The sequence below is a fragment of the Microcystis sp. 49638_E5 genome, assembly GCF_021300285.1.
GTDB lineage: Bacteria > Cyanobacteriota > Cyanobacteriia > Cyanobacteriales > Microcystaceae > Microcystis > Microcystis aeruginosa_C.
This window is the reverse complement of the sequence record NZ_JAJTDH010000001.1, coordinates 1-56,380: the sequence shown is the minus strand read 5'-3', so window position 1 is coordinate 56,380 and position 56,380 is coordinate 1. Positions and strand designations below refer to the sequence as shown.

The following is a 56,380-nucleotide window of genomic DNA, read 5'->3' as shown; positions in this document are numbered from 1 at the left end:
TGCCCAGGGTGGGAAAATTATTCACCACCATAAATATTTCCTCTGGTAGACTGAGGCGACCCTCTTCCATCAACATTTCCTCTGGCAAAATTAGGGAACCCTCTTTTAAACAATCCTCTTCACTGGCGGTTATTTGCGAGTAAACCGTGGGATTAGTACCAGTCGGGTTAGTAAAATTAATCGTGCAACTTCTCCCTCGACGCATAGCTTGTCCTTGGGTATTCTCTAGGGCTAATTGTATAGAATCGGTGGCTTCTTGGACTTTATTGCTATTTAACCAAGCTGATAAATTAGGTCCAGTTAAGGCGGCAAGAATTCCCGTAATTGCCAAAGCTACCAAAATTTCTAACAGGGTAAAACCCTGATTTTTATGGACATTTAAACGACGCATTGGGAATCACCTCGACAGAACTTTTAGCAAGAAATTTTCCTTCTTCTTCGTTTCTTTCGTCTCTTTCTTGAGTTTGATAGTCATTAGCTATTTCACCATCAGCTAACTTCACCTTATACTCTATACGGAGACGATGGGGATTATCTATCTGGGCTGTGCTTATGATAGAAGGATCAGGATGATTATCTTCTTCAAAATCATCAGGAAAAGTTCGATAGAGAGAATAGTTTTTACCTACAATTTCTCGTGTTGCAACTAATGTTTCTGCTAATGGTGGTAATGGTCTTGATAATGGTTGTTGAGGTAAATCACTAGCGGGAATAGCATAATCATCAGGATCAGGAGGAGGTTCAGGATCTCTAAAATCTGGATACTGGGAGGGTAAACGCCTTCTGAGTTCTCTGGCATAACCTTGATTTATATCTGAGCAAACATTAGGATATATTTCACTAAAACGATCGAGATCATGATTATCTGCATTGACGCTATCATCATTGTCATTAACATCTAAAGTCGAAGCTAAATATTTGACATCCTCAAAATCTTCTTGTATCCAAAAGTTAGCTTGAGCCTGTCTTTCTGCCCGAACTTTATATAAGGCAGTGAATGCCATTAACTGTAGGGTTCCTGTTAAGAAGGCGGCAATAGTTAAAATGGCAATTATCACTTCTAACATCGAGAAACCCGACTCGGATGATGACAGTTTTGACTGTATCGCCTTTCCTTTTGATTTCACTTTTCAACCCCCCCAGTTTTTCCTGAAAACTACTGGCTTTTTTATATCTCAACTACAGAGTACCCAGATAATCGAATATTTCTAATTTTAGTCAGGGAATTAATTCCCCGAAAACCCTATTTTTCAAGTGGGTCAGATTGTCTAAGTAGCTGTTTATAATTAAATTGAAGATGGATTTTGGTGCCGATCCCCCCTTAATCCCCCCTTGATAAGGGGGTGCTGATCCCCCCTTAATCCCCCCTTGATAAGGGGGGTGCTGATCCCCCCTTAATCCCCCCTTGATAAGGGGGTGCTGATCCCCCCTTAATCCCCCCTTGATAAGGGGGGCATCCGCAAGTTTTTAAGACCTACCTACTTAAACTCTCATTCAGTTAGCATTGTACACTAATCTAGCTTTTGTCTGTGATCACAAGCGGCGATCGAGATTACACTTAACCAGTAATATTAGATACACTAACAGCTTATCCGCCTAAAATAGCAATGCCTACGCCGATTAACAGAATTAATCCGCCATAAATGACTTCTTGGGCTGGTATTTCACCAAAAATGAACACTCCTAACAGACTAGCGGCGATTGGCTCTAATAAAATTACCATCGTTACTATTGTCGGTGCTACCCATCGCAAAGCCCAGTTAAAGCTAGTATGACCGATTAATTGCGGAAAAATCGCCATCATTAACACATAAACATACACGGATAAGGGATAGCTTTCGTAATCTTGACCAAATAAAAAAACAGAAGGTAATAAGGCTAATCCTGCGGTAGTGTAGGCTACAGTTATATAATTCTTAATATTTAAGCCCTTCCTTTGTGCTTCCCGTCCGAGGAGAATATAACCACTCACGAGAATTGCCCCAATTAAAGCCAAGCTATTGCCCAATAAAGGGTTAGGATAAGAACTACTGACATCTCGATCGGCTAAAACAATCAATAATCCCCCCGTTAGAGCCACAAAAATGCCGATAAAGGTTAATTTGCTCGGTTTTTCTCGAAACCACCACCAACCCAACAGGGAAACCCAGAGGGGATTAGTGGTGACTAAAGTGGTAGAAGCGGCGATCGAGGTGTAGGATAGAGAAGTAATCCAAGTAGCAAAATGGAGAGCTAAACAAAATCCTGCCCCCACTGCGTAATAATAGGCTTGAACAGGGACTTTTTGGCGTGATAAGGTCAACCAGTTCGGAATTAGGACAACAGAAGCCAAGATCAGACGGGAAGTCGCTAAAAATAAACTAAATGCGATCGTAGCATTACCTACCGCTTCGATCGCTAACCGGATAAAAATTGCCGATGCAGAAACCGACACCACACCGATAGTTAAAATAAAAATAATTTTGGCGTTAGAAGGAGGCAAAATAGGCTACGCTTGCGCGATGATCAATGATGTTATTCACCAGTTATTTTAACCGTAGGCAGTAGCCGGTCGTCAGTAGCCGGTCGTCAGGAAATAGGAGATTATTTTATTTATTCTCCCCACACCCCACACCCCACACCCTACACCCTACACCCTACACCCCATCACCCATTTACTTGATCTATGGAACTACCAGAATTAAATATAGAGACAATTTGGGCGATTATTAACGATGAAATTGACGACGAAACCGTTAATAAATTAGTCTGGCAAAGTTTAGGTTATCGCTACGATGAAAGTCAAGGAAAATGGGATAATAGTCAAGTAGAGGAAGATTGGCGCTGTGAATATCCCGAACCCCCAGATTTTATTGCCAATCGTCCCCCAACAGTCAAATTAACTCGATCGATCTTGCCAGAAAATAAACAATTATTAAAAGATAAATTGGGGTTTACCGGTTATAAAATTGGCGAATTCAATCCCCGCATGACTCGCCGTGCCACCGCTGCCAATTGGTTGTGCTTTTATGGGTTAAAATAGATGAGGAAAGTTATTTTATCAAGCTTCTAGCATGGTTACTATCCCTGTCAAGTCCTCCTCTCATCCCCTAGCATCCTATATTGATCGTCTCACGGCTGGGGAAGCATTGTTAAAAGATACTCCCCAGAATTTGATCGAGGTAGTGGGTATCCTGAAAAGTTACGGAGTGGTGTTAGATGCTTATTCCAAAAATTTAATTTATATTGCGGAAAATCAGTTTTTGGTTTTTTTCCCTTTCTTTAAATATTTTAATGGTCAAGTATCTTGGCAGAAATTACTACAACACTGGTGGCATGATCGCATTAATTTTGAGTATGCTGAATACTGTATGAAAGCCATGTTTTGGCATGGTGGGGGTGGTTTAGATAGTTATGTAGATGGTGCCGCTTTTCGGGAAGTGACAGCCAAGGTTATTCAAGCTAAATTTAGGAATAATCCCCTAGTTTTAATTTTAAATAAAGCCTTCCCTGAATTTTTGCCAGAACAAATGCGAATGATGGCCTACTATAGCGGTTTAGGTCAATTTTGGCGAATTATGGCCGATACTTTTTTAAGTTTATCCGATCTCTACGATGCCGGAAAAATTACCAGTATTCCCGAAGTGGTGGCACACATTAAGAAAAATTTAGTCGATAATGCTAGTCAAGCAATTGTCTATCAAGTAAAAATCAAAGGACAAACCTATGATCTTATCCCCAAATCGGCAGGATTAACCTTTCTTGCGGATACGGCAATCCCCTACGTTGAGGCGGTTTTCTTTCGCGGAACACCTTTCCCCGGTACAATTTCCTATAATGCCCAAGCCTATCAAATTCCCTACGATCAAGGAATGTTTGCCTATGGTGCTTTGTATGCAGATCCTTTACCCATCGGAGGTGCAGGGATTCCTCCCACACTATTAATGCAGGATATGCGTCACTTTTTACCTGATTATCTGCACGACATTTATAAAAAGAGTTTTCGTCAAGAAGAAGATTTATTAGTCCAGATCTGCGAAACTTTTCAAAAGTCGATGTTTTGTGTGACAACGGCAGCCATTCAAGGATTAGCACCTTATCCTTTAACTACCACAGATTTAAAAGAACAAAAAGCCAATCGCATCTATCTAGAAGCATGGATGAATCGCTTTGTCAAGTCAAGATTAGAATCGGTAAATCAATAATTATTCTGCCGATAAATCGGTAATTTTTGCAGTCAACAAACCCCCTTACATTTATGTCAGATATTAACGTCCAACTTCAGGATATTTTAGCTCAATTGCAATCTTTAAGCGAACGGGTTGCCCTCATCGAAGCGCGGCAGATGTTAGTACCGGACATCGAGCGCTATGGTAAATTACAGCAATTCCTAGCTGAGGGGAACTTTAGGGAAGCAGACGCAGAAACTCTCCGAGTTATCCTCGAAACTGCCGGCAGAACCCGCGATACTTTAACCCCAGAGGATATGATGCGGTTTCCCGTTAATGTGATTCGAGTACTCGATCGCCTTTGGAAAAATTATAGCGGCGATCATTTCGGTTTTAGCAATCAGGTGAAGTTATATTTTGCCGCCGGGGGTGATATTAACACCCTGCGTACCCAAGACGCGGAAACGATTAGAAAATTTGGGGAATTGGTAGGATGGCGCGATAAAGAGCAGTGGCGTATCGATGATTATGATCACTGGGATTTTAGTCTAGCAGCTCCAGAAGGCTGTTTTCCCGCTCTCTGGTGGAAGTCTCCCTACGGGTTAAAAATGGTGACTTTTTGTTTTACTCGCCTGATAGAGTGCGATTTATAGGCAATGAAAGGAATTATCGGCTATTTTCGGGCTTTATTGTCCCCCCAATTTGCCCCCACCGGGATAAGAGTGGCTGTAGTAGTGGGGACAATTTTATTGACAATTAACCACGGTTATGCTATAATCAGCGGCCGTATGACAAGCGATCGCTGGCTGGCGGCATTACTGACTTATCTAGTTCCCTATCTGGTCAATGTTCATGGGCAGTATAGCAGTTATCGCCGTCAGCAGTGGCCGAAAAAATCCCAGCAATAAAGGCAATGAATATACCTCTAAGTGGTGATTTCTTTGACTCTAGGGAACTCCCTGTTAGCAGAGGGCTGCTATGATAGCGATCGAGACGAATATTCGGGTGACACAGATCTCTATTAGATATTTTAGCAACTACTTTATCATTCTTTAGCGATCGCTCTATTGGAATAAAGCAAAAATAGATATATGATCAAGACAAGATCTGCTTTCATAGCGATCAAGACGAATATTCAGGAGTTCGATTTACCATGGCTACTGTTTTATTGAAAACTGGCGAGTTCCGAGAAATCCCTGATGATCAGTTAATTTCTTTCATCGAGGAAAACCGAGATTTGATTCAAGATCGACAATCACGCAGAAAAAGAGCGATTAAAAGACCTATACCGTCCAATGTTACCTCTACCAGTACAAAATGACATCGATATTTGTTTCGTCATATTGGTAGATACCTTGTTCTGATTCTTCTTCCGTTTTCGAGTATTCCACCTTACACCGACGAAAAAGTCGGTATTGGGTTTTCTGGTTATCTTGAGGGTTTCCTCGATACTCCTCTTCTTTACCTAACTCTATATAAACGAATAGTTTTTTATATTTTCCGTAGACTGGCTCCCCCGATTTTGCCGAGTCAAATTCTAGCTCATTCAATGCTTTAATTCGTTTAATCATATTAGTGTTTAAGTTGGTTTTTGTTTTATAATATCCTATTATTGTGATTTTATTAGATTAGGTCGAGGTCTATTGTTTTGAGAGGAGAAGATGTGACCAGATTTGTCACAGCAGTACCCGATAGTTTAGGAGATTGAAAATGAGTAAGTTTCAATTGTTTGATGGTGTTATACTAAGGGAATATCTACCTTTAATTGATGGCGGAATAGCTCCTATCGGGACAGTTGGGACAATTGTAGAAATTCTCAAAAATGGGGAAGCTTATCTAGTAGAATTATTTGGAGATTGGGTTAAATATGATGAGCAGGGAAATTTTGTCTGTGCAACTCAGACAGAAAAGGGAGCATTCCTCGAAACAATCGGCGTAGAAATTGTCTATCCTCATCAATTGGTGTTGACTTTTTCTGCCAAGCAAACGATGACCTTGACCTAAATCTATCCCCTTCCAATAGCGAGTGGGAATCTAATAATCTTTCAGTTTTAAAATGGTCGATTAAGACAATCAGAAGGAGATTTATCCCTCAATTCAATCTTGACAGACCACTAATTATCCTATCACGGCTCTTCTGGTTTCTGTGTGGAAACGGGGTCTATACTGATAGTTTCTTCAGCAAAATAGTCCTAAAAGTCTTTTCCAGTAAACATTTCAATATTTTATAAGCAAAAATTATTACATACATAAGTAAAAAATATCACAAAAAGTCGAGAAGAACCCTATCACTGATTATTGTTTACTGATAACTGGTCAAGTCTCCCATTTCCCCGCCCCCTATCCTAGTTATCTGTAGCCTACTTTTACTTTTAATTGGTGTAAAATAGCAGCAGTATCTACTCTAGGGTAAGATTAACTCCCTTAGCTAGGATTTGATAGCTGTGATCGCTCTCTTTTCAGTAAGGCACTCGCGAGAAAAATACCCAGTATTGCCAATACAGCCATAGCATAAAAAGCATAAGTGTAAGTACCGAACCAATCGCGAATTCTACCGGTTACTAAAGTTCCGATCAAAGCACCGACACCGTAGGCAGTAAAAACAATACCGTAATTTTGGGCGTAGTGGTCAGGATTAAAGAAGTGGAGAGTGGTAGCGGGAGCTAGGGCTAACCATCCCCCTAAACAAAACCAAAATAGACAAAAAGCCACTAGATAGCTAGTAACTGCCCCTTTTTCGGCCTTGACCATCAACAGACAACCAATCAAAATGAGTGTATAAGCCCCGATCGCTAGATAATGGGGTTTCCAGCGATCGCTTAACCAACCGAACAAAGGACGACTAATACCATTAAACAAGGCAAATAGAGCAACACTACTAGCGGCTAACCCCGGATCAATCTGAATAATTTCCTCAGCGACGGGACTAGAAATACCGATAGCACTCAAGCCAATTAAAGCACCAATGGCATAGCAAAGCCATAAACCATAAAATGAGCGACTTTTCAGCATATTCACTGGATAATTGGCCGGAAAGTCGGATTTTCGATTAGCTAAATTTGCGGGGGGTTGCCAGTCTTGAGGGGGTAACTTCATTGTGATCGCAATAATCACAATAATTATTGTAAAGATAATCCCCAAAAATCTTAAACTTGGTCTAACGCTATATTCATTGATTAATCGATTGGCTAAAGGTGCGGTAATCAGGGGAGAAAGGCCAAATCCGATGATGGTTAAACCCACCGCTAAACCTTTTTTGTCGGGAAACCAGCGTGCCACCACTGCCATGGGAACACCGTAAGCGATGCCGACTCCCGTGCCGGCAATAACTCCGTAGGTCAGAATAATTGTCTGGATATGAGCGGCAAAACTAGCGAGAATATAGCCTAAACCGACGATAATTCCGCCGATAGCGGTCATCCTGCGAGTGCCTACCCGGGGGATATAAAAACCGGCGATCGGCATAGAAGCGGCATAAAATACTAGGGCTACAGTGTAGGGTAGTAAGCTTTCCGTGGCGCTGAGATTTAACTCTGTTTCTAGGGGTTTTCTAAAGATACTCCAAGAGTACACCGTCCCTAAACAGAGTAAAACACCCATTCCTAGAGGTATTAATAACCATCTACCTTTGGCTGCGGGTAATCCCAAAACTGTCAACTCGGAATCATAATTACTGGTAGTCATAGATCGCCGTGACTCTTTCTTGACTTGCTGGCCAGTATTCTAGATGAGGTCATGGCTAATGGGGCCAATTTTCTGGAAAATTTTCCGATTAAAATAAGGGGCGAATTATTTCGCCCCCCTTTAAAAGTTTCCCCCCATCTATAGCTGAGGGACTTCTGAGGATTTTTAACTAAACTGCCGCGAAGTAAACTTTTGACTTCACAGGATCGGGAACCATGGTAGCATCCCCTTCTTGCCAACCGGCGGGACAAACTTCATCCGGGTGGGATTGGACGTATTGAATCGCTTTCAGAGTGCGGAGGGTTTCATCGACACTGCGACCGAAAGAAAGATTATTAATAGTAGCGTGTTGGATAACACCTTCTTTATCGATGATAAACAGACCGCGCAGGGACACTCCCGCATCAGGATCAAGAACATTGTAAGCGGTGCTGATTTCTTTTTTTAGATCCGACACCAACGGATAGGCCACATCACCGACACCGCCGGATTTTCTCTCGGTTTGAATCCATGCTAGGTGAGCAAATTCGCTATCGACGGACACCCCTAAAATCTCGGTGTTGATGCTGGCAAATTCGCTAACTCGATCGCTGAAAGCGGTAATTTCCGTGGGGCAAACAAAGGTAAAATCGAGGGGATAGAAGAATAAAACGACGTATTTACCCCGATAATCCGACAATTTGATGGTTTTGAACTCTTGATCGAAAACGGCGGTCGCGGTGAAATCCGGCGCCGCTTGTCCGACTCTTAAGCAACCTTCGGCGGTCATGCTTTTAATCTCCTTAATCTAGTTTCTGGGAAAATGCAACTATTTTTACATTCCTTAACAACTATATCATAGTCATAACGATTTTGAGTAGTCAGCAATCAGTTATCAGTGGCCAGCGGGGAGATAGGGTGATGGGGTGATGGGGGTTAGGTGTTAGAGCGGTTTGATCGGGCGAGAGAAAAACAATTTACCCACTTTTCGCACTTCTTAACATTCAATAGCTACAATCATGGATTTTTATCAAGGTTAAGAATTGTATTTTTTTTTCTCAGAAAAAATCAATTATTGAAAATGTTCTCAATAGTAGGTTCTACAATGAAGGTTTTTCGTCAAAACATCTTGGGGAATGTAAAAATATATAAAAGTATATGAAGATTTGCGGAATGTCGGATTTAATAAACTTCATAATGTTCACTTTCGCAGCCAAAATAAGAATTTAAGGACAGCGAAAGAGATCGTCACCTGGGGAAGTCAGCCCATCGTACAACTTAGTACAACTTTCTTGCCTCAACGCTCCGACCTGCTGCTGTCTGCTTTTACTTATAGTTGCAAAGACTATGTCATCAAGCGCTGGTAAATATCTATCCCCACCCCAACGTCAGCAACTTCTCGAAATCTTAACAGAACCAAATATCTCTGATGTTGATCGCAAACGGATTCAAATCATTCTTTTCGCTGACGAGGGCAAATCCCAGGCCGAGATCCGTAAGCTTCTCGATTGTACTGCCGCCACCGCTAGTAAATGGATACTGATCGCCGAGAGTGGCAAGATCGAGCGCTGGCAGAAATACCGCCGCGGTCGCCCTTCAAAAGTTGATCAACCTTACCTCGATCGCCTGAGAGAACTGATTAGTAAATCCCCCCGGGATTTCGGCTATTCCTTTAACCGATGGTCGGGAGTTTGGTTAGCGCAGCATCTAGAGAAAGAATTCGGGGTCGCGCTCACCCCCACCCACGTCAATCGCCTCCGCAAACAGCTACAGCCGATCCGCATCGTCGATCTTTCTCCTTCAGCCAAAGCTTAAAACAACTATGCTCGATACTCACAGCCTCGTCAATCCCTGGCCAGAATTCCTGTCCGAAACCCAGTGGCGGAGTCTCCAGAAAACGGCGATCACCCTCTCTCCCGAAGCAGGTACACTGCCCCTACAGCCCGGATTATACCTAGTGGTTCGCGGCAAAGTTCGTATAGCGAACTCGCAGCAAAAAGAGATGATCGCGCTCAAAACCGACGAATTTTTTGGAGAATTCACCCTCTTTCCCCGATCGGGTTTTCTGCCCTACTCGGTTCGAGTCTCGGTGAAGGCGGAACTACTTCTTATCCCCGAGTCCGCCCTGAGGCCGATCCTGAAAAAACACCCCGCCCTGAAAAAAACATTACTGCAACGGGCGCGGGAAATTGAGCAACTTCTTGGGACGAAGACAGAAGAAACGGACAAAAAAAGCGATCGAGCCTATTTTCCCTCTCCGGCGCAGCGGTTAGGTCACTGGATCGGTCAATCCCTCCGCCGTTATCCCTTCTTCGAGCAACAGTCCGCCTCCGATTGCGGGGCGGCCGGTTTAGTCATGATCGCCCGTTATTGGGGCAAAAGAATCAGCGTCAACCGTTTGCGGGAAATGGCCAACGTCAACCGCGACGGGGCATCCCTGAAGGGACTGATCACCGCGGCGGAAAATATCGGCCTCTCCACCCGTCCGGTAAAAGCGACTCTAGAGGGATTAGGGAAACAGCCCCTACCGGCGATCGCTCACTGGGAAGGCAAACACTTCGTTGTTATCTGGAAAATTACCCCCAAACAGGTGATTATTGGCGATCCAGCGATCGGGCAATTAACCCTAAGTCGTGCCGAATTCACCAGTAAATGGACGGGATTCACCCTGCTGCTCCAACCGAACCAGAAATTCCGGGACACGAAAGAGGATAAAACCTCTCTCTGGCAGTTTTATCGCTTACTGGAACCCCATTGGTTCGTACTGCTGGAAATTTTCGTCGCCTCGCTTTTTATCCAGATATTCGGCTTAATTACGCCGATTTTCACCCAGTTAATCCTCGATCGGGTAATCGTGCAGGGGTCCTTAACTACCCTTTGGGCAATGGGGATCGGTGCGCTAATTTTCGGGGTTTTTCGGGTGGCAATTACCGGTTTACGCGCCTATCTCCTCGATCACACCGCTAATCGCATCGATACGGCATTAATCACCGGTTTTATCCGCCATACCCTCAGCCTTCCCCTCGGTTATTTCGAGTCCCGCTATGTGGGCGATATTATTTCCCGCGTCGGGGAAAATCGCAAGATTCAGCGTTTTCTCTCTGGGGAAGCTCTCTCGATTTTACTTGACTTATTAACGGTTTTCGTGTACGTGGCGGTGATGTTCCGCTATAGCTGGCAATTAGCCCTCATCAGTTTAGCGATTGTGCCACCGTTCCTTCTGCTGGCGTTAATTTCTACCCCTTTTCTCCAGCGAATATCCCGGGATATTTTTCAGGCGATCGCTAAAGAAAGCAGTTACCTGATCGAGATTTTAACCGGTATTCGTACCGTCAAATCTACCGCCACAGAGCGATCGACCCGTTGGCACTGGGAAGACCTTTTCTCGGTGGAGGTCAAGAAAAATTTCTCCGGGCAGATCATCGGCAATAATCTCCAGATATTCAGTAATCTGATCGAATCTTTAGCGACGACAGGGTTACTCTGTTTCGGTGCCTATCTAGTGATTCAAAATCAATTATCGATCGGACAATTGATCGCCTTTAATATGCTTTTTGCCCAGATCATCGCGCCTTTTCAACGCTTAACCGTTCTCTGGACGCAATTTCAAGAAGTCAATATCGCCGTCGAGCGGATTAACGATGTACTAGACGCAAAGCCGGAGGAGAATTTAGAGGAACTTTCCCGTCAGTTTCTCCCGGAATTACAGGGACATATTCGCTTTGAAAATGTCACCTTTCGCTACCACACCGACAGCGATCAGAATGTTTTAGAAAACCTCAGTTTTGAAATTTTACCCGGTCAAACCGTTGCCATCGTCGGTCGGAGCGGTTCGGGAAAAACCACGATCTCGAAATTACTGATCGGCCTCTATCCCCCCACCGATGGGAAGATATCGATCGACGGTTACGATCTGAGTACGATCGCCCTCAGTTCCCTCCGGCAACAGGTGGGAGTCGTCGATCAGGATACCTTTCTCTTCGGTTCCACGATTCGGGAAAATATCAGTTTAGGTCATCCCGATCGCCCCCTAGAAAATGTGGTGGTCGCGGCGAAATTAGCGGGAATTCATGACTTTATTCAATCACTGCCGATGGGGTACGAAACCCAGATCGGCGAGGGTGGAGGGCTACTTTCCGGGGGACAGAGACAACGGATCGCCATCGCTCGATCGCTAATGGGAGAGCCGCGGTTATTAATTCTCGATGAAGCCACTTCCCACCTCGATACCGAATCGGAACGGATTATTCAAACAAATCTCCAGAAAATTCGGCAGAATCGCACGATGGTGATTATCGCCCATCGCCTCTCTACGGTGCGGAACGCGGATTGTATTCTCGTTCTTGATCGAGGGGTATTAGTCGATAGTGGAACCCACGAAGAATTAATGGCCCGTCCCGGTATTTACCGTAATTTGAACTCTAATCAATTGAGTGAATAACTATGACAACCAATCTAGACAGAGAGCGCGATAACTGGTCTTTCCAGACCAAAGAATTGATCGATACTTTACCCCTACCCTGGACGCGTGGTTTACTCTATTTTCTGATTATTTTCGTCTCGATCATTCTCCCCTGGGCGATATTCTCAAAAGTCGATGAAACGGGTGTCGGACCAGGAAAACTGGAACCCCAAGGAGAAACAGTCAAAATCGATGCTATCGCGACGGGAAAAGTGGAAAAAATCTATGTCCGTGAAGGCCAAGAGGTGAAAGCAGGACAACCGATTTTAACCCTAGATTCCTCATTAATCGGCAAGGAAATACAACAAATCGAGGAGAAAATAGAAGGACAAAAAAGCCGTCTTTCCCAACAGAAACTGGTCAAAAGTCAGTTAGAGATTTCTTTAACCACCCAAAGCCAACAAAATCGCGCGGCGGCAGCGGAAAAAGAAGCCTCGATCGAACAAGCGCGGGAGAATGTGGACGCATTAATCAAGAAAGCGAAAATATCCCTAGAAGAACAACAGGCGCGGGTAAATCAAGCGAAAACCGCCCTCGCACAAAGTCAGACTGATTATCCGATTCTCAAAAGTCGTTATCAAACGGCTTTAAAAGAAGTCGATCGCTACCGAAAAGCGTGGGAGGATGGCGCGATATCGGAGGTGCAATTCATCGAGCGCGAGGACAATGCCAAGGAGCGCCAACAACTCTACGAGCGGGGAAAAGCGGAGGTAAAAGAAAATCAACATAAACTAGCGGAATTAAAAAGTGCCTACCGTCAGACGAGTCAACAAACGAGCGCCGATATCGCCCAAGCGCGTCTGCAATTACAGGAGCGGCAGCGGGGTTATCAAAGTCTCCGCCATTCCAACGAGTTGGCACTCTTAAGGATACAGGAGCAGATTAACAATCTAGACACGGAGATCGCAACACTGGCATCGGAAATCGCCCAAAGCGAGAGCCAACGGCAAGCGCTCCAAATCCAACTAAGTCAGAGGGTTTTAAAGGCGAATACCGACGGCACAATCTTTTCATTACCGATTAAACGCGCGGGTGCGGTGGTGCAGTCGGGAACGCGGGTTGCGGAGATAGCACCGAAGGGATCGCGGTTTATTCTCAAGGCAGAAATGCCCACGGATCAAAGTCAATTTCTCCGCGCCGGTATGCCGATAAAAGTCAAGTTCGATGCCTATCCTTTTCAGGATTACGGCATTATCGGCGGCAAGATTACCAAGAAATCACCGACGGCGATCGAAAAGGAAACGCCCAACGGAAAAATTAACGTTTTCGAGCTAGAAATTCAACTCGATCGCTCCTGTATTCAAAAGGGAAATCAATGTATTCCCCTCAATCCGGGAGATACGGCTACCGCAGAAGCGATCGTCCGTCAGCGTCGGGTGATCGATTACATCCTCGATCCCTTTAAGGATCTGCAAAAAGATGGGTTAAAACTCTAGTTTTTTTAGGTATCGAAGCCAAATTACTTACACTCCTCGCTAACCCTCTTGCCTATCTCAACTAGGAAATTAATTTCGCATAACTGTTTAAGGAGTCATTATGTCCCATAGTATCACAATCACCAATCAAGACCTTATCCAACAGCTTAAGCTATCGGGGAAAGTCCCCGAAATGGCCGAGGGAATTATCGCTCGGAAAATCATCACCGAAACTGCCACGGAAGCGGGGATTAAAAACACAACTGACGAGTTACAACAGGCGGCCGATCAATTCCGTCTCGCCAAAGGATTACATAACGCCAAATATACATGGAATTGGTTGCAAAAACAGGGCTTATCCCTAGATGATTTCGAGGAGATCGTTCAATTCAATTTACTATCGGGTAAATTAGCCGAACATCTTTTCGCAGACAAAATTGAATCCTATTTCGTCGAACACCAGCTAGATTATACCGGCGCGGTGATCTACGAGGTGGTGTTAGCAGATCAGGCGATGGCAGAGGAGTTGTATGAATCGATTCAGGAGGAGGAAATCAGCTTTCAGGAAGTAGCGCATCGCTATATCGAGGATGTGGAATTACGACGTAAGGGTGGTTATCGCGGTACTGTTTACCGTAAGGATTTACGACCGAATCTTTCGGCCGCAATTTTCGCCTCGGATTCTTCTCGATTGTTGAAACCGCTGCAAGGCGATCGAGGTTTTCACCTGATTTTTGTCGAGGAAATCCTTAAACCAAAATTAACCGAGGAGTTGGCTCTGAAAATCGGTGTTGATTTGTTTAACGGCTGGGTAAAGGAGAAGATTCAGGAAATAGAATACGAGTTAAGTAATTAATTGTGGACGGGGTGGGCATTGCTCACCCCGCAAACATAGTAAGGGAAGATAAGAGTTATGGAATGTGTTATCTGTAAAAACGGTACGACTCGATCGGGTTTCGTAACTGTTACTTTAGAGAGAGATGATTGTATCGTGATTCTAAAACAAGTCCCCGCGGATGTCTGTCAGAATTGCGGGGAGTATTATCTAAGCGAGTCGGTCACTGCGGAGGTTTTACAGAAGGCTGATCGCCTATTTTGTAGGTTGGGTTGAAGCATGAAACCCAACATCATCCCCCTATTATTCTTGATGTTTTGTGTTGGGTTGCACTTCGTTTAACCCAACCTACGGATTATTTTACTATAAAATTAATACAATATGGATTAATAAAATACCAATAATCCGATTATTCTTGAGTGAGCTTATTCAGCATAAAAACCAACAAAGCGATTTTTAATACATACACTTTTAAAAATTCCTGAATCTATTCATTAACAGAATTGCCAGTTAATTTAAAAAATAAATAGTGCTTGCTGAATAATGGTAAAACCCTTTTACAATAAGGCTTTTGACCTGTTAAAGTCTGATGTTCATGCTGCGAAAATAGGATTGTGACCTTCAAAAACTTGGCCTTATCTTGTTTATAGTACACAGGCTAGTACAAAAAAGGAGGGCAACAAAGCCTGAAACGACCGACGACCGGCTACTGAATCCTGACTCCTAACCCCACCAACAAACTTTTTGCCGCAAACCCTAAATAACTCAATTAAGTTAGCTTGGTTGGTTCTCTTTGCTTCCAACAAGACAGGTTCAGAGTTTTTTGTACATAAATTACTCATTTTTGTTTCTTTAAATAGCTTGGAAGCCCGTTGTTTAATCGGTTTTGATGTAAGGATTCAGGCCATACAAAAAGCAGTCAAACTCATGCTGTGTAAGCATTTAGGCGAATTATGTCCAAATCCTCATTCTCATTCAGAAACCCTGAAAGCCTTAATTTTCGTGCTTATTGAGAATGAAACTGTTAGTTTAGCGAGTTCTGAGATTTTAGAAGCCGCTCTGTGACTGCATTTGAGGCACCTGAATCCTTACGTTTTGATGATGTTTTTGTAAAAAATAGTCTTTCAAAAAGAACATAAATAACTAAATTATGTTCTTTTTGTTCGATTTTGATAGTTGATCTGATGTTGAAAAATTGTTATTGTTTTCTTGAATCAATAATTTGATTCATTCATTTAGCGAAAATTTGGAGAATACATCTCATGGCTAACATCAAAATCAACGAGATCAAAAACACGGTGACTAACGAAATTATCGAGCTTCGCACCGATGCCGCTAACGACAGTCCAGAAAGTATCACCGCTTTTAAAACTTTACGTCAAGTGGTAGGCGGTTGTTGTCGTTGGACCGTCGAAGTGTAACTGATTGATAAAATACAGAGACAAATCAGTATTTTATCTTTTACTTCTCCTAGTTTCCACGGTAGTTCAGCCAAACAAGATACTCCGTTGACTATCGTGGAAATACTAACCAGATAAAGAAGATCGCATTTCTTGAGAATATGTATGCTATTTTTAAACGATTTTCCGATCACTTGGAGCCATCGTCCTTATTTCGATCTTAGTCCCTATCAATCTGGCGCTTGGCATATTCAGGGAATTGACTATAGTTATCGAAATCTTGTCTCCGAAGTGCGAGATACTAATACGTCGTCTGTGAACCCGGTTACTCTCGTTCACCCCGCTTCTTTTCGAGAGCAATTGATTCGAGAGACCGGTCTTTTTCAATACCCAATTAACGATCCTCTCACCCTCCCCGATGAGTTGAGAACCGAACGTTGGAGAGTTCTTTGCGAGCATTTAGAGCATTATCGTGAGCTTTCACCCGCTACTCAACTGAAAACAATTAATTTATTATCGAGTTTATGCTTTCATGAAACGATTATTAGCTATATTCCTGCAATTACCGATGAAAACATTGGGAGAGACCCCACGTTCGCTAGATTAGCTTACAGCCTGGCGATGTCTAAAATCCTCTGTCAAGAAAGTATCAGTACATCGGAAAACCTGAAAGATTTTAAACGGATCGTTCAACACGCTTCTAAAGAAAGCCTGGTGGTTTTCGGAGCGGCCGTAGAACTAATCGCTTTACACGCTACTGTATTTCGAGACATAGCCGCAGTAGCTCATTGGCGAGAAGTGGCAAGGGAAAAACTCGATCACCTTGAAACGATCAGAGGAAATTTCGAGTTTAAACGTTTAACCAGTGTTTACCACCGCGCGGCTGTTTTTGCTCCACTTCTGCGGGGTGAACGACAAACGGTCATCCGTGAAATGGATATCTGTCAATCCCTAGCGGAAGAACTAACCCGCGAGTGTAAAAACGAGACCGAGAGAATTGCCGCCCATGAAAATCTGACGACGGTTTTTGAGAGCCGAACAAAAGAAGCTCTCTGGTTAGGCGATATTGATCTCGCCGAAGAGAGATCGAAGAAAATGGTGGCGATGGAACCTCTTTACTCTCGTTATCGCCTGCAACTGGGGGAAATTTTACTGAAACAAAATAAATTTGAAGAAGCGGCGAAAATCTATCGTTCTGCCACTAGACTCGGCCCACCTGGAATGGCGATCGCTTGGTTTATGGCCGGCCAATGTCACGAACGATTAGGAGAGATAGACATCGCCTGTGATTGCTATCTAGCTTCCCTACAGATGGATGAATTGGGTATCTCCGCCGTGGAGAAAATTAACAAATTGGCCCCCCGGCTAGGTAACTCGATGCTGACCGATTGGAGTACCATGCGTCTAGAACAATTACTCGAACAACAGGGAGGTATGGTCTCTAAAACGAAAACTTCCTATATTCCTGAAGCAGCTTCTGCACTGAAATTAGCGGGTGAACGCGAACTCTCTCCAATTTAACTCAAGGTGATCGAGGAATTCGGGAAAGATTCTACCTCGATCGCCCCGCAGCCGGAATTCCCTTAGAAGAATTTCTAACCCCTCACTGAATCGCCTGTTTTAAACTACGACAGAATTCTTCAAGGGATTTTAACCCTTCGCTGGGGGAATTATCGGCCAGACGTTTAACCATGGCACTGCCGACAATTACCGCATCAGCACCCCAGTTTTTCACCTGTAGCGCCTGTGTCGGGTCAGAAATGCCAAATCCTACCCCCACGGGTTTATCGGTGACAGAACGGATAGAATCGAGCAATTCCTCCACTCTCGTGGCCACTTGATTCCGCATTCCCGTCACTCCCGTGACACTCACCAGATAAATAAAACCTTGGGATTGCAGGGCGATCGCTTGTATTCGTTCCGGGGGACTGGTAGGCGCTACCAATAAAATCACCTCAATTCCCTTAGCGGCAGCCGGTTGCAGCAGACTTGCCGCTTCCTCTAGGGGTAAATCGGGAACCACCAAACCACTCACCCCGGCTGCTTTTATTTGGTCTAAAAAGACATCTATCCCGCGATGATAGATGGGATTATAGTAAGTAAAGAGAATAATGGGAGCTTTCACCTCTCCCTGAGCATTTTTGACGATTTCTAGCACATCTTCCAACTTGACACCCCGATTTAAAGCGCGGGTGGCCGCCGCTTGAATAACCGGACCATCCGCAAGAGGATCGGAATAGGGAACCCCCAACTCGATCAGATCGGCCCCTGCCCGGTCTAAAATGCGTAAAGCTTGGGCAGTGGTAGATAAATCGGGATCACCGGCAGTAATAAAGGGAATTAAGGCACAATTCCCCTGGGAACGGAGAGAACGAAAACACTCGGAAACAGCAGTCATCGAAAATTACTGAAGACATAAAGCACCGTCTATTATCTCATGGCGGGGAATAGCTCACCGCCGGTCGCCACAAGCTCAGGTAAAGAATTTTTCAAGTAATACTTAAGGAATATTGACAAAATAGCGATCGAGGGTAGAATGAGCGCAGTCTGATAGTTTTGAGAAAATCTCTTCTATAAACTGGTTTTCATTCCGCTTTTTCCGGTACAAAATAGGACTACTGCCCGATTGGGTTTCGTATAATCAAACACCATATATCTATGTTTTCCATTTACATTCTCACCCATAACGAAGAGGTTGATATTGCCGCCTGTGTGGAATCGGCACTTCTATCCGATGATGTGATTGTGGTTGACTCCTACAGTAGTGATCGTACTGTAGAGATTGCTTCTCGTTATCCAGTGCGCGTGGTTCAGCATCAATTCGAGAGCCATGGTAAACAAAGAACTTGGATGCTAGAAAATATCGAGACTAAATACGATTGGGTTTATATTCTCGAAGCAGATGAAAGGATAACACCCCAACTCTACGCAGAATGTCTGCGTGCCACGCAACAACAGGAATTTACTGGTTTTTATGTGGCCGAAAGAGTTATGTTTATGGGAACTTGGATCCGTCGCAGCACCCAGTATCCCCGTTATCAAATGCGTCTATTTAGAAAAGATCAAGTCTGGTTTAGCGATTATGGTCACACGGAAAGAGAAGAATGTCGAGGAAAAACCTCTTTTTTACAAGAAACCTATCCCCATTATACCTGTAGTAAAGGTTTAAGTCGTTGGATTGAAAAACATAATCGTTATTCTACCGATGAAGCAGCAGAAACCCTACATCAGTTGGCTAACGGTGGTGTTAGTTGGAAAAATTTATTTTTTGGTGAAACCGAAGTAGATAGACGGAGAGCTTTAAAAGATTTATCTCTAAGATTGCCTTTTCGTCCCCTGCTTCGTTGGTTTTATATGTATTTTATCTTGGCAGGAATTCTCGATGGTAAAGCTGGTTTTGCTTGGTGTACTCTGCAAGCTTTTTATGAGTATTTGATCCTCTTAAAAGTGGCGGAAATGAAACAGGGTTTACCCACTCCCCCCGAAGTGAGAAATCGTTTTCATACCCCGCAAAATGGTAACAATAGTAATTCTCATAGTCCCGATTTCGTCTCCTTAAAAGGAAAAGCCGATTAACATTCAACCATGATTAATCAGCCGGCAATCACCTAACAACAACCTAGGGACAAAAAAAATGCCAATCCACCTACTCAGTGGTTAATTTTCACGGGGAATATAGCCGTTTGACTTCACCCAATAGTTACTTGACTGGTATCGACGCTGGTTGCCCCATGCACTTTACTGGCAATTGCTACCATTTTATTTAAAGTCGCCTGATTGGAAACCTTGCCTTTTAGTACAACTTTACTACCAGTTTGAGCGACCCACAATTTGTCTTCATCAGCTAAATCCGGTGTCTCGTCAAAAGCTAAAACTACTCGTTTAGCTAGTCCGCTTTCGTCGTATTTTCCGTCTAATCCCACTCTTTCGGGGGGAATACCCGCAGCGGCAGCTTTTCCAGCGATCGCACTAGCGGCATTGGCCGGTTTATCTAAGCCAAAAATTCTTTTTAACCAATCCATTGCTAACACTCCTGATTGAGTTCTAAAACCCCAATTTCTTTAAGAGGGATTTGGTGGAAACGATGTGTCGATCTAATCCTAAACGATCGGGACTGACTCCCACCGCTAAAGCGACCAATTGGGAAAAATGTAACACGGGTAAACCTAAACTTCGACCAATCACTTTTGCCACTTCCGGTTGTCGGGAATCAAGATTAAGATGGCATAAAGGACAAGGGGTGACTAAACAATCGGCCCCAGCTGCCATGGCCTCTAAAATGTGTTTTCCTGCCATTTGGAACGATTGGGTGGTGGCATAACTGGACAGGGGCCAACCACAGCATTGAGTGCGTCCTTGATAATAAACCGGATTGGCCCCCACGGTCCGAAAGACATTTTCTAGAGATTCCGGCTGAAAAGGATTATCGTAGGGGAGAGTATCCTGGGCCCGCAGGAGATAACAACCATAAAAACCGGCACAATTTAAGCCTGATAAGGGACGAATCACCTTGGCCGCCAGATTATCTAAGCCATAATCGCCGACAATTGCCCAGAGTAGGTGCTTAACCGTCGTCGTACCTTGGTAGGGGGAACAATGTTCTTTCTGTAAATAATTATTAACTTCCTCAACATAATTGGGATTATTATGCTTTGCTTCCTTCAAGCGCTCATCCACATGACCGATCACCCCTTGACAGGTGCTACAGTGAGTCAACAGGGGTAAATTGAGGGCTTCCGCTAGGGCAATATTACGCGCATTGACGGCATCTTCCAAGAGTTGCGAATCTTCCTTATAGGTTCCCGAACCACAACAGGCAGCTTTTTTGAGTTCGACTAAATTAATCCCCAAAGCTTCCGTCAGGGCTGCCGTGGATAAATATAGTTCCCGACAGGCACCTTGAGCGACACAACCGGGAAAATAAGCATACTGGAGATTGTTGACTGTCATGGATTCTAGGAAATTACTACTCATTACCTATCTATCATCTTGCCCCCCTTCCCCTCTGTCATTACTAAAGTCATGGAATTTCTTAACAGACAGTCTTTTGTAATCTGCTCCCAACAAGTGTATGGTAGTTTGCCCCCCGAAATAATATCCAAAAAAGAGGAGAGCCATCTCAACAGTATAATGGCTCTCCTTGAGAAAAATTGTTGTCCTGAGGAGTCGATAATGTAAATGGTAATCTGCCCGGTCAAGAGGTGATTTACGGGTAGAATTGAGATTGTAGGCGAGAAATTGCGGCGAGAAACGCTATTTTGTCTGCTTACGCCGCTTGGGGGAGGGTGATGACAGCATCAAAGTCAGCACGGCTAGGGAAAATCGAGAGAACCCGGTCCAGTTGGGTTAATTCAAAGATAATCTTGACTGAAGGTGGAATGGAACAGATATTGAAGGATTTTTCTTGACTTTGAGCCAGACGAAAGGCGGTAACTAAAGCCATTAATCCAGCGCTGTCGAGGAATTCCACCCTACTCATATCCACGAGAAAAGTGACAGAGCGACTCTGATTAACCAGATTGGTGAGCTGCTCTTGAAATTCTAGGACGTTAGCGGCGGTAACATAGCCACTTGGCTCAAATAGAGCTATTTCTGGGACTTTTACAGGACTTTTCATGGCTGGGCTTTGAAATTCATAAATGAACCTTTTAACTGGAAATCAGATACCGCTATTATGTCCTAACTTGCTGATTTTGTGCTTGGTCTTGATCAATTCTCTCTCTCCTGAAAAGATTAATCTTTTTTTAATCTTGACCCCTATAGGGAGGAACCGATTTTAGGTTAGCCTTAGGATCCCAGTAGTAAAGAGGAACAGTGATCAGGACTGACTAGGGTGAACATCAGGGGAAAGTCGTTAGGTTTAAGCTCTAACTCTGAATAACTGATGATGACCCAAAATGATACTGGTATTTTTGCTAAAATAAAGTAAAGCAAGATACAAAAACTAGATTTATTGAGCTAGAGTAAGGAAATTGTGGATACCCAGCCGACTATCCGCCAATTAGTGGAACAAGCCCTATATTATCGTCAAATCACGCCAGAAATCGAAAACGGAATTAATGAACTCCTCGCTCGTCTTGGCTACGTTTCCGATGTGGATTACGAGGCCCTCGAGTTACTCATGGATGAAATGGACGAAGGCCGGATTAATCTCGTTCCGCGTCGGTAAATTCAGTTATCAGTTATCAGTTATCAGTTATCAGTAGAGAAAGACATTGCTGCGATTTTTGTCAATTGTTTTCGCTCAAGAACGAACGCATCAATTAAGTATCTTACCAGATAAAGATTTGGTCGATTTAAGCCCCCCGATCGAACCAGACCAAGTAACGAAGAACCTCACTGATACCAAATCCGTTTTTAATAGTGTGATTAACTCTCAAGTTATGAATTGTTTCTCCCCACACCCCACACCCTACACCCTACACCCCACACCCCACTATCCTATACTTTTTAAACAGGATTTAGTATGATTACTGATTACTGTTTACTGTTTACTGATTACCGAACCATCCGCCAAAACCCAATTTCCCCAAATTTCCCCAAATTAATATAATTAACTTCAGGCCTTCTCCTAACCTGATTTTTTCGATGATTCCTTTAACTCTTAATCTCTTGCAAGGTTCCGTTACTTTTCGTTTCAGTCCCAGTGCTGCTCTGGATTTGCAAAGGGAAATTAACATTTTACTCGATCGCCTGAAAGCGATCGCCAGTAATGCCGCTAGTGGGGGTAAACCCCAACCCCAAAAACCGCTGGAATATCAGCACACTGGTGATGTATTTCTGGAAGTGTTTTGTAATCCCAATATTTATCCGAGTCCTTTTTCGGCTAAAGTTTTGTTAACGGTTCGTGATGATCGCCTACGCTTAACCACAGAAGCAGAATTAACCCGTTTAATCGAGGATTTAGAGCGTTATATCGACCAAAATAGTTAGAATCGGGGGATTTTTGGGGTTTCGACCTTTCCCTGTCGTCCCACCTCTCCCCATCTGATTATTCTTCTCTAGCTTGCCATGTTACCGACCGATTTATTGATTTCCCGTCAAAATGGCGAGACAATTATTCCCAAACGCTTACCGCTCGCTGGCGACTATCTGGCGATCGCCAAAGAACAAATCAGCTGTTTTCAGGAAAGTATCGGTGAAACTAAGGGAGAATTAAGCCAAAAACTCCTAATCTTGGAGGGAGACAGTCCCGATTATAAAATTAAACGGGGATTTGCTCACCTATTAACCAATCATTTTGCCACCTTTGAGATTATTAGTCCCTTAGAACCGCAGGAATTAAGAAAAAGAGTTTTTGAACAAGCGGCTAACTTTGTCCCTATTCCCCAAAATCGATCGCTAATTCTGGGGAAAATTGCCCAGCAACTCAGCCAAGAATTAAATCAAGAAATTTTTCCAGTGGCTCTAGAAAAAGGACTCTATGCTGATTTAGCGGAGAATAAAATTCTCACTCAATTTGATGCTCCCACCCCCGAAAACTTAATTCATCGTTTTAACCTCTCGCAAATTCAAGGGATTTTTTATCGGGCCACTTATTTAATTATTAACGTCCACCGCAACGATCCGGGGGAATATAAATATCTCTTTCGCTATCTAAAACTATTTCGTTTAATGACTTATATCGAAGGGGATGCCGACACGGGATTTACTATTACTATCGATGGTCCCACCAGTTTATTTAAAGCTAATAGTCGTTATGGCATTGAAATCGCTAAATTAATTCCTGCCTTACTCCATGTGACTCACTGGAATTTGAAGGCACAATTACAGTATAAAGATTCCTATACAGGAACTATTAAAAAACAACAGTTCAATTTAGAGGATAACTGTGGTCTGGTGTCCCATTATTCCCCGGGTAAACCCTACGATAGTATGTTAGAGGAATCTTTCGCTAAACGTTGGTTACAGTTAAAAACTGAATGGCAACTAGAAAGGGAAGTTGATTTATTGCCTTTACCCGGAGGAGTGATGATTCCCGATTTCCGTTTAGTACATCCCGATGGTCGCGTTTTTCTCCTGGAAATTGTTGGTTATTGGCGACCAGAATACCTACAAAAGAAATTTTTACAGGTCAAATCGGCCCAAGCAAACAATCTAATTTTAGCCGTATCGGAACGGTTAAATCTAGAAAAAGCTGGAGTTAAATTTCAAAATCTACCCGCTCAGGTTATCTGGTTTAAAGATAAATTATCACCCCAAGCAGTGTTAGAAGTTTTAAATTAAAGGGTTAAGAAGCTAAAAGCGGAAGTATGATTTAATACTCCCGCTTTGGTTTAATCAGACTAGGTTAACTCTTCCGCTCAAGACCGGACAATGAGAGCTACATCATTGAGCAATGGCAGGATTGATGGACACTTTCACCACTTTATTTTTTTCTTCTTCCGCTTTCGGGAGGGTGAGATTGAGAATGCCATCTTTGTATTCAGCAGCCACGTTAGTGTTATCAACCTGAACCGGTAGAGGAATAACCCGATGGAATTTACCATAACGGAATTCAGTGCGGGTAAATCCTTCTTCTTCGGTTTTAATTTCCGATTTTCTTTCACCATTAATGGTCAGACTATCGGCTGTTACTTCCACGTTGAGGTCTTTGGCTTCCATACCAGGTATTTCCAGTTTAAGCTGAACTGCCTCTGGCGTTTCGGTAATTTCCGCCGCTGGGATGAAGGACAACCCCATTTTTTCGCCATTGCCTACATCAGTCGGCACAAGACGGTCAAACAAGCGATTCATTTCTTTTTGTAGGCTTTCTACTTCTCTGAAAGGTTCCCAACGTATAAGTGCCATATAAGTCACCTCCGAAGTTTTCTTAACGCTAGAGATGTTGGTTTATCTCTACACTTTTAGGGTAGATAAAAGATTCTCAGACCGGGGTAGGGTTTTCGCTATTGAGTTTTTCCAGATTCCCGTACTATCTTCTATACTAGAGCTAGGTGAAAAAGTTTTGCGTCGGGAAGTGGGGTGTGGGAATTATAAATTATGAATTATGAATTATAAATTATGAATTGGGAATTATAAATTATGAATTGGGGAGTGGGAAATGGGGAGACCACTTCGTGCGCGATGTTCGGACGTTCGGACGTTCGGTGAGGCTCAGTCGAGCCGTTGCGGGGGAAGTGGGGTGTTTTCTCAGTGAACTGATAACTGATAACTGATAACTGATAACTGATAACTGATAACTGATAACTGATAACTGATGACTGATAACTGATAACTGATAACTGATAACTGACTCCACCAAGAGACTTTTTTAGTAAACCCTAATTATCTACTGATGAATAATTAAACTTTCTAAACTGGTTTGTAAATCTTGGGTTAATTGTGCTACGGCCGAGCGTCGATCACTTTTATAATCGCCATAGCGCTCGGATACGGAAATAGGTTTACCAATAGTTATTATTGCTTTTTGTTGACCAATTTGGGGACGGAAAAAGGGATTACCTCCTTTAATTCTTGTCACTAAATCCCAGAGTAATAAAATTGTCTCTGCGAATCTTTCTACAGTGGGTTTTTCTTTGACATAATAACCAGTTACTGATACAAAACTTTCCACAATTCTCATGTGCCACATTTTTAAATTAGCTTCATCAGCCAGGCGATCAGCTAATCCTAATTCAAGGGGAGAAATAGAATGAGTGGGTTTTAATTCTTGGCGATAAATGCGTTCCCATCCTGCTTGTTCTAAACGACGACAGCGATCAATCACATTACCATTAGGAGAAACATTAAAATACTTTTCTACGGTTTGGAGGGCCACATCTAATAAATTGGCTAAACGTTTAGCTAGGGTTTCATTTGGATCATCACCATTGGCAGTTACTACAGGCAAAGATTGATAGTAGAAATCTCGATAAAAATCCTCCATTAAGGATAATAATCTTTCTCCTAACCGAAAAAGACGCTCGTATAAAACCTTTTCTTCTCGGGATGAATTCGGGGTGGGTTCTAAACCGCTATCGTTTTCTAAATTAGTTAAAATTTGCTCGATTTCTTGCCACACTGGAGTCATATAAAAATACTGAATACCAATGGGTAAAATAATTACTTCTTGCTGTTGTTTAGCTTTTCTGACATCATCCACACCCCAAAAAGCCAATTGAGAAATACCCGGTTCAATAGCGCTGACAAGCTCATTATGTCCGTTAGTTGCCCCTTCCGGAGCGGCGGCTAAAGGATAATCTCCTTCTAATAATAAACGACGAGCCGAGCGCAATCCGATTAAATCGGCTTTTCCCCGTTGAATTGGTGTACCACCTAACTTAGAATATAACCATCCTACCCTTTCTCCAGCCCATAAAGGAATCCCTCGATCATACATAAAATGAGCGTGAATTGGGGCTGGTAATTTTATTCCTAACTCTTGGGCTTTTTTGGGTACTAATTTCCACAAAAGATAGGCCATACAGTAGGGATCGTTAATACTGGGATGACGAAAAGCAAGCAGTAAACGGACTTTTTTCTCTTGACTTTTTTGATAAAATGTGATTAAAGTTTCTAGATTGGCGGCGGAAATTTCTCTTAAGTTGGTTTGAGTTTGTAACCAGAGAGGTAAAAAGATTTGACATCCCTTTAAAAGTAAGAGATTAAGGTCAGGGGGGATAAATTCTAGAGGAGGTTGTGCGCCCAAAGATAGATTAGACATATAAGTAATATAAGTATAAGTAGTCGTGCCAAATAAATTTCCTAGTTGAGACTCCGAGACAGGTATCAGTTATCAGATTTGATTTTTCAGTTCACTGTTTACTGTTTACTGTTTAAGGAAGAATAAAAGAAAACTCTAATCAATAATTACCCACCGGCCAAAAGGTAATCACAGCAGCAAACAGGTGTTGAGCTAGATTTCAAATAGACTGGGATTGCAGGCTCCCTCAACCGTGAAAGGGGAAATTAACCGACTTTGAACGAGGAGGAACAGGAGCAGTTTACCTCCTCACCTAAACAAATACAGCTATACTATAGCTCTATCCCCATTTCTCGCAAACGAGCCGCCAGCCGTTGAGAACGCTGTCTTTCCGCTTCCAGAGCTTGCTGAGTAGCATTTAATTGCTCTTGTGCCGCAGCTGCTTGCTCCTGTGCCGCAGCCGCTTGCTCCTGTGCCGCTTCTTCTGGTAAGGGGATTAAATTGCCTTCCGGGTCATAAAATCTCGCCCAAATTGCCGTTTCTCGGTCAATAGTCCCCTCCCAAGTTCCCAACCAATAGCCTAAAGTTTCGCACCATAACCAGCCGCGCTCGTTTCGTTCTAAAGAATGGTAGCGTTGGTCGGCCCCTAAATGCCATCCTTGTAAAGAATTGCCATCGAAAGGATCGTAGATGAAATAATCTGGCGTGCGGAAGGTTCCCTCATAAATGGCTTTTTTTCGCACTTTATCGGTTCTGGCGGTACTAGGAGAGGTTAATTCTACGATAACGTCGGGATAACGTCCCTCTTCTTCCCAAATTACCCACCCCTGTCGCTCTCTCTTGCCATCGACATTGAGGACAGCGAAGAAATCGGGCCCGCGAAAATCGCGATTTTTCGCCTGTTCGCGGCTGAAATAAATAAACATATTGCCACCGGTGTAGAAGTCGTCTCGCTCGCCGTAACCCTGCTGTAGGGAACGAATCAAGACATTCATGGCAATGCGGTGTCGGTTGCTTTCCAAGGGTTCACCATCATCAAAAATTAAGTCTGTGGGGGGTGGGGGGGGTTCCCAGAAGTCCTCGAAATCTTCTTCTATCGGTGCCGGAGAGGTGGCAGTTTCGTCGCTTTTGGCAATCGTCATTTTTTCGGCCTCTCTAGGTGGGAGTATCCATATTTTTGCTGATTATTGATCCTATGTTACATCAGAATTTAGGAGTGAGGAGATAGATGTTAGGAGTTGAGAAAATTATCTTCAGTTAACAATGATCAAAACTTTTCTTCTGGGTGCGTTACATTGGGCTAACACACACGACTAATATCCTTAAGCTAACCAAAAAACTTGGCTTTATCTTTAACTAATTTTGTCCCGATTCCGGCGGCAATGACTTCGGAGAGAATGCTAATTAAACGATAGATAGCAACGGTGACAAGTACGTTAGCGGCGGGAAATTTTTCTGTGTCTAAAAGTGCGATTACTGTAGCTTCAAACACTCCTAATCCTCCCGGCGCTCCGGGGACAACTAAACCCAATAACCAAGCAAAACTAAAGGTTCCTAGTAGGGGTAAAATCTGAGCGGGGGTAATCATTTTTAACACCATCCAAGCTAAAATAAAACCCGCACCGCGCCACAATAAAAATCCAGTTTCACCCAAGAGGGGAACGAGAGGATATTGAGTTAGATAAACAGGTTCTTGAGCAATCTTTTTCTTTTGGCTAAGGATTTTCAGAGGATAATTTAAAAATTTGGGATGAATGCCGATTAAAATTAATCCTAAAACTAATATCTGTATCCCTAGACTTGAGCTAGATTTCATCCAACCTAAACCACTAGCAATTACTGCTATGGCTAAGGCTGCACACACCAGTAGTAAAAGTTCTAATAAAACGCTTAAACTAGCGGTTCCCCAATCACTTCCTGCTTTATTAATTGCCACGATGCGAGCATAAAAGTGACCGATATTACCGGGTAGATATTTTCCTAAATTGGTAATCATATAGATGCCAATTCCTGCGGAGGTTTTAATCGGTTGTTGATAGCTTTTGAGTATCCATGTCCACACCCATCCTGCCCAAATTTGAGCGATAATGGTGGTTACAAGTGCCAAGAAAAGAAATAACCAGCCATGATTTTCAATTCTAACTGAGGTGACGTTATCCCAGTTATTTTTAAGGTTACTGAGAACAAAAAATAAGGTTCCCCCAATAATTAGCCAACGTAGAAACTTTTTCAGCATTTCGTTTTTTCCTTTATTCATTTTCTGGGGGGAACCAATCGAGATCAAGCAGATTTTCTAAACTGTAGGGACATTCCCCGGGAAAACTAACTTGATTATCGGTTTTTTCTCTAACATAATTTAAGGCTTTCTGGTAAATACGAGGTAATTCTTGAGTGAGATAATTGCGGAGATTAGTAGTTAAATAAGTGTCGATCTGGTTTTTGAAATTGACGATTTCTGAACGCCAATGAGAACGATTATATTCTCTTTCCTCTGTCCAAAATTGTAGGAGTAAAAAATGTCTAATAATTTGCTCTAATAAACTGGCAACACGAAACTTTTTTTCGTTTCCCAAGTCTTCTAACTCCTCGATTAAATTCTCTAAATCTAAAGCGTCAAATCTTTTAGCCTTGAGCAGCTCTATAGTTTCTTCTAACCAGAGAGAATCATCAATTTCGTAGAGAGTTTTTAAGTCGGGAATAACAGTCATTATCATCTCCTTTATTCGTAAGATGGTAGCCAATTGGGATCGAGAAGTTCTTCTAAACTGTAGGGACAAGTATCGGGGAAAGTAACTTTATTTTTTGTCTTTTTCCGCACAAAGAAAACTGCATCTTCATAAATGTTAGTTAATTCATTTTGTAAATAATTACAGAGATTAGTGGTTAAACGTCTTTTTAGCTGAATTTGAAAGTTGACTATTTCTAACTCCCAGTGATCCTGATTATATGCTCTTTCTTCTGTCCAGAACTGTAGGAGTAAGAAATGTCTAATAATTTGCTCTAATAAACTAGCAACACGAAACTTTTTTTCGTTTCCCAAGTCTTCTAACTCCTCGATTAAATTGTCTAAATCTAAAGCGTCAAATCTTTTGGACTTGAGCAGTTCTATAGTTGCTTCTAACCAGAGAGAATCATCAATTTCATAGAGAATTTTTAAGTCGGGAATAACAGTCATTATCATCTCCTTTATTCGTAAGGTGGTAGCCAATTGGGATCGAGCAGTTCATCTAAACTGTAGGGACAAGTATTGGGAAAGTGGACTTGATTATTAGTCTTTTTTCTCGCATAACGGAGTGCCTTCTGATAAATATTATCAAATTCCTGTTCTAAATATTTCCGTAAACTTGCCGTTAGGTAAGTATTTAATTGATCTTGAAAATTTACCAGTTCTGACTCCCAATGAGCTTGATTATATTCTCTTTCACTTGTCCAAAATTGTAACAATAAACAATGTCTAATAATTTGCTGTAAAAAACTGGCAACACGAAACCTTTTTTCGTTTCCCAAGTCTTCTAACTCCTCGATTAAATTCTCTAAATCTAAAGCGTCAAATCTTTTAGCCTTGAGCAGTTCTATAGTTGCTTCTAACCAGAGAGAATCATCAATCTCATAGAGAATTTTTAAGTCGGTAATAACAGTCATTATCATCTCCTTTATTCGTAAGGTGGCAGCCAATTGGGATCGAGAAGTTCTTCTAAACTGTAGGGACAAGTATCGGGAAAGTTGACTTTATTATCAGTTTTTTTACGAACGTATCGCACGGACTCAAAGTAAATTTGCTCAAATTCCTGTTCTAGGTATTGACGAAGATTTGTGGTTAAATAGCGCTTTAACTGATATTGAAAACTTACTATCTCTGCTTGCCAATGAGCTTGATTATATTCTTTTTCCCTTGTCCAAAACTGTAATAACAAACAATGTCTAATAATTTGCTGTAAAAAACTAGCAACACGAAACCTTTTTTCGTTCCCCAAGTCTTCTAACTCCTCGATTAAATTGTCTAAATCTAAAGCGTCAAATTTTTTCGCTTTCAAGAGTTCGATAGTTTCTTCTAACCAGAGAGAATCATCAATTTCGTAGAGAGTTTTTAAGTCGGGAATAACAGTCATTTTTTATCTCCTTTATTTGTAAGGTGGTAGCCAATTAGGAGCGAGCAGTTCTTCTAAACTGTAGGGACAAGTATCAGGAAAGTTGACTTTATTATCGGTTTTTTGACGAAGATAGCGAAGGGCTTTTTCATAAATAGTTGCCAAATTATGTTCTAGATAATTTCTTAAATTAGTCGTCAAATAAGTATTAAGTTCATCTTTAAAATTGATAATTTCTGAACGCCAATGAGCCTGATTATATTCTCTTTCACTTGTCCAAAATTGTAATAATAAACAATGTCTAATAATTTGCTGTAAAAAACTAGCAACACGAAACTTTTTCTCGTTTCCCAAGTCTTCTAACTCCTCGATCAAGTTTTCTAAGTCTAGCGCTTCAAAATTTTTAGCCTTGAGCAGTTCGATAGTTTCTTCTAACCAGAGAGAATCATCAATTTCGTAGAGAGTTTTTAAGTCTAGAATAACAGTCATTTTTTATCTCCCCTAGAATGGGCAATAGTGATCAGTTAAACCGATCACTACAGCTTTTATATACTAGATAATTTTAGCGGAGCGCAGACCGAAAAAGAGACCGAGGGCAATTCCGGTAAAAACGATCAGATAACCCGCTAAAGCAGCAACAGCTAACACAGACATGGTGAAAATCTCCCAAGTAATTTAATCTTTTTTAGCATTGTACCGTTATTCTTGCCCTTCCCCTTCCTCGTCTTCCATATCTTCCCCAAAGCGCTGCTGGGGGGGAATTGCGGCGACAATTGCCTCGATTACCTTGCCGACTGGAACAATTTCTAAGCCCACATCTTCGGGATAAACTTGACCTCTAGGGACAATTGCCCGTTTAAAGCCCAATTTAGCCGCTTCTTTTAATCTTAGTTCCATTTGCGACACTAAGCGCACTTGTCCGCCTAATCCCACTTCCCCGATTAAGACTGTGCGCGGATCGACGACTCGATCGCGAAAACTGGCGACAATAGCGATCGCAACTCCCAGATCCGCCGCCGGTTCTTCCACTCCCAACCCTCCTGCGGAGGCAACATAGGCATCTAATTTCGATAAAGGAATGCCGACGCGCTTTTCTAAAACGGCGAGAATTTGCTGTAATCGGTTGTATTCTATGCCAGTAGTCGATCTTCGGGGGGAAGCGTAGCTGGTGGGGCTAACTAATGCCTGTAACTCCACCACAATCGGGCGTGTACCTTCACAGGCTACCACCGTCGCCGTACCTGGGGAAAATTCGTCGCGATTGCCTAAAAATAATTCTGAGGGGTTTTCCACTTCCACCAAACCGTGGTCCACCATCTCGAAAATACCGATCTCATGGGTTGCCCCAAAACGGTTTTTCACGGATCTTAAGAGACGATGGGAGGCATAGCGATCGCCTTCAAAATATAACACCGTATCGACCAAATGTTCCAAAACTCGCGGACCTGCGATCGCCCCTTCTTTAGTCACATGACCGACAATTAATAAAGTAATATTCTCCCGTTTTGCCACCTGCATCAAGGCGGAGGTACATTCGCGAACTTGGGCGACGGATCCCGGTGCGGAAGTTAACGCCCCAAAATAAAGAGTTTGAATACTGTCAATTACCGCCACCTGTGGGCGTAAAGATTCTAATTCTCGCAAAATTTCCTCTAAATCGGTCTCTGGCAGAACATAGAGATGATTATCGAGTTCTGCGGTTGATTCGGAGGCTTTTTTCTCCTTGCCATTGCCGTTATTTTCCGACTCCACGGGAACCACTCCCACCCCCAAACGGGCAGCCCGCAGTTTAATCTGTTGTCCCGATTCTTCGGCGGAAACGTAGAGGATGCGCGGTAATCTTTGGGCGAGTTGGTTGGTAACTTGCAGTAAAAGCGTCGATTTGCCGATGCCCGGATCACCGCCGATTAGTACAAGAGAACCGGGGACGATGCCACCACCGAGAACGCGATCGAATTCCCCGTAACCGGAGGGAAAACGTTCCTGTTCATACTGGGTAATTTCCGAGAAGCGAACCGAGATGCGCGGTTGGGGGTTGCGTTGCCCTTTGCCGTTATTTGGGCGACTATTTTGCCATCCTGGGCGATTTACCGCCGGATTATTGCCACCAGCCATCACTTGTTCTTCTAAAGTCCCGTAGGTGTCACAACTGGGGCATTTTCCCAACCATTGGGGAGATTCCGCCCCACAAGCGCTACAGATATATATTGTTCGCGATTTCGCCATGTTTTTTAAGAAAAGTTGAAGAAAAGCAGTTTGGGGATCAATTCTCTTGTCAAATTTAATTAAGTATGATATAGGGAGAGCAAGACCATAAAGTTATTGATAATTGCCATAAAAGAAATAAAATAGGAAATTTAGGCTTAATGATAACGGCAAAAGGATATTCTATAAACAGGAACGCTCGTTATTTAACTTTAAAATTCATCACACTATTTAACTAAGGAGTGTTAATTCAGTTGGAGAACCAGAAGGAAAAAATTCTCGTTGTTGATGATGAAGCCAGCATCCGTCGTATCTTAGAGACTCGTTTATCGATGATTGGTTATGAAGTCGTCACCGCCGCCGACGGAGAGGAAGCTTTAGAAACCTTCCGCACCGCCGAACCCGATTTAGTGGTTTTGGATGTGATGATGCCGAAATTAGACGGTTACGGTGTCTGTCAGGAACTCCGCAAAGAATCGGATATTCCTATCATTATGTTAACCGCTTTGGGCGATGTGGCCGATCGAATTACCGGGCTAGAATTGGGCGCCGATGACTATGTGGTTAAACCTTTTTCTCCCAAAGAACTCGAAGCGCGGATTCGTTCGGTGTTGCGTCGGGTGGAGAAAAATGGCGCTCCGGGGATTCCCAGTTCCGGTGTGATTCATATCGGTTCCATTAAAATCGATACCAATAAACGCCAAGTTTATAAGGGGGATGAACGCATCCGTCTGACTGGTATGGAATTTAGTTTACTAGAATTATTGGTCAGTCGATCGGGAGAAGCTTTTTCCCGCTCGGAAATCCTTCAGGAAGTTTGGGGTTATACCCCCGAACGTCATGTGGATACGCGGGTGGTAGATGTGCATATTTCCCGTTTACGAGCCAAATTAGAGGATGATCCCAGTAATCCTGAGTTAATTCTCACCGCTAGAGGTACAGGCTATCTTTTTCAACGTATTCTAGAACCAGACGAGGAATAGTTCTCAGCTATGGCACCAGCTGATCCCAATCGTATTTTAAGACTGTTACCCCTGTTCGCTGGCATCGTCGGGGGTACGGTATTAATGTTTAATCGTTTTGCCACTGCCGATTTAACCCCATCGCAAGCGCGTTCCGATGTGATGGGAGTGATTTTGAGTGGGGTTTTAATTTTGGTGGGTTTAATCTGGCAAAGAGTTCAACCCCGCTTACCAGATGCTGTGGAATTAATCGGGCGCGAAGGCCTGGAATTTGCCCCAGATTTGCCAGAAGCGGTTAAAATTGAGCTTGCCTGGGCTTCCCATTTACTTTTAACTAACACCGTGACAAAATCTCTGATCGTTTATTATCGGGGAGAAGTTTTATTACGTCGCGGTATCTTAAGCCAGAATTCTGAAGTTAAAGTTAGTAATATTATCAAAAGAGTTTTAGAAACCGGTAAAGCCGTTTATTTAGTTAATTTAAATTTATATCCCGCTAAAATCGAGTTTGACTATTTGCCAGAAAACACCCAAGGCTTAATCTGTCAACCCATCGGTAAGGAAGGGGTGTTAATTTTGGCGGCAAATGCGCCGCGCAGTTATACTAAACAAGATGAAATTTGGATCGAGGGAATTGCTGATAAATTAGCCAACACTTTCAGTCAGTTTTAGGCGATTTCAGTAAGATTTAAGAATTTGGTTAAGATGAGAGTAAGCAATTAGTGATCAACTTGTAGCTCAGGATTTTAACCGATGACTCAAACTGGTGAAACCGTTACCTATTCCCTTGAATCCGTCCTGACAAGGAGCGAGAGTAAAATCGATACTTTGCAAAGAGATGTGGATCAAAAAATAGATTACTTCCAGAGAGATGTGGATCAAAAATTTGGCACTTTCCAAAAAGATGTTAATGATTTAAAGGTGGAAACCGCAGTAATAAAAGGAGAGATTAAAACTCTCGCTCGGAAAGTCGAAGGGATGGATAAACGACTGGAAAAAGTCGAAGATAGTTATGCAATCATAGTTAGGGTTGGCTGAAAAAATCAGAGTTGACGGGAGACAGCTATCAGTTATCAGATGTTATTTTTCAGTTCACTGTTTACTGGACGGCTACGCCGTGCCTTTGGCAACACTGAAAAGCTCCCCACCTCCCAATTCATAATTTAGAATTTATAATTCCCACTTCCCACTTCCCCACCCAATCTAGGGAAGTTACACTTTCACCACGTTGCTAAAAGAGATTTTCAGGTAATCATCTTCCATCTTTGCTCCGGAAGGTTTCAGGGCTGCCAAAGCTTGGGGTAAGACTAAATTACGACGGTGATTACCAATGCGAATATTTAACTCGTCTCCAGTTTTATTTAGTTGTATTTGTTCCTTGGGTATACCTGGTAAATATAATTCCAGACTGTAATTATTTTCCTGTTGAACTACCCGAATGGTGTTTTCTTGGTAATAAACCTTAGTCGGATCTTCGTCGGCAAAAAGAGTTTCTTTCAGTCTTTCCAAAGCGGGTAAACCACACATTTCTTCGGAGTAGAGAGGAACTTCCTTAACCGGTAAAGGATGAAAATTATCGTAAATTTCCTGTTTATAAACCTGTTGATTTTCTTTCCAACGGGCAAAGAAAGGATCGGTTACTTTGTCGGGAATAATCCGATTAGCAATAATCAAATCGGTGGAAACATTATAGAGACTTAGATAGGCATGGGCGCGTAAAGACTCCTTAATCACCATTTTTTCGGGGTTTGTCACCAAACGTACCGAGGTTTGAGTATTATCGGTCAAAACCTTTTCTAAAGCCTCGATCTGCTCGTAAAACTCATAGGGAGCGTCCATAACTTCCTTGTCTGGTAGGGAAAAACCGGCGATCGGTCGAAATAAAGGTTCTACCAGTGGTCGCAATGCCATCGACATTCCCTGTAACGGTTTGTAAAATCTTCTCATGTACCAACCGCCCACTTCTGGCAAACTCAGCAATCGTAAAGCTGTACCCGTGGGTGCGGAATCGATAATCAACACATCATAAGTCCCTTCATCGTAGTGGCGCTTCATGCGAACTAAACCGAAAATCTCATCCATTCCGGGTAAAATCGCTAATTCTTCCGCTTGCACTCCATCTAAACCCCTAGCTTGCAATACCTGGGTAATGTAACGTTTTACTGCGCCCCAGTTGCCTTCTAACTCCATTAGTGCGTCTAATTCTGCCCCCCAAAGATGGGGGCGTACCAAACGAGGATCATGACCTAATTCGAGATCGAAACTGTCAGCGAGAGAGTGAGCAGGATCGGTGCTGAGAACTAGGGTTTTATAGCCAAGTTCGGCGCAGCGGAGTCCTGTAGCGGCGGCGACGGAGGTTTTACCCACGCCTCCTTTACCGGTCATGAGAATTACACGCATGGGGGCTGATTCTAAGAAAATTTACATTACTTATTCTCATTATGACGGGAAAGTTAACAAATTGAGGACAAGAATCAGCATTCTTGGCTAGAAAATTCCACTCCCCGACCATCAACCCGGGGAATTAGGCTCTGTTCAAAAAATTGCTGACAGCGATTTTCGGCATCGGCGACGAGAACTTTGGCAAAATGACCCTTTTCGAGAACTTCTTGCCTTGGACGTTGTTCGTAGGCATAGATAATCAAAATATCTCCGGGTTGACAGAGCAGAGCCGCACCGCCGTTGGGGCAAATTTCCCCGGTTTGGCCGGGAAAAACGTAGGTGGAAAAGCGCTTACCATTGCTAAGATTGACCACATCCACCTCTTCAAGGGGCAAAATACCGACCCGCTCGATCAATTCTCGATCGATAGTGATACTGCCGACATAATCGACGTTAGCCTCGCTGACGCGCACTCGATGGAGTTTGGCGTGCATTAATCGAATTGTTCCCATGTATTTTGTCCTATTTCCCCCAATTACTTCAATTATTATGCTCTCCCAGTGGGAATGTTTACTAAAAAATCTCGGTCAATGGCAAGGTTCTTTTACCCGTCTGTCTCCCCAAGGCGATCTGCTCGAAGATACCCCGACTTTGGTATCTTTGCAAGGCATTAATAATAATCGATCGATTCGTCAATTGGTCCGCCGTCTCTACAGCGATCGAGCGCCAGAAGATTTGATTTTAGAGTATAGTTCTCTCCATCAGGGTATTCTATTTAGCCAGACGGGAGCTTTTTGCCAAGGTTCTTTATATTTTAGTAGTTTTTCCTCACAATTTGGAGCAGAATTTGGGTTAATCTCCGGGGAAAGACGATTAAGAATCGTACAGTTATTTAATGAGCGCTGTGAGTTCGACCGCTTGACTTTAATTCGGGAAAAGTTGGCCGATTCTAGCTCCCCAGAAAGACCGATGTTAACGGTGGAGCAATTACTCGGTCAATGGCGGGGAGAAGCGGTGACAACGGGACGGGATTTTTATAATTCTGCTGCCTATTCTACCCATGTATCGATCGAGCGTCAGGGGGATAATTATCTCTCGCAAACTTTGACTTTTGGTGATAATCAAATTACTTCTAGCGCTCGTATCGAGGGACAAAGATTGTTGTTTGAAAATAGTCCGCTGCCGATTCAAATACTGCTGCTGCCCGATGGGTCTTCCTGTAATACACCTCTGAAAATTACTGCCGGTTATCCTTTTGTTTTAGAGGTGGGTTGGTTACTTTCTCCTACTCAAAGACAGCGCCTAATTCGTTCTTATAACGAGAAGGGAGAATGGACGGGTATTACTCTGGTGACGGAGGAAAAGGTGAATTGCTGATGGGGTGACAAAGAGGTTAGAGTTTAGACAGGGTATGGGGTGTGGGGTGTGGGGTGTAGGGAAAATCTCAGTCCAGACTGGGATGTCTGGTTTCAGTTGAAGAACGCTTCCAGAGCGAAAAACTGGCTTGTTCGGGGTTTCCTCCTTGGTAGAGTTCCTGTTTGGCTACAGGATTTTTCCCCACACCCTACCCCCTACACCCTACCCCCTGTCCACACTTCAAGCTGGTTGTCACCCCTTCAGGATATTTAACGATTTACCTTGAATTTTCCTTTTTTTGCTGGCATTATCGCCAAGGAGGTCGGGAAATCTATCTCTACAGGCCCAATTTCGCCGCTAAAGCGATCGCTACCGGGAAAATGCGATGTTCTTGCACTTGAATGCGTTCGTGGAGACTGGCCTCGGTATCATCCGGGAGAATGGGAACCACTGCTTGCATTAAAATTGGGCCGCTATCTACCTCCGCGCGAGCGATATGCACAGTACATCCGGTCACTTTTACCCCCGCAGCTAAAGCTTGTTCCACGGCACGCACACCCTTAAAACTGGGTAGTAAACTAGGATGGATATTGATCACGCGATCGGGAAAAGCATCCAGTAACACCGGGGTGACAATCCGCATCCAGCCAGCCATAATTACCCATTTTACCCCGTATTCCTGGAAAGTTTTGACCAGGGCCCGATCGAGTTCTTCTCTGGGTTTAAATTGACGATGATCGAGGAAAACCGCAGGGATATTGTAGTGATCGGCTTTTTCTTTTACCTTGGCATCGGGATTATTGTAGATGAGGACAGAAATCTGGGCATTGAGTTGTTTTTTGGCGATCGCTGCCGCCAAAACAGCAAAATTGGAACCACTACCAGAAGCCATCACTCCTAAGGAGAGGGTTTCCTCTAGGGGAATATCGGCCAAACTGAGATCGGGAGAAATTAAACTGGGGGAAATTGTCATCATATTTTATAAGCGAGTTCGAGTGCATTGCAAAAGCTATTGAGGCGATTCAGCAAAGCATTATAGTAAGAATAAGCATCATCCCGTTCCTCTTGGAGATAGGCATACAAGGTTAGCTCTGGCTCTGCAGCTAGGTGATTTTTAGGGATATCGAAACCGACTTCGGTTAGGCGCGTCGCTGCGATCGCAACTAGCAACGCCCCAATGGTATTAGACTCACCATTGTGAAGATCCCTCAGTCCGGGTAAGATGATCTCAGCCCCCGGCAACTCATTGAGATTCATGATTGTTTCTCCTCTGGTGGATATTGAAAACGTTCAATGAAGTTCTCGACTCTGCTTCTCAGCACATCAGGGTTAAGGGAGGGGAATCGAAAAAATCCCCATACCCCTATCTCCCCTATCCCCGTTGTTTCAAACCGGTTTCAATAGCGGCAATTACTGTTTCTATGACTTTAACGCGGGCGAAATACTTATCATTTGCCGCTACAATTGTCCAGGGGGCGACGGGGGTGCTAGTGCGGGCTACCATGTGATTAACTGCCACATGGTAGAGGGGCTGTTTTTCCCGATTGCGCCAATCTTCATCGGTGAGTTTATGTTGACGATAGGGGTTATTTTGGCGCTCGTTGAAGCGATTTAACTGTTCTTCGGGGCTAATATGTAACCAGAATTTGACTAAAACACAGCCTGAATGGGTTAATTGGGCCTCAAATTCGTTAATTTCTTGATATGCCCGTCGCCAATCCATATCTTTAGCGAATCCTTCCACTCTCTCCACTAAAATCCGTCCATACCAACTGCGATCGAATATACCGATAGTTTTGGCTGCGGGTAATTTGCGCCAGAAGCGCCAGAGATAATGATAGCGGTGTTCTTCCTCCGTCGGGGCAGCAAAGGCAATCACTTGATAACTGCGAGGATCGAGGGTATCGGTTAAGCGTTTGATCGCCCCTCCCTTGCCGGCGGCATCCCACCCCTCAAACAGGACTAAAACGGGAATATTTGCCTGAAAAATCTCTAATTGCAGTTTTCTTAATTCTACCTGTGCCTGACGCAAACGGATTTTATATTCTTCTTTTTCCAATTTGGCACTTAAGTCCACTCTCCCCAGATAATCGGGTTCCGTGGGCAGTAATTGGGCTTGGGGTGGTAGATTGACAGGAGGTTCGATCGGTAATTGGCGCTGATCCAAAGCTTGAGCGATCGTACCGACTAATTGGGAGAGAACTTTTACCCGGGCCCAACGTTGACAGTTGCCCTCCACCAATATCCAAGGGGCGGCCCCCGTGCTAGTGTAGGTAATCATTTCCTCAGCTAAACTGGCATACTCATCATAACGTTTGGCCTGTTGCCAATCTTCCGGACGCACGCGCCAAGATTCTAGTTCATTTTCGGCGTATTCTTTGATGCGTGACTTTAATTCCTTTTGACTGAGGTGAATCCAGAATTTAGCGATCGCAACCCGATCATCAAATAATTGTCGCTCAAAGGTGTTGATATCGCGCATGACTAGGGGAATCTGGGAGGAGGGCAATTTATTTAAGAGTCGATCCTCTAGTAGATGGGTGTACCAACTGTGATAAAAAATGCCGATACTGCCCTTTGCTGGCAGTTTTTGCCAAAATCGCCACAAAAACGGGTAACTTTCCTCTTGGGGGGAAGGGGTTAAAATTGGATGGACGGTAAAACCGCGCGGATCCATATAGTTAACCATTTTTTTGACTAAAGTTCCCTTCCCTGCCGCCGCCCAACCTTCCAAAACCACCACCACGGGTAATTTACACTCCCAACAGGACTTCTGTAGCGATCGCAGTTGTTGCATTAAATCTTTAATTTGTGATTGATAAGTTTCCTTGTCAAGGGAAAGAGATAGATCGAGAGGACTTAACATGATGGTCAAATAAAAGCAAAATTAGGGTATAAAGTTATAGACAAGTCAATTTCAAATAGGTATGATCGCGTGTCTCAAGTTAAACCTACCATTCTCGTTACTGGCGGTGCGGGTTATATTGGTTCCCATGCAGTTCTAGCGCTCAAAAATGCCGGTTATTCCGTCATCGTACTCGATAACTTATCCTACGGTCACGCCGAAATCATTAAGGATATATTAAAAGTTGAGTTAATTGTCGGTGATACTAGGGATCGATCGCTGCTGGATAATTTATTTGCTAGTCGTGATATTGCCGCCGTCATGCACTTTGCCGCTTTTATTGCCGTGGGGGAATCAGTCCAAGAACCGGCTATTTACTATCAAAATAATGTTAGTGGTAGTCTGACTCTTTTGCAAGCGATGATCGCCGCCGATGTGAAGAAATTTGTTTTTTCTTCCACCTGTGCTATTTATGGAATGCCGAAAGAAATTCCGATGACGGAAAATCACCCCCATCATCCCCTCAGTCCCTACGCTGCTAGTAAGGAAATGGTGGAACAAATTCTTCGGGATTTTGATTCGGCCTACGGTTTAAAATCGGTGGCTTTCCGTTATTTTAATGCTTCAGGAGCCGATCCCAGTGGTTTATTAGGGGAAGATCACCAACCGGAAACCCATTTAATTCCCCTGGCTTTATTAACTGCCCTGAAAAAACGGGATTCCCTGTCAATTTTCGGCACGGATTATGATACTCCCGATGGCACTGCTGTTCGCGATTATATCCATGTCAATGATTTGGCACAGGCTCACGTTTTAGGCTTAGAATATCTCTTAAATGGGGGCGAAAGTAATGTGTTTAATTTGGGCAATGGTAACGGTTTTTCTGTGCGTGAAGTGATTGAAACGGCGCGAGCGGTAACTGGTTTAGATATTCCCGTCATCGAAAGTCCCAGAAGGGCAGGTGATGCCCCGATTTTAATCGGCAGTAGTGATAAAGCTAAACAGGTTCTCGGTTGGCATCCCCAATATGCCGATCTCAAGGTAATAGTTGAACACGCCTGGAATTGGCATCAAAAAAGACACGCTTAACAGTAAAAAAACTGCTAGAGGCTGATAGTTTACCGCTATAAGCTTCTCTAGAATCATCTCAAATACAATGCTATGAATAACAAAATAATCTTAATATTTATGGGCTTGACTTTTTTAGCAAGTTGTGCTGATAGTAAACAGTTTCAATGTCAAAAAATCTATCGCATTGCCAACGAAGTGGCCCAAGAAACCAAATCTTTAACCAACGGTCAAGGGAGAGAAATTGACCAAAAAAGTTGGCTATTAGCCGCCGATAAAATCGAACAGGGTGCGGAAAATATGAAAAAATTAGCAGTGAAAGATCCAGAACTAGAGAAATATAAAATCGCTTTCGCTCAAGTTTACGAAGATTATGCCACTGCCACTCGTGAAATAATTCAAGTTATCGAAACTCGCAATAAAAACGGGGCAAAATTAGCACAGGAAAAGGTAAGAAAAGCCGGACAATTAGAAAAAGAAACTGGCGAAGCTTTTAACACCTATTGTCAAGCACAGTAAGGCAGTTATCAGTTATCAGTTAGAAGGTGTTGGGGTTTTTGGGTATTAGTTGAAATTTCCCCATCTCCCTATCACCCCATCACCTCACTTCTCTACTTTAGGGTTTAATTGCGTACAAAGTGCCAACATTTTTACTGCGAGGCATCCTAGAAAAGATGATAAAACCGAAGTCTTGCAGATGTTTGACTAAAGCATCGGGACCCTTGTTATGCCATTCCATCATGATAATTTTGATCTGTCCTAATTGACCAGTTGCCGCTAAAGAATCGAGGATTTCGTATTCGGAACCTTCACAATCAATCTTGGCAACTATATCGATATCGGGATAGTCAGAGGTAATACCCTTAAACACATCGGTGAAAGGTTTAAGAATTAAATCAGCTGTAGCTGTTTGTTTCGAGGCAAAAGGTTTTAATTGGTTGTCAATACCAGAAATACCAACACTACCTTTAACATTGTAATCGTATTCTACTTGAATAATTTCGTCCCGAGCGCCGACTCCATAATCAAAAGCTTTAATCTTCTCCCCTAGATTAGGATTGAGGGCAAAATTTCTTAAAGCTTGGTCGTAGGTAGCCTTAAAAGGTTCGTAACTATAGACAGCTTTTACATTAGCTCGATTGGCAAAAAAGAGACTAGCAAAACCCGTATTCATACCAATATCAATCGCTACACAGGGCTTATCATAGAGGAAATTATATACACCTAAAAGGAAAATTTCATGGGCGATATCTAAATCCTGTCCCGTCTCGATAATTAACTTAACTCCATCGATCTCGATAATTAATTCCTGTTGCTCATCGATATAAAATTTACAATTGGCTAGAGATTTTAAGGCGTTAGCTTTGTTAAAAACTTTACTACCCAAAAGAAAATCCTGCTTATTTTTGCTTAAACTGACCCCTAAAGGTTTATAAAAAAGTTGACCAGATTTAGCATCATATTCCACATAATTAGGACTAATATTATGCTCTGCCAATTGACTAGACCAATATTGATCGGCAATATGGGGATAAGTCTTAAATTGCCGATAGCGTTTATGGGCATCTAACAGTTTTTGATAAAGCATTACTTGTCTAGCCTCGATTTTTTAGGATGGATGAAGGTAATTTTATGGACAAGTCTGACAAAGTTTGATAGGCTTGTCAAGAAAATCCCTCGTCTCTGAGCATCAGAAGTCAGGAAACCCATCTCAAACAAGGTAACACAGACCATCAGGAGTTAATAAGCCTTGAATTACTCTGATTTTATATTTTGGTGGATATTAATCCTTTTTAGCGTTCCTTTCTTAACGGCACGCTACTTGGCGAAGTCCTTCAATCTCTGGCGAGGTGTTTTTGATGGGGTCGGATTAGCAGCGCTGTCCCTAATCCTATTTTATTACGCAAGTCGCACCAGTTTCCTCGTTTTCATAGTCTCCCTAGCCTTTAACTACATTATGGTCTGGCTAGTGCTGAAAATGAGCGGCTGGAAAGCGAATCTCCTAGCCACTATCGTTATCGTCATCGATATTCTCGTCCTGGCCTACTTCAAGTATTTCGGCTTTTTTGTGCAGGAAATCATCGGATTATTCGTTTCCCTCCCCCCTAACTGGAAGGAACTTTCTCCGATTCCCGTGCCTAGCCAAATACCGCCGGGGGTGTCCTTCTATACCTTCCAGATGGTGGCTTTCGTGGTGGACTCCCTACGCGAAAAGAAAAAGAAACCCCTAGCCGTCCTCGATTATGTCAATTTTATCTCCTTTTTCCCCCAAATTGTCGCAGGTCCGATCGAGCGTCGCCGGGATTTATTACCACAAATGGAGGGATTTCGCCTCAAATTTACAGGAGAAAACTTCGAGAAGGGTTTGCGTTGGCTTTCCCTCGGTTTATTTATGAAATTTGTCCTCGCCGATAACATTGCGCCCTACATCGAATTAGATAAGATGATCGACAATGCTTGGTATATCTGGTTTGAGGCTTTTTTATTCACCCTGAGAATCTATTTTGACTTCGGCGGTTATAGCTTTATTGCTGTTGGTTTAGCCTATTTTGTCGGGGTTAGATTAGAATTAAACTTTTTAGCACCCTATACATCCCAAAGTATTAACGAATTTTGGCGACGTTGGCATATCACCCTTAGCACCTGGTTTCGGGATTATGTGTTTTTACCCCTAATGGGTTCCAATAAAAACTGGGCCCCTTTTTACCTATTTATCACCTTTACGCTTTCAGGTTTCTGGCACGGTGCGGCCTGGAATTTCATCTTTTGGGGGGCTTACCACGGGGCATTATTATTATTACTGCGTTATTTAGGCCGACCTTTCTATGCTTTTGTCGGAAAATACGTTTCTCAGCCGCAAATTCTCTCCTGGGCTTTAACGCAATTGGCTGTCATTTTTGGTTGTCTCTTTTTCATGGAGGTTAACACCAGAAGATTAATCGGCAAAATTCTGGTTATTGCCAATCCTTTCAATTATTCCTTAGCTAATATCGCTGAGATTTTTAGTTCCTATACTCTCAATCAAGGAGCAGTTTTAAGCGTTGCTTTAGTTTTTGGTATCATTGTTTTAATCCTCGAACATCTGGCTATTGCTCAGAAAAAGTTTGAATATGAACTATTGTTATCGCCTTGGCTGTCCAAAATATTGCTAGGTTTAACGATTCTCCTAGCTTCCACTAATACCGGTAACTTTATTTACTTTGAATTCTGATGAATACTAAATCCTTTAACATTTTCCCCTGGTTAGCCTCTCTGGGAGTCGCTTGGTCCCTCGGCTTTGTTTATAATGTCATCTACGGTGGCGAATTAAGCTGGTTGCGGATGATGTACGAGGAAAAATCAGCGATCGCTGCTAGTACCGAAGGACCGCGGCGTTTAATCGTCACGGCGGGATCGGGGGCGCATTATAGCATAAATTCGGAATTAATGGCCAAAGAATTGGGAATGCCGGTGGTTAACTTCGGTTTACAGGGGGATATCGGCTTAAATGTCATTGCCGCTATGATTCTCGAAAAAGCGCGCCAAGGAGACGTAATTCTGCTGATTCCCGAATATCTCATGCTCATGGATGAGGACGGTTTTAATCGCGGCGAAGGACTTTGGGGATCCGCACCTTTTAGCGTCGCTATTGGCAAACCGGGGTTAGGTGGGATACCTTTAAAAACCATGATCGAGGATACTTGGTTATTAGGTATTCCGGGGATGCGTCCAGTCACTAAATCGATGGTTGATTTATTCAGCAAAGGCAGAATGACGGGTTATCTTTCCGATCCGATTACTAATACAGGTGATCCGACTATAGTTAAGGAAAGAACAGGGAAATGGTGGCAAATGACTTTTAATACTGCTGCTTCTCCTCACTCAATTAAATTGATTGAAAAACTCAAGAAAGATTTAGAAGCAAAAGGGGCGACTTTAGTGGTTTCTTTGCCCTGGGTTTATGCCAAAAATGAGGGTAAAACCGTTGCTAATATTCGCAAATCCGCCGAAGAATTAAGTCGGGTTGTGCCAACAATTTATGACCCAAAAGACTTGAATATTAAGACCGATTCTACTATTTTTGCTGACACTCACTATCATCTTTTGCCCCCGGCGAGAATTATTCGTTCAGAACAATTAGTTTCGGAACTGAAACCCATCTTAAACACAACTGAGAATAAAAATCCATGAATAAACCTATAACTAAGATTTGCATTCTGGGGGGTGGTTTTGGCGGGTTATACACGGCACTCGATCTGAGTCGATTAACAGCAGTAAAATCGGGTCAATGGCAAATAACTTTAGTCGAACCAAAAAACCATTTTCTCTTTACTCCCCTTCTCTATGAACTAATTACAGGAGAATTGCAACGCTGGGAAATTGCCCCTTCCTACCGTCAATTATTAACAGGAACTCAGGTTAATTTAAAAACTCAAAAAGCTAGTAATATTGACTTAAATAATCATCGAGTATATTTAGAAAATGAGGAGGTTATAGACTACGATTACCTAGTTTTAGCGGTGGGAGTGCGGAATCGTTGGCCGGCTATACCGGGGTTAGCCGATTATGGGCTAACTTTTCGGAGTTTAGAGGATGTGGAAAGATTACAAACGGCAATTCATGACTTAGAAACTCAAGGAAAATCCTCAATTAATTTAGCCATTATTGGCGGCGGTCCCAATGGGGTAGAATTAGCCTGTAAGGTGGCTGATCGTTTAGGAAAAAAAGGCAAAGTTCATCTAGTGGAAAGGAACGAGGAAATACTGCAAAACTTCCCTAAATCGGTGCGTGTTGCTTCCTATCGTTCCCTTTTAGCCAAGAATGTTAGTCTCTATTTAAACACGGGATTAAAGGAAGTTAACGCTAATTCCATAACCGTATTTAAAGATAATAAAAATGAGGTTATCCCCATTGATTTATTATTGTGGACAGCGGGAACTGAGGCACAGGATTGGATCAATAATTTAGATTGTCAGAAAACAGCACAAGGCAAATTATTAACCCGTTCCAGTTTACAATTAATCGACTATCCCGAAGTGTTTGCCCTTGGGGATATAGCCGAAATTTATCCGAGTAAACAGGTAATTCCTGCCACAGCACAAGCAGCCTATCAAGCAGCCAGTGTAGTAGCCAAAAATATCTCGGCAGTGATTAGAAAAAAATCGCTCAAATCCTATTATTATCTGCATTTAGGTGATATGTTAACCCTGGGTAAACAATCAGCCCTTGTCTCCAGTTTTGGTATTAATATTACTGGTAGATTAGCCGATATAATGCGTCGATTTGTCTATATTCTGCGTTTACCCAGCAAACGTCATCAATTGAAAGTGTTTCAACATTGGGCAAAAAAAATTCTTCTCCGACTCCGTTATTCACAAGTGTTATCTAAACAACCGATTGAATCAAAAAATACTCGTTAATTGTAGTTAAAATCCATGAAAACCTTTCTCAAAAATATGGCGGCAGTTTGGCAAGCAATCCCAGAGATTCTCAAAAACCTTAAGTCTCTGAATAGTGCCTCCTCAAAATATCAAGATATACTAACAGAGTTACAAATTGACAATTATCTGCTAGAAAACTTGCATAAAAACCCAAAATATGATAGCCCTAAAAAACTAAACCGCTACGAATTTAAGGTTTTTTCGCAAGCGGGGGAAGATGGCATTACTAGCGAAATTTTTAATCGCATTGGAACCACAAATAAATTCTTTGTGGAATTTGGAGTTGGCAACGGTTTAGAAAATAATAGTACCTATTTGTTAGTGAAAGGATGGCAAGGTTATTGGATTGAAGGCAGTGAGCGATTTTGTAAAAGTATTCGCCAATCTTTTGAAGATTTAATTGCTAAGCAACGATTAACTTTAAAAAATACTTTTATCACTGCCGAAAATATTGAAGACTTGTTTCGAGAGGGCAATGTACCGACAGAATTAGATTTATTATCCATTGATATTGATGGTAATGATTATTGGGTCTGGCAAGCAATTACTAATTATCGTCCCCGGGTGGTAATTCTTGAATATAATGCTATTTATCCCCCCGAATCCAGTTGGGTGATGCAGTATAATCCCAGTCACCAATGGAAATATAATAGTCATATGGGATCAAGTTTGAAAGCTCTAGAAAAACTTGGTCATCAAAAGGGTTATAAATTGGTAGCTTGTAGTTTTTCGGGAGTGAATGCTTTCTTTGTGCGAGAAGATTTACTCGGAGATAATTTCTGTTCCCCTTTTAGTGCTGAAAATCATTACGAACCCGCGCGCTATTTTCTTTGTTCCCAAAAAGCTGGACATCCTCGCGCTTTTGGCAAATTTAAGACTATATGAGTCAGGGAAATTAACCGATAATTAATAACTTGTTGGAGCAGGTTAATTTAAGCAGCAACCAGGGTGAGAGCATCTTAAACGCTATTGACAATTGGCCAATTTTGTGCTCCGTTTGCTGTGCGGGTATTTCAAGTGATACCAGTCAATCAGAATAGTCACGAAATCGACCCATTTGGTCGATTTTTGCTTAACAATTGAGATGGGCAATTTTCCTCAAATATGTCTGAATCGTCCTCTGGGTAAGCAACTCACCTAAAGTTCATTTTGTCAAGGATTGTTAAGATGCGCTTACCCTGTCCTCCTCTAGACCGTCTCCTGTCTCCTAATCTATTTGATTTTTGCAGGAGATATAATAAATCTATCGATTTTGACCCCTAAAAGCTGACAGCGGACGACGGAAATTGATTGCGGCAAAAAGCGCAAAAATGATTACAATCGATACAAAATATCAACGACTAGGATTAAATGGCTACTCATATTGTTACTGGTGTCGCGGGTTTTATCGGTTCTAACTTGGCAGAAAAGCTTTTAGAACAAGGAGATCAGGTGATCGGTATCGATCAATTTAATGATTATTACGACCCCAGTTTAAAGCGCCAAAATGCCCATATTCTAGCAAAATATCCCGAATTTAAGTTAATTGAAGCGGATATACAAGCCCTCGACTGGAGACAACTGTTGCAAGGAGTAGAAGTATTATTCCATCAGGCAGCCCAAGCAGGAGTCAGAGCAAGCTGGGGTGATGGATTTCGTCAATATACCGAAAGGAATATAAATGCTACTCAAATTATTCTTGAGGCCGCTAAGGAAACCCCTTCTTTACAACGGATGGTTTTTGCTTCCACTTCCTCGGTGTATGGCAATGCGGAAACGATGCCGACTCCGGAAACCCTCTGTCCCCAACCAGTTTCACCCTACGGCATCACCAAATTAGCGGCAGAAAGACTCTGTTGGCTATATCACCAGAATTTTAACGTTCCCGTCACTGCCTTGCGTTATTTCACCGTTTATGGACCGCGGCAACGTCCCGATATGGCTTTCCATAAGTTTTTTCAAGCAGCGATCGCGGGTAAACCAATCGGCATCTACGGGGATGGCAAACAAACCCGCGATTTTACCTTCATTAGCGATGCTGTAGCCGCTAATTTAGCCGCTGCCGTCGTGCCGGAAGCGGTGGGTGAGGTGTTTAATATTGGTGGTGGCAGTCGCGTGGTTTTACTGGATGTCTTGGATACCATGGAAAAAGTCATCGGTAAACCTATTAAGCGATCGCATCAAGGATTGGCCCGGGGAGATGCCCGTCACACCGCCGCCGATGTCACCAAAGCGCGTACTATTCTAGGTTATAATCCCCAAGTCTCTTTAGCCGAAGGATTAGCCCAAGAATGGCAGTGGATTCAGGGATTATATTGTTAAGTTAATTAGGGTTGGCTGAATATCAGTGGAAGCCTTGCTAAAAAATGGTTTCAGGGTTCCGCTTCCCAGTGCGCGAGGTTATTGTCTGAGTAACGCACAGAAAAGGGGTTTCTCCGAGAAATCCCTTTTCTACTCAAAAACTATCAGATCCCCCCGCCTACCGGCACCCCCCTTATCAAGGGGGGCAGGGGGGATCGAACCTAAAATCCATTTCTAATTTAATTATAACCAGCTACTTAGCTTCACGATCAGTGATTATTGTTTACCGATGACTGAAAAATCTCCCCAACCTCCCACTTAAAAAGGGAAAGAGCTATGCTCCTCCCCTTTTTTTAATAATTTATTCAAGACGATTGTAGATGCACACCAATCGAGGCTGAAATTACATTAAGCCTAATTGAGCAAGGATGCCTTTGTGGGTTAAGTATTCCGTAGCTACGCCAATAACGAAACCGAGCATGGCTAAACGACCATTCCAGTTTTCAGCGAAAGCGGTGAAGCCGAGTTTGTTTTCTTGCTTATCCATGGTGAATTGCCTTCCTATAATAAAATTGCATTTGATTCAAGTGCTTGATATTAAATGTAACATAACTTCCCAGACTATGCAACATTTGTTTACATAAATTTTATTAATGTTGACCATAAACTTTTATGGTGGCAGGGTCAAGGGTTGGCAATGGCGGCCGAAAATCAAGCCTGATCTTAGTTCTAGGGCTAAATAACGGTTTTCCCATCCCTGACCGAAAAAGATTACAATCAAGCGAAAGGTCAAGAATCGATCGCCATCGAGCGAGGAGTGAATATGCGTGCCTTACTGATTTATCCCGTTTTTCCGCCGACTTTCTGGTCCTATAACAAAATTCTGGAATTAGTCGATCGCAAAGTCTTACTTCCTCCCCTGGGTATGGTGACGGTGGCGGCGATTTTACCGCAGGAATGGGAATTTAAACTGGTCGATCGCAATATTCGGGCGGTGACAGAAGCAGAATGGGAATGGGCTGAAATAGTGATTCTTTCCGGCATGATTGTGCAACGTCAAGATTTAATCGAACAAATTCACGAAGCCAAACAACGGGGTAAACTGGTGGCTGTGGGTGGTCCCTATCCCACTTCTATCCCCCATGAAGTGGCCGAGGCCGATTTTCTGATTCTCGATGAGGGAGAAATCACCATCCCGATGTTTGTGGAAGCATTGGCAAGAGGAGAAACCAAAGGTGTTTTCCGCACCACAGAAAAACCCGATGTGACAATTACCCCGATCCCACGCTACGATCTGCTCGATTTTGAAGCTTATGATTCCATGTCGGTGCAGTTTTCGCGGGGCTGTCCCTTCCAGTGCGAATTTTGCGATATTATCGTTCTCTATGGTCGTAAACCCCGCACCAAAACCCCCGCACAATTATTAAAAGAATTAGATTATCTCTACGAATTAGGTTGGCGTCGGGGCGTGTTCATGGTGGATGATAATTTTATCGGCAACAAGCGCAACGTTAAATTACTCCTCAAAGAATTAAAGGTTTGGCAAGAAGAACACCAGTATCCTTTCCGGTTTAACACGGAAGCATCGGTAGATTTAGCCGCCGATCCCGAATTAATGGAAATGATGGTCGATTGTTACTTTGATGCGGTCTTTTTAGGTATTGAAACCCCCGACGAAGAAAGTTTACAATTAACCAAAAAATTCCAAAATACCCGTAGTTCCTTAACCGAGACGGTAGATAAGATTATTAAAGCTGGATTGCGCCCTATGGCGGGATTTATCATCGGTTTTGATGGCGAGAAAAAAGGAGCGGCCGATCGCATTATTAATTTTGTCGAAGAAGCGGCCATTCCCACGGCTCTCTTCGGAATGTTACAAGCTTTACCCAATACCGCCCTATGGACTCGCTTGGAAAAAGAAGGACGACTACGATTAACGGGGAAACAGGACATTAACCAAAGTACCCTAATGAATTTCGTTCCCACCCGGCCGATCGAAGATATTGCCACAGAATATATTGAAGCCTTCTGGAAATTGTACGATCCGGAGGTATTTCTCGATCGCACCTATCGCTGTTTCCTGAAATTAGGCGCACCTAAAGCGAAACCTGCCTTTAAACTGCCTCGCCGGGCCGATCTCTATGCCCTAGCGGTAATTATCTGGCGACAGGGCTTTAAACGTTCCACTCGCTGGAAATTCTGGCAGAATTTATTCGGTATTTTGCGTCATAATCCCGCCAATGCCGAACACTATATCACTGTCTGCGCCCACAACGAGCATTTCCTTGAATACCGTCAGATTGTCCGGGATGAAATTACGGCACAATTAGCCGAATTCCAACGCCAAGAGGCATTAATGGCGGAAAAAACCGTCATAGCTGCCTAATTATTCCGAGGATGGGTAAATAAACCCATCCTTAACCCCATTTATCGATTTTCCAGTTCACAAGCCCCAATACTAACCCATTGACTAGAACCATCAGACCAGTATTCTTTTTTCCAGATCGGGGCATTATGCTTGAGAGTATCAATAGCATAACGACAGGCTGCGAAAGCTTCCCCCCGATGGGGACAACCCACCGCTACTAAAACGCTAATTTCACCGATTTTTAGCTTACCGGTGCGATGGTGAATGACAACTCGATTAGTATCGGGCCAGGTTTGCCGAATTTGCCGAGCAATTTGCCGGAAAACCTCCATCGCCATGGGTTCGTAGGCCTGATAATCAAGATAAATAACTGGTTTACCGTCGGTTTGCTCCCGTACAGTACCACTCATTAGTACAATAGCCCCATTAGCCCCATCATCGGCTAATTGATATACTTCCTGCAAAGATAAGGGAGCGAAACTGATGCGAAAACTATCTTGAGTCATGGATGCTTTTTTCAGTAAATAGTAAATAGTAAATAAGTAGCTGGTTATAATTAAATTAAAAATGGATTTTAGGTTCGATCCCCCCTGCCCCCCTTGATAAGGGGGGTGCCGATAGGCGGGGGGATCCCCCCTTAATCCCCCCTTAATAAGGGGGGCATCTGATAATTTTTAACGCCTACCTACTTAGTAATCAGTGAAGTGACAAGACAGCACTGTTAATGCCATTTAATACTCCTCACTTGATACTGCTCACTGAAAACTCAAATCTGATAACTGCTCACTGATAACTGATAACTGATAACTGATTCCAGGCTGACAGCTATATTAATCCACAGCGCGACGAATTTGCAGACAACACCATTCTTGACGTTTCCACAGGGCAGCCACTGTCCAGCCTTGGGGTTCTAAAATATCTGTAACTGCTTGTGCTTGGGTAACAAGGATGCCGCTTAAAATTCCCCAAGTGGTGGGTTTTGCCAGACGGGTGATTTCGGGCATTAAAGCGATAATTGTCTCGGCTAAAATATTACAAACGATGCCATCGACACCATCGGGAATTAATTCTAATAACTCCCCGACACTACCGTGATTAATAGCCAAATTTTCGGGGTTAATCCCGTTGAGATGGCGATTACTATACGTCGCACTCACCGCCAGCGGATCTGTATCCACAGCATAAACTTTTTTGGCCCCTAATAAAATCGCCCCGATCGCCAGTATGCCAGAACCACAACCGATATCGGCGATAATTTTATTCTCTGGATGGCTACTTAAACGCATTTCTAGGGATTCTAGGCATAATTGGGTGGTGGGATGCGTTCCCGTGCCGAAAGCGGAACCGGGGTCAATTTTAATCACCAATCTCTCGTTATTTTCCGGGGGATTTAACCAAGCAGGACAGATCAAAAAGCGATCGCCGATCTCGCTGATCTGCCAATGTTGTTTCCAACTGCTGGCCCAGTCTTCCTCGTCCATTAACTGCCAATGGCTGACAGGTTCAGAAAAACCTAAAATCAAAGCATCTTGCTTTAACCAGAGGCTTAGTGCCTCTAAATCAGGCAATTGCGCTTTAATTTCTGGTATATAGGCCCTAACCTCTAAAGAGGATTGTTTTTTAGCGGTGGCCGTTCCCGAACAGCCAAAATCTTCCAGTCTCCAGAAAACCGTTTCTTCGAGACTAGGTTCGCACAAAACCGTAATTTCCCACCAACTATTAGACATATATCAGTTATCAGTGATTAGGTATCAGTTATCAGATTTGGGTTTTCAGTCAAAAGTATTAAGTGGCAAGTTCCGAGCTTTCCTTTCACTGATTACTGATTAAGCTAAGACGCATTTAAACCGCTTATTCTTAGATTAGCCCCCCTTGCCCCCCGACCCCCCCGATGTCGGTAGTAGGGTTGATTCATGAATCAACCCTACCTTGAATCAACCCTAGGGGGGTGGGGGGTTGCCTCTTGCCTTCAGAAGCTGATAACTGATTTAATCTAGAGTTTTACCGTGTAAGCATCGCGGATACCGGGGACTTTAGTAATTTCCGAGAGAAGACCTTCCGGTAGAGGATCATCGAGACTCAGGGCCATAACTGCGTCACCGCGAATAATTTTGCGTCCTACCTGCATACTGGCGATATTGACATTAAAACTGCCTAAAAGTGCGCCAATTTTGCCGATAATACCGGGCATATCTTGGTGAAGGGTGAATAACATATGATTACTCGGAGGCACGTTAATGGGGAACTCATCGAGGTCAGTAATGCGGATTTCTCCCGTACTTAACAGCGCTCCGGTGACGGAATGGGTCCCCATGGAACCATTGGCTTCCAAATGAATCGATCCCGAATAGTCGCGGGTGGAAGCATCCCGGGTTTCGATTACCCGGATACCGCGTTCCTTAGCTTCGATCGCCGCATTAACATAGTTTACCCGTTCCCGGAGGGCTTGGGAAAGTAAACCCTTAATTGCCGCTATCACCAGGGGTTGACTGTCTTTAGTGGCCAATTCTCCCTGTAAACGGACATTTAACGAGTCACAGCGACCTCCTGCTAACTGGCTGACGAGATTACCCATAGTTTCCGCTAATTGCAGGTAAGGGCGCAGTTTTTCCATAACATCGGGAGTTAGTCCGGGGATATTAACGGCCGAACGCGCTGGCAAACCGAGGAGGACATCGCGAATTTGTTCGGCCACATCAATAGCCACATTAACCTGTGCTTCCGTAGTCGATGCGCCTAGGTGGGGAGTGAGGATGACGTTAGATAATTCTCTTAATCTAGATTCGCCTAAAGGTTCCTGTTCAAATACATCCAAGGCTGCCCCGGCGATTCTACCGGATTCGAGGGCTTCAATTAAAGCCAACTCGTCGATAATGCCGCCGCGGGAACAGTTAATGATGCGGACCGTGGGTTTCATCTTAGGGAGGGTTTCCCGACCGATGAGATGCTGGGTTTCGGGAGTTTTCGGGACGTGGAGGGTGATAAAATCGGACTCGGCAAAGAGTAGTTCCAGATCCACTAGGGTGCAACCGAGTTGATCGGCGCGTTCTTTGGAAATAAAGGGATCGTAGGCGAGAATTTTCATGCCTAGGGATCTAGCAACGGCGGCGACGTGGGAACCAATTTTCCCTAAACCGACGACTCCTAGGTTCTTTTTATAAACTTCTGTGCCGATAAAGCGATTTCTTTCCCATTTATTCGCTTTTACCGACTGATTGGCATCGGGAATATGACGGGAGAGGGATAACATCATGGCCAAGGCGTGTTCGGCAGCGGCGATCGTGTTACCTTCGGGAGAGTTAACGACAATAATCCCCTGACGGGTGGCCGCGGGAACATCGATATTATCGACTCCTACCCCTGCGCGGCCGATAATTTGTAGTTTGCTGCCCGCTTCGACGATTTCCTTAGTGACGCGGGTACTGGAACGGAGCATCAGTGCGTCGTATTCGGGGATAATTTGAATGATTTCCTCGGCGGATAGTCCTGTTTTCACGTCCACTTGGGCAACCTGTGACAGAATTTCTACTCCTACCGGATCGATCGAATCGGATACCAGAACTTTGGCCATAATCTTTATAACGTGCTTTATTCAGTCTACGGGCAAATGCTAGACCAATATTCGGGTCTAGCCGCAATAGCCCATTTTAGAAGCAAAGGGTGCAGTCTATGGCAAAATTAGCGAAAAGATTTTAGGTTGTCCTTCTCATGGTCGTCCATGGTGTTGATGTCAGCCTCTTGCCGTTGTAACTGAGATATGGCCAATTTAATCACGGTGGCGATCGAGTTTTCCGCTTCTTTTTCTAAGGCTTTTTCTAGGGCTGCTATTGCTTCTGTATCCTTCGGCTCCCCTGCAACTCCACTATCTGGGTTATCCTGATACCCTTGGTGCAGATTTTATCCCCTACATTCTGGGCGATCGCTTTTTAATTCCCCCAGATTTGGCGGAATATTACAGGGAAACTTTAGTGGAATTACCCCACGTTTTTGTTACTACTCCTTTGTCTTTTTCTGAACCACCGCCATCGCGGTCGGAACTGGGATTACCAGACGAGGGATTTGTCTATGCTTGTTTTAATCGCACTGATAAATGGTCGCCTGAACTCTTTGCTTGCTGGCTGGAGATTTTGCAAGCTGTACCCAACGCTGTGCTGTGGTTGGCGGAGTCTTCTGAGGATATTTCCCAAACCCTGCGAGCAAAAGCGAAAACCGCAGGCGTTGACCCAGAGCGTCTTGTCTTTTTAGTTCAGCGTTCCCCATGGGAATTCATCTCTGTGTGTCGGCAGGCAGATTTGTTTTTAGACACGTTTCTGTATAATGGCGGAGCGACTTCTGTTTGCGCCATTCAAGCTGGCGTTCCTTTACTGACTTGTCCTGGAGATACTTTTGCTTCGCGAATGGGGATGAGTATTTGCCACGCTGCTGGTTTAGAATCTTTTGTCTGTGAAAGTAGGGAATCCTATCAAGTCCAAGCAATTTATTGGGGGACCCACTGGGAGGAACTGCGCCAATTCACTCAGCAATGGCAGCAAAAACAGGGAGATTTACCACTATTTCAACCGGCTACCTGGATTAAAGCAATGGAAACTCAGTTAATGAATCTTTGGCAAAACCAAATAAGGAACTGTATTTAGGGTTTGCTGAATAAGTTTTTCGTGGGGGTAGGGTGTGGGATGTGGGGTGTAGGGTTTTACCGATTTTCATCTGGTCAATTACCTAAGTAGGGGCTGCTGAAAAAGTTTTTCGTGGGGGCAGGGTGTGGGGTGTGGGGTGTAGGGTTTTACCGATTTTGAGGTAGTCAGTTACCTAATTTTCAGGGAAAAAGTACCTGAATTTTACCCCCGATCCCTCCAATGGTC

General features: G+C 43.3%; 61 protein-coding genes (1 of these 61 cut by a window edge). 30 read left to right on the top strand and 31 right to left on the bottom strand.

The window, feature by feature from the left end; translation table 11 throughout:
* The 3 genes from LW728_RS00305 to LW728_RS00295 form a co-directional block, all read right to left on the bottom strand.
* On the bottom strand, positions 1 to 391 hold the 5' portion of the coding sequence (locus tag LW728_RS00305) for a pilus assembly FimT family protein (protein WP_287764600.1). The gene continues 251 nt to the left of window position 1, outside the view; only the first 391 of its 642 coding nucleotides appear in the window; it begins with the start codon at positions 389 to 391; its stop codon lies off the left edge, out of view.
* Entirely contained in the window at positions 369 to 1,067 is a 699-nt protein-coding gene (locus LW728_RS00300) for a type 4 pilin (protein WP_287764597.1), read from the bottom strand. Before LW728_RS00300 ends, LW728_RS00305 begins: the two co-directional genes overlap by 23 nt.
* Positions 1,068 to 1,588: 521 nt before the next feature.
* Complete coding sequence (locus tag LW728_RS00295; protein WP_287764594.1) at positions 1,589 to 2,482, bottom strand: DMT family transporter; 894 nt, start codon at positions 2,480 to 2,482, stop codon at positions 1,589 to 1,591.
* 183 nt (positions 2,483 to 2,665) lie between these two features.
* On the opposite strand from LW728_RS00295, the gene LW728_RS00290 reads away from it, so the two are divergent.
* The 4 genes from LW728_RS00290 to nrtS are packed head-to-tail and all read left to right on the top strand — an operon-like array spanning position 2,666 to position 5,056.
* Complete coding sequence (locus LW728_RS00290) at positions 2,666 to 3,022, top strand: DUF1823 family protein (RefSeq protein WP_002804042.1); 357 nt, start codon at positions 2,666 to 2,668, stop codon at positions 3,020 to 3,022.
* Positions 3,023 to 3,053: 31 nt separating this feature from the next.
* Positions 3,054 to 4,184, top strand: coding sequence for a CO2 hydration protein (locus LW728_RS00285; RefSeq protein ID WP_287764591.1), 1,131 nt, complete (start codon positions 3,054 to 3,056; stop codon positions 4,182 to 4,184).
* A 53-nt stretch (positions 4,185 to 4,237) separates the two neighbouring features.
* Complete coding sequence (locus LW728_RS00280; protein ID WP_002804048.1) at positions 4,238 to 4,801, top strand: GUN4 domain-containing protein; 564 nt, start codon at positions 4,238 to 4,240, stop codon at positions 4,799 to 4,801.
* A gap of 3 nt (positions 4,802 to 4,804) precedes the next feature.
* Positions 4,805 to 5,056, top strand: a complete 252-nt coding sequence (nrtS, locus tag LW728_RS00275) for a nitrate/nitrite transporter NrtS (protein WP_002736260.1) — start codon at positions 4,805 to 4,807, stop codon at positions 5,054 to 5,056.
* Between the two features lie 396 nt (positions 5,057 to 5,452).
* Here the strand turns inward: nrtS and LW728_RS00270 are convergent, their stop codons facing one another.
* Positions 5,453 to 5,719, bottom strand: a complete 267-nt coding sequence (locus tag LW728_RS00270) for a hypothetical protein (RefSeq protein ID WP_004161646.1) — start codon at positions 5,717 to 5,719, stop codon at positions 5,453 to 5,455.
* Between the two features lie 139 nt (positions 5,720 to 5,858).
* Here LW728_RS00270 and LW728_RS00265 point away from each other — a divergent pair, with 139 nt between their 5' ends.
* A complete protein-coding gene (locus LW728_RS00265; protein ID WP_287764588.1) occupies positions 5,859 to 6,152 on the top strand; it encodes a DUF4926 domain-containing protein in 294 nt (97 codons plus the stop codon).
* Between the two features lie 420 nt (positions 6,153 to 6,572).
* Here the strand turns inward: LW728_RS00265 and LW728_RS00260 are convergent, their stop codons facing one another.
* Positions 6,573 to 7,832, bottom strand: a complete 1,260-nt coding sequence (locus tag LW728_RS00260; RefSeq protein WP_287764584.1) for an L-lactate MFS transporter — start codon at positions 7,830 to 7,832, stop codon at positions 6,573 to 6,575.
* A gap of 169 nt (positions 7,833 to 8,001) precedes the next feature.
* Positions 8,002 to 8,601 carry a peroxiredoxin gene (locus tag LW728_RS00255; protein ID WP_002735961.1) on the bottom strand — a complete coding sequence of 200 codons (600 nt, stop codon included), beginning with the start codon at positions 8,599 to 8,601 and terminating at the stop codon, positions 8,002 to 8,004.
* A gap of 557 nt (positions 8,602 to 9,158) precedes the next feature.
* Between LW728_RS00255 and LW728_RS00250 the strand changes: the two genes are divergently transcribed.
* The 8 genes from LW728_RS00250 to LW728_RS00215 all read left to right on the top strand — a co-directional run bounded on the left by LW728_RS00250 (position 9,159) and on the right by LW728_RS00215 (position 17,444).
* Positions 9,159 to 9,626 (top strand): helix-turn-helix domain-containing protein, encoded by a 468-nt coding sequence (locus tag LW728_RS00250; RefSeq protein ID WP_287764581.1) that lies wholly within the window; start codon positions 9,159 to 9,161, stop codon positions 9,624 to 9,626.
* A gap of 7 nt (positions 9,627 to 9,633) precedes the next feature.
* Positions 9,634 to 12,252 (top strand): peptidase domain-containing ABC transporter, encoded by a 2,619-nt coding sequence (locus tag LW728_RS00245; RefSeq protein WP_287764578.1) that lies wholly within the window; start codon positions 9,634 to 9,636, stop codon positions 12,250 to 12,252.
* Between the two features lie 2 nt (positions 12,253 to 12,254).
* Positions 12,255 to 13,709, top strand: coding sequence for a beta-barrel domain-containing protein (locus LW728_RS00240; protein ID WP_190381168.1), 1,455 nt, complete (start codon positions 12,255 to 12,257; stop codon positions 13,707 to 13,709).
* A 100-nt stretch (positions 13,710 to 13,809) separates the two neighbouring features.
* On the top strand, positions 13,810 to 14,544 hold the full coding sequence (locus LW728_RS00235; RefSeq protein ID WP_287764575.1) for a foldase protein PrsA: 735 nt from the start codon (positions 13,810 to 13,812) through the stop codon (positions 14,542 to 14,544).
* Between the two features lie 57 nt (positions 14,545 to 14,601).
* Complete coding sequence (locus LW728_RS00230; RefSeq protein WP_287764573.1) at positions 14,602 to 14,799, top strand: type II toxin-antitoxin system MqsA family antitoxin; 198 nt, start codon at positions 14,602 to 14,604, stop codon at positions 14,797 to 14,799.
* 468 nt (positions 14,800 to 15,267) lie between these two features.
* On the top strand, positions 15,268 to 15,588 hold the full coding sequence (locus LW728_RS00225) for a hypothetical protein (RefSeq protein WP_287764572.1): 321 nt from the start codon (positions 15,268 to 15,270) through the stop codon (positions 15,586 to 15,588).
* A 197-nt stretch (positions 15,589 to 15,785) separates the two neighbouring features.
* Positions 15,786 to 15,944, top strand: coding sequence for a hypothetical protein (locus LW728_RS00220; protein WP_287764571.1), 159 nt, complete (start codon positions 15,786 to 15,788; stop codon positions 15,942 to 15,944).
* A 144-nt stretch (positions 15,945 to 16,088) separates the two neighbouring features.
* Complete coding sequence (locus tag LW728_RS00215; RefSeq protein WP_287764569.1) at positions 16,089 to 17,444, top strand: tetratricopeptide repeat protein; 1,356 nt, start codon at positions 16,089 to 16,091, stop codon at positions 17,442 to 17,444.
* A gap of 82 nt (positions 17,445 to 17,526) precedes the next feature.
* Here LW728_RS00215 and trpA read toward each other — a convergent pair whose 3' ends face one another.
* Entirely contained in the window at positions 17,527 to 18,321 is a 795-nt protein-coding gene (gene trpA, locus LW728_RS00210; protein WP_002804074.1) for a tryptophan synthase subunit alpha, read from the bottom strand.
* Positions 18,322 to 18,581: 260 nt separating this feature from the next.
* Between trpA and LW728_RS00205 the strand changes: the two genes are divergently transcribed.
* Positions 18,582 to 19,499, top strand: coding sequence for a glycosyltransferase family 2 protein (locus LW728_RS00205; RefSeq protein WP_287764566.1), 918 nt, complete (start codon positions 18,582 to 18,584; stop codon positions 19,497 to 19,499).
* Between the two features lie 113 nt (positions 19,500 to 19,612).
* On the opposite strand, the gene LW728_RS00200 is transcribed toward LW728_RS00205, so the two are convergent.
* The 3 genes from LW728_RS00200 to LW728_RS00190 form a co-directional block, all read right to left on the bottom strand.
* Positions 19,613 to 19,945 (bottom strand): BON domain-containing protein, encoded by a 333-nt coding sequence (locus LW728_RS00200; protein ID WP_002804076.1) that lies wholly within the window; start codon positions 19,943 to 19,945, stop codon positions 19,613 to 19,615.
* A 22-nt stretch (positions 19,946 to 19,967) separates the two neighbouring features.
* On the bottom strand, positions 19,968 to 20,897 hold the full coding sequence (locus LW728_RS00195; RefSeq protein ID WP_287764564.1) for a CoB--CoM heterodisulfide reductase iron-sulfur subunit B family protein: 930 nt from the start codon (positions 20,895 to 20,897) through the stop codon (positions 19,968 to 19,970).
* A 292-nt stretch (positions 20,898 to 21,189) separates the two neighbouring features.
* Positions 21,190 to 21,540 carry an STAS domain-containing protein gene (locus tag LW728_RS00190; protein ID WP_002804080.1) on the bottom strand — a complete coding sequence of 117 codons (351 nt, stop codon included), beginning with the start codon at positions 21,538 to 21,540 and terminating at the stop codon, positions 21,190 to 21,192.
* Positions 21,541 to 21,897: 357 nt separating this feature from the next.
* Between LW728_RS00190 and LW728_RS00185 the strand changes: the two genes are divergently transcribed.
* From LW728_RS00185 to LW728_RS00175, 3 genes are all read left to right on the top strand, one after another.
* A complete protein-coding gene (locus LW728_RS00185; RefSeq protein ID WP_002761266.1) occupies positions 21,898 to 22,092 on the top strand; it encodes a hypothetical protein in 195 nt (64 codons plus the stop codon).
* Between the two features lie 419 nt (positions 22,093 to 22,511).
* Positions 22,512 to 22,856, top strand: coding sequence for a hypothetical protein (locus tag LW728_RS00180; protein ID WP_287764560.1), 345 nt, complete (start codon positions 22,512 to 22,514; stop codon positions 22,854 to 22,856).
* Between the two features lie 78 nt (positions 22,857 to 22,934).
* Complete coding sequence (locus LW728_RS00175) at positions 22,935 to 24,149, top strand: DUF790 family protein (RefSeq protein ID WP_002804084.1); 1,215 nt, start codon at positions 22,935 to 22,937, stop codon at positions 24,147 to 24,149.
* A 102-nt stretch (positions 24,150 to 24,251) separates the two neighbouring features.
* Here the strand turns inward: LW728_RS00175 and LW728_RS00170 are convergent, their stop codons facing one another.
* The 11 genes from LW728_RS00170 to radA all read right to left on the bottom strand — a co-directional run bounded on the left by LW728_RS00170 (position 24,252) and on the right by radA (position 32,861).
* Positions 24,252 to 24,713: an Hsp20/alpha crystallin family protein gene (locus LW728_RS00170; protein ID WP_002804085.1), complete on the bottom strand. Its 462-nt coding sequence runs from the start codon at positions 24,711 to 24,713 to the stop codon at positions 24,252 to 24,254.
* 481 nt (positions 24,714 to 25,194) lie between these two features.
* A complete protein-coding gene (locus tag LW728_RS00165) occupies positions 25,195 to 26,568 on the bottom strand; it encodes a 1-acyl-sn-glycerol-3-phosphate acyltransferase (RefSeq protein WP_287764556.1) in 1,374 nt (457 codons plus the stop codon).
* 311 nt (positions 26,569 to 26,879) lie between these two features.
* Positions 26,880 to 27,689 carry a Uma2 family endonuclease gene (locus LW728_RS00160; RefSeq protein ID WP_002804089.1) on the bottom strand — a complete coding sequence of 270 codons (810 nt, stop codon included), beginning with the start codon at positions 27,687 to 27,689 and terminating at the stop codon, positions 26,880 to 26,882.
* 185 nt (positions 27,690 to 27,874) lie between these two features.
* A complete protein-coding gene (locus tag LW728_RS00155; RefSeq protein WP_287671301.1) occupies positions 27,875 to 28,804 on the bottom strand; it encodes a lysylphosphatidylglycerol synthase transmembrane domain-containing protein in 930 nt (309 codons plus the stop codon).
* On the bottom strand, positions 28,797 to 29,255 hold the full coding sequence (locus LW728_RS00150) for a DUF29 domain-containing protein (protein WP_287764552.1): 459 nt from the start codon (positions 29,253 to 29,255) through the stop codon (positions 28,797 to 28,799). The genes LW728_RS00155 and LW728_RS00150 overlap by 8 nt, the downstream gene beginning before the upstream one ends.
* Before the next feature lie 11 nt (positions 29,256 to 29,266).
* Entirely contained in the window at positions 29,267 to 29,722 is a 456-nt protein-coding gene (locus LW728_RS00145; protein ID WP_287764549.1) for a DUF29 domain-containing protein, read from the bottom strand.
* Positions 29,723 to 29,733: 11 nt separating this feature from the next.
* The gene (locus LW728_RS00140) at positions 29,734 to 30,189 is read right to left on the bottom strand and encodes a DUF29 domain-containing protein (protein WP_002804096.1); all 456 of its coding nucleotides are present in this window, start codon (positions 30,187 to 30,189) and stop codon (positions 29,734 to 29,736) included.
* Positions 30,190 to 30,200: 11 nt separating this feature from the next.
* The gene (locus tag LW728_RS00135) at positions 30,201 to 30,656 is read right to left on the bottom strand and encodes a DUF29 domain-containing protein (RefSeq protein ID WP_002804097.1); all 456 of its coding nucleotides are present in this window, start codon (positions 30,654 to 30,656) and stop codon (positions 30,201 to 30,203) included.
* 12 nt (positions 30,657 to 30,668) lie between these two features.
* Positions 30,669 to 31,124 carry a DUF29 domain-containing protein gene (locus LW728_RS00130; protein ID WP_150975675.1) on the bottom strand — a complete coding sequence of 152 codons (456 nt, stop codon included), beginning with the start codon at positions 31,122 to 31,124 and terminating at the stop codon, positions 30,669 to 30,671.
* A 63-nt stretch (positions 31,125 to 31,187) separates the two neighbouring features.
* Positions 31,188 to 31,289, bottom strand: coding sequence for a cytochrome b6-f complex subunit PetL (gene petL, locus LW728_RS00125; protein WP_002752397.1), 102 nt, complete (start codon positions 31,287 to 31,289; stop codon positions 31,188 to 31,190).
* 45 nt (positions 31,290 to 31,334) lie between these two features.
* Positions 31,335 to 32,861, bottom strand: a complete 1,527-nt coding sequence (gene radA, locus LW728_RS00120; RefSeq protein WP_002804099.1) for a DNA repair protein RadA — start codon at positions 32,859 to 32,861, stop codon at positions 31,335 to 31,337.
* Positions 32,862 to 33,094: 233 nt separating this feature from the next.
* Between radA and rpaB the strand changes: the two genes are divergently transcribed.
* The 3 genes from rpaB to LW728_RS00105 all read left to right on the top strand — a co-directional run bounded on the left by rpaB (position 33,095) and on the right by LW728_RS00105 (position 34,840).
* A complete protein-coding gene (gene rpaB, locus LW728_RS00115; protein WP_002781934.1) occupies positions 33,095 to 33,823 on the top strand; it encodes a response regulator transcription factor RpaB in 729 nt (242 codons plus the stop codon).
* 9 nt (positions 33,824 to 33,832) lie between these two features.
* Entirely contained in the window at positions 33,833 to 34,474 is a 642-nt protein-coding gene (locus tag LW728_RS00110; RefSeq protein ID WP_002804100.1) for a cofactor assembly of complex C subunit B, read from the top strand.
* 81 nt (positions 34,475 to 34,555) lie between these two features.
* Positions 34,556 to 34,840, top strand: coding sequence for a hypothetical protein (locus LW728_RS00105; RefSeq protein ID WP_002804102.1), 285 nt, complete (start codon positions 34,556 to 34,558; stop codon positions 34,838 to 34,840).
* A 174-nt stretch (positions 34,841 to 35,014) separates the two neighbouring features.
* On the opposite strand, the gene LW728_RS00100 is transcribed toward LW728_RS00105, so the two are convergent.
* Both LW728_RS00100 and panD read right to left on the bottom strand, forming a co-directional pair.
* Entirely contained in the window at positions 35,015 to 36,202 is a 1,188-nt protein-coding gene (locus tag LW728_RS00100; RefSeq protein ID WP_002804104.1) for a TRC40/GET3/ArsA family transport-energizing ATPase, read from the bottom strand.
* Between the two features lie 74 nt (positions 36,203 to 36,276).
* Positions 36,277 to 36,696 (bottom strand): aspartate 1-decarboxylase, encoded by a 420-nt coding sequence (gene panD / locus LW728_RS00095; RefSeq protein ID WP_002804106.1) that lies wholly within the window; start codon positions 36,694 to 36,696, stop codon positions 36,277 to 36,279.
* 37 nt (positions 36,697 to 36,733) lie between these two features.
* On the opposite strand from panD, the gene LW728_RS00090 reads away from it, so the two are divergent.
* Positions 36,734 to 37,561: a DUF3598 family protein gene (locus tag LW728_RS00090; RefSeq protein ID WP_287764635.1), complete on the top strand. Its 828-nt coding sequence runs from the start codon at positions 36,734 to 36,736 to the stop codon at positions 37,559 to 37,561.
* A 316-nt stretch (positions 37,562 to 37,877) separates the two neighbouring features.
* Here the strand turns inward: LW728_RS00090 and purN are convergent, their stop codons facing one another.
* From purN to pap, 3 genes are all read right to left on the bottom strand, one after another.
* A complete protein-coding gene (gene purN, locus LW728_RS00085) occupies positions 37,878 to 38,516 on the bottom strand; it encodes a phosphoribosylglycinamide formyltransferase (protein WP_287764543.1) in 639 nt (212 codons plus the stop codon).
* Positions 38,513 to 38,797 carry a hypothetical protein gene (locus tag LW728_RS00080; RefSeq protein WP_002795695.1) on the bottom strand — a complete coding sequence of 95 codons (285 nt, stop codon included), beginning with the start codon at positions 38,795 to 38,797 and terminating at the stop codon, positions 38,513 to 38,515. The genes purN and LW728_RS00080 overlap by 4 nt, the downstream gene beginning before the upstream one ends.
* 115 nt (positions 38,798 to 38,912) lie before the next feature.
* Positions 38,913 to 40,406, bottom strand: coding sequence for a polyphosphate:AMP phosphotransferase (gene pap / locus LW728_RS00075; RefSeq protein WP_002804113.1), 1,494 nt, complete (start codon positions 40,404 to 40,406; stop codon positions 38,913 to 38,915).
* 69 nt (positions 40,407 to 40,475) lie between these two features.
* Here pap and galE point away from each other — a divergent pair, with 69 nt between their 5' ends.
* Positions 40,476 to 41,474, top strand: coding sequence for a UDP-glucose 4-epimerase GalE (gene galE / locus LW728_RS00070; RefSeq protein ID WP_104396786.1), 999 nt, complete (start codon positions 40,476 to 40,478; stop codon positions 41,472 to 41,474).
* A 72-nt stretch (positions 41,475 to 41,546) separates the two neighbouring features.
* A complete protein-coding gene (locus tag LW728_RS00065) occupies positions 41,547 to 41,972 on the top strand; it encodes a hypothetical protein (RefSeq protein ID WP_287764540.1) in 426 nt (141 codons plus the stop codon).
* Positions 41,973 to 42,069: 97 nt separating this feature from the next.
* On the opposite strand, the gene LW728_RS00060 is transcribed toward LW728_RS00065, so the two are convergent.
* Positions 42,070 to 43,041 (bottom strand): FkbM family methyltransferase, encoded by a 972-nt coding sequence (locus LW728_RS00060; protein ID WP_002804115.1) that lies wholly within the window; start codon positions 43,039 to 43,041, stop codon positions 42,070 to 42,072.
* A 162-nt stretch (positions 43,042 to 43,203) separates the two neighbouring features.
* Here LW728_RS00060 and LW728_RS00055 point away from each other — a divergent pair, with 162 nt between their 5' ends.
* The 5 genes from LW728_RS00055 to LW728_RS00035 all read left to right on the top strand — a co-directional run bounded on the left by LW728_RS00055 (position 43,204) and on the right by LW728_RS00035 (position 49,174).
* Positions 43,204 to 44,664: an MBOAT family O-acyltransferase gene (locus LW728_RS00055; RefSeq protein WP_287764537.1), complete on the top strand. Its 1,461-nt coding sequence runs from the start codon at positions 43,204 to 43,206 to the stop codon at positions 44,662 to 44,664.
* Positions 44,664 to 45,623 (top strand): hypothetical protein, encoded by a 960-nt coding sequence (locus LW728_RS00050; protein WP_287764534.1) that lies wholly within the window; start codon positions 44,664 to 44,666, stop codon positions 45,621 to 45,623. The genes LW728_RS00055 and LW728_RS00050 overlap by 1 nt, the downstream gene beginning before the upstream one ends.
* A complete protein-coding gene (locus LW728_RS00045) occupies positions 45,620 to 46,852 on the top strand; it encodes an NAD(P)/FAD-dependent oxidoreductase (RefSeq protein WP_287764531.1) in 1,233 nt (410 codons plus the stop codon). The genes LW728_RS00050 and LW728_RS00045 overlap by 4 nt, the downstream gene beginning before the upstream one ends.
* A gap of 15 nt (positions 46,853 to 46,867) precedes the next feature.
* Positions 46,868 to 47,758, top strand: coding sequence for a class I SAM-dependent methyltransferase (locus LW728_RS00040; protein WP_287764528.1), 891 nt, complete (start codon positions 46,868 to 46,870; stop codon positions 47,756 to 47,758).
* A gap of 465 nt (positions 47,759 to 48,223) precedes the next feature.
* Entirely contained in the window at positions 48,224 to 49,174 is a 951-nt protein-coding gene (locus LW728_RS00035; protein WP_287668066.1) for an NAD-dependent epimerase/dehydratase family protein, read from the top strand.
* Positions 49,175 to 49,556: 382 nt separating this feature from the next.
* On the opposite strand, the gene LW728_RS00030 is transcribed toward LW728_RS00035, so the two are convergent.
* Positions 49,557 to 49,718, bottom strand: a complete 162-nt coding sequence (locus LW728_RS00030; RefSeq protein WP_487353236.1) for a CAB/ELIP/HLIP family chlorophyll-binding protein — start codon at positions 49,716 to 49,718, stop codon at positions 49,557 to 49,559.
* 258 nt (positions 49,719 to 49,976) lie between these two features.
* Here LW728_RS00030 and LW728_RS00025 point away from each other — a divergent pair, with 258 nt between their 5' ends.
* Entirely contained in the window at positions 49,977 to 51,539 is a 1,563-nt protein-coding gene (locus tag LW728_RS00025) for a B12-binding domain-containing radical SAM protein (protein WP_002804122.1), read from the top strand.
* A 41-nt stretch (positions 51,540 to 51,580) separates the two neighbouring features.
* Here the strand turns inward: LW728_RS00025 and LW728_RS00020 are convergent, their stop codons facing one another.
* The 3 genes from LW728_RS00020 to serA form a co-directional block, all read right to left on the bottom strand.
* Positions 51,581 to 52,027, bottom strand: a complete 447-nt coding sequence (locus LW728_RS00020) for a molybdenum cofactor biosynthesis protein MoaE (protein ID WP_002804124.1) — start codon at positions 52,025 to 52,027, stop codon at positions 51,581 to 51,583.
* Positions 52,028 to 52,351: 324 nt separating this feature from the next.
* The gene (gene prmA, locus LW728_RS00015; protein ID WP_287764525.1) at positions 52,352 to 53,248 is read right to left on the bottom strand and encodes a 50S ribosomal protein L11 methyltransferase; all 897 of its coding nucleotides are present in this window, start codon (positions 53,246 to 53,248) and stop codon (positions 52,352 to 52,354) included.
* 266 nt (positions 53,249 to 53,514) lie between these two features.
* Positions 53,515 to 55,092: a phosphoglycerate dehydrogenase gene (serA, locus tag LW728_RS00010; RefSeq protein ID WP_287764522.1), complete on the bottom strand. Its 1,578-nt coding sequence runs from the start codon at positions 55,090 to 55,092 to the stop codon at positions 53,515 to 53,517.
* Between the two features lie 256 nt (positions 55,093 to 55,348).
* Here serA and LW728_RS00005 point away from each other — a divergent pair, with 256 nt between their 5' ends.
* Entirely contained in the window at positions 55,349 to 56,155 is an 807-nt protein-coding gene (locus LW728_RS00005) for an O-linked N-acetylglucosamine transferase family protein (RefSeq protein ID WP_002804128.1), read from the top strand.
* The last annotated feature ends 225 nt before the right edge of the window (positions 56,156 to 56,380 follow it).

Excerpts from the sequence above, each read along its gene's own strand:
- LW728_RS00300 (WP_287764597.1), bottom strand. The coding sequence starts at position 1,067 with ATGTTAGAAGTGATAATTGCCATTTTAACTATTGCCGCCTTCTTAACA.
- LW728_RS00290 (WP_002804042.1), top strand. The coding sequence starts at position 2,666 with ATGGAACTACCAGAATTAAATATAGAGACAATTTGGGCGATTATTAAC.
- LW728_RS00285 (WP_287764591.1), top strand. The coding sequence starts at position 3,054 with ATGGTTACTATCCCTGTCAAGTCCTCCTCTCATCCCCTAGCATCCTAT.
- LW728_RS00280 (WP_002804048.1), top strand. The coding sequence starts at position 4,238 with ATGTCAGATATTAACGTCCAACTTCAGGATATTTTAGCTCAATTGCAA.
- nrtS (WP_002736260.1), top strand. The coding sequence starts at position 4,805 with ATGAAAGGAATTATCGGCTATTTTCGGGCTTTATTGTCCCCCCAATTT.
- LW728_RS00270 (WP_004161646.1), bottom strand. The coding sequence starts at position 5,719 with ATGATTAAACGAATTAAAGCATTGAATGAGCTAGAATTTGACTCGGCA.
- LW728_RS00265 (WP_287764588.1), top strand. The coding sequence starts at position 5,859 with ATGAGTAAGTTTCAATTGTTTGATGGTGTTATACTAAGGGAATATCTA.
- LW728_RS00260 (WP_287764584.1), bottom strand. The coding sequence starts at position 7,832 with ATGACTACCAGTAATTATGATTCCGAGTTGACAGTTTTGGGATTACCC.
- LW728_RS00255 (WP_002735961.1), bottom strand. The coding sequence starts at position 8,601 with ATGACCGCCGAAGGTTGCTTAAGAGTCGGACAAGCGGCGCCGGATTTC.
- LW728_RS00250 (WP_287764581.1), top strand. The coding sequence starts at position 9,159 with ATGTCATCAAGCGCTGGTAAATATCTATCCCCACCCCAACGTCAGCAA.
- LW728_RS00245 (WP_287764578.1), top strand. The coding sequence starts at position 9,634 with ATGCTCGATACTCACAGCCTCGTCAATCCCTGGCCAGAATTCCTGTCC.
- LW728_RS00240 (WP_190381168.1), top strand. The coding sequence starts at position 12,255 with ATGACAACCAATCTAGACAGAGAGCGCGATAACTGGTCTTTCCAGACC.
- LW728_RS00235 (WP_287764575.1), top strand. The coding sequence starts at position 13,810 with ATGTCCCATAGTATCACAATCACCAATCAAGACCTTATCCAACAGCTT.
- LW728_RS00230 (WP_287764573.1), top strand. The coding sequence starts at position 14,602 with ATGGAATGTGTTATCTGTAAAAACGGTACGACTCGATCGGGTTTCGTA.
- LW728_RS00220 (WP_287764571.1), top strand. The coding sequence starts at position 15,786 with ATGGCTAACATCAAAATCAACGAGATCAAAAACACGGTGACTAACGAA.
- LW728_RS00215 (WP_287764569.1), top strand. The coding sequence starts at position 16,089 with ATGCTATTTTTAAACGATTTTCCGATCACTTGGAGCCATCGTCCTTAT.
- trpA (WP_002804074.1), bottom strand. The coding sequence starts at position 18,321 with ATGACTGCTGTTTCCGAGTGTTTTCGTTCTCTCCGTTCCCAGGGGAAT.
- LW728_RS00205 (WP_287764566.1), top strand. The coding sequence starts at position 18,582 with ATGTTTTCCATTTACATTCTCACCCATAACGAAGAGGTTGATATTGCC.
- LW728_RS00200 (WP_002804076.1), bottom strand. The coding sequence starts at position 19,945 with ATGGATTGGTTAAAAAGAATTTTTGGCTTAGATAAACCGGCCAATGCC.
- LW728_RS00195 (WP_287764564.1), bottom strand. The coding sequence starts at position 20,897 with ATGAGTAGTAATTTCCTAGAATCCATGACAGTCAACAATCTCCAGTAT.
- LW728_RS00190 (WP_002804080.1), bottom strand. The coding sequence starts at position 21,540 with ATGAAAAGTCCTGTAAAAGTCCCAGAAATAGCTCTATTTGAGCCAAGT.
- LW728_RS00180 (WP_287764560.1), top strand. The coding sequence starts at position 22,512 with ATGATTCCTTTAACTCTTAATCTCTTGCAAGGTTCCGTTACTTTTCGT.
- LW728_RS00175 (WP_002804084.1), top strand. The coding sequence starts at position 22,935 with ATGTTACCGACCGATTTATTGATTTCCCGTCAAAATGGCGAGACAATT.
- LW728_RS00170 (WP_002804085.1), bottom strand. The coding sequence starts at position 24,713 with ATGGCACTTATACGTTGGGAACCTTTCAGAGAAGTAGAAAGCCTACAA.
- LW728_RS00165 (WP_287764556.1), bottom strand. The coding sequence starts at position 26,568 with ATGTCTAATCTATCTTTGGGCGCACAACCTCCTCTAGAATTTATCCCC.
- LW728_RS00160 (WP_002804089.1), bottom strand. The coding sequence starts at position 27,689 with ATGACGATTGCCAAAAGCGACGAAACTGCCACCTCTCCGGCACCGATA.
- LW728_RS00155 (WP_287671301.1), bottom strand. The coding sequence starts at position 28,804 with ATGAATAAAGGAAAAAACGAAATGCTGAAAAAGTTTCTACGTTGGCTA.
- LW728_RS00150 (WP_287764552.1), bottom strand. The coding sequence starts at position 29,255 with ATGACTGTTATTCCCGACTTAAAAACTCTCTACGAAATTGATGATTCT.
- LW728_RS00145 (WP_287764549.1), bottom strand. The coding sequence starts at position 29,722 with ATGACTGTTATTCCCGACTTAAAAATTCTCTATGAAATTGATGATTCT.
- LW728_RS00140 (WP_002804096.1), bottom strand. The coding sequence starts at position 30,189 with ATGACTGTTATTACCGACTTAAAAATTCTCTATGAGATTGATGATTCT.
- LW728_RS00135 (WP_002804097.1), bottom strand. The coding sequence starts at position 30,656 with ATGACTGTTATTCCCGACTTAAAAACTCTCTACGAAATTGATGATTCT.
- LW728_RS00130 (WP_150975675.1), bottom strand. The coding sequence starts at position 31,124 with ATGACTGTTATTCTAGACTTAAAAACTCTCTACGAAATTGATGATTCT.
- petL (WP_002752397.1), bottom strand. The coding sequence starts at position 31,289 with ATGTCTGTGTTAGCTGTTGCTGCTTTAGCGGGTTATCTGATCGTTTTT.
- radA (WP_002804099.1), bottom strand. The coding sequence starts at position 32,861 with ATGGCGAAATCGCGAACAATATATATCTGTAGCGCTTGTGGGGCGGAA.
- LW728_RS00110 (WP_002804100.1), top strand. The coding sequence starts at position 33,833 with ATGGCACCAGCTGATCCCAATCGTATTTTAAGACTGTTACCCCTGTTC.
- LW728_RS00105 (WP_002804102.1), top strand. The coding sequence starts at position 34,556 with ATGACTCAAACTGGTGAAACCGTTACCTATTCCCTTGAATCCGTCCTG.
- LW728_RS00100 (WP_002804104.1), bottom strand. The coding sequence starts at position 36,202 with ATGCGTGTAATTCTCATGACCGGTAAAGGAGGCGTGGGTAAAACCTCC.
- panD (WP_002804106.1), bottom strand. The coding sequence starts at position 36,696 with ATGGGAACAATTCGATTAATGCACGCCAAACTCCATCGAGTGCGCGTC.
- LW728_RS00090 (WP_287764635.1), top strand. The coding sequence starts at position 36,734 with ATGCTCTCCCAGTGGGAATGTTTACTAAAAAATCTCGGTCAATGGCAA.
- purN (WP_287764543.1), bottom strand. The coding sequence starts at position 38,516 with ATGATGACAATTTCCCCCAGTTTAATTTCTCCCGATCTCAGTTTGGCC.
- LW728_RS00080 (WP_002795695.1), bottom strand. The coding sequence starts at position 38,797 with ATGAATCTCAATGAGTTGCCGGGGGCTGAGATCATCTTACCCGGACTG.
- pap (WP_002804113.1), bottom strand. The coding sequence starts at position 40,406 with ATGTTAAGTCCTCTCGATCTATCTCTTTCCCTTGACAAGGAAACTTAT.
- LW728_RS00065 (WP_287764540.1), top strand. The coding sequence starts at position 41,547 with ATGAATAACAAAATAATCTTAATATTTATGGGCTTGACTTTTTTAGCA.
- LW728_RS00060 (WP_002804115.1), bottom strand. The coding sequence starts at position 43,041 with ATGCTTTATCAAAAACTGTTAGATGCCCATAAACGCTATCGGCAATTT.
- LW728_RS00050 (WP_287764534.1), top strand. The coding sequence starts at position 44,664 with ATGAATACTAAATCCTTTAACATTTTCCCCTGGTTAGCCTCTCTGGGA.
- LW728_RS00045 (WP_287764531.1), top strand. The coding sequence starts at position 45,620 with ATGAATAAACCTATAACTAAGATTTGCATTCTGGGGGGTGGTTTTGGC.
- LW728_RS00040 (WP_287764528.1), top strand. The coding sequence starts at position 46,868 with ATGAAAACCTTTCTCAAAAATATGGCGGCAGTTTGGCAAGCAATCCCA.
- LW728_RS00035 (WP_287668066.1), top strand. The coding sequence starts at position 48,224 with ATGGCTACTCATATTGTTACTGGTGTCGCGGGTTTTATCGGTTCTAAC.
- LW728_RS00025 (WP_002804122.1), top strand. The coding sequence starts at position 49,977 with ATGCGTGCCTTACTGATTTATCCCGTTTTTCCGCCGACTTTCTGGTCC.
- LW728_RS00020 (WP_002804124.1), bottom strand. The coding sequence starts at position 52,027 with ATGACTCAAGATAGTTTTCGCATCAGTTTCGCTCCCTTATCTTTGCAG.
- prmA (WP_287764525.1), bottom strand. The coding sequence starts at position 53,248 with ATGTCTAATAGTTGGTGGGAAATTACGGTTTTGTGCGAACCTAGTCTC.
- serA (WP_287764522.1), bottom strand. The coding sequence starts at position 55,092 with ATGGCCAAAGTTCTGGTATCCGATTCGATCGATCCGGTAGGAGTAGAA.